This window comes from Reyranella sp., from assembly GCF_050185545.1.
Lineage (GTDB): Bacteria > Pseudomonadota > Alphaproteobacteria > Reyranellales > Reyranellaceae > Reyranella.
In genome coordinates, this window is the sequence record NZ_JBFWZI010000035.1 from 1 (window position 1) to 52,948 (window position 52,948).

Below are 52,948 nucleotides of genomic sequence, written 5' to 3' on the forward strand. Positions count from 1 at the left end.
TGGTTGGACTTGCCGCACGTTCACATCGTGCAACCGTCAGAGTCTCATTTCTCGCGTCTTCGCGACGTCCTCGAAAGGCTGGGAACAGCCGGACACCTGACCACCGATGCCCATCTTGCGGTGCTCGCGATGGAACGCGGCTATGTCCTGTACTCCACCGATACCGACTTCGCCCGCTTCGATGGATTGCGTTGGGCAAATCCGTGCAGGCCCTGAAGCACAAACTCGACTTGCGTCGATCTGCGACGAGCCGTCCCTCCTGTGGGCAGCTCAGTCCCGTCCTCGCTCCTTGTTCAGGGAACCGATGCCCAGCGAACCGTCGGGTCGAGACGGCGGCGGTTCGGGATCACCCGCTTCGCGAGCCTCCTCCGAGGCCGGCTCGGCGGCAGGCGATGCGGGCGCGTCGGCAACGACATCTTCCAGGAAGGTCGCTGTCGGCACGAAGAACAGCGTGCCGGTCACGGCGCGGCTGAAATCCAGCAACCGGTCGTAGTTGCCCGGCGGCCGGCCGACGAACATGTTCTCGAGCATCTGCTCGGTCCGCCGCGGCGAGCGGGCATAGCCGCAGAAGTAGGTGCCGAACTCGCCCTTGCCGACCTCGCCGAACGGCATGTTGGCGCGCACGATCTTCAGCTCCTCGCCGTTCTCCTCGATGATGGTGAGCGCGTTGTGTGCGGATGTCGGCTTCACGGCATCGTCGAGCTCGATGTCGGATAGCTTGGTCCGCCCGACCATCTTCTCCTGTTCCTCGACTGGCACGGAGTTCCAGGCTTTGAGGTCGTGCAGGTACTTCTGCACGATCACGTAGCTGCCACCGGCAAAATCCGCGTCCTCCGCGCCGATCAGGGTGGCGTCGAGCGCCGCCTGGTCGACAGGGTTCTCGGTTCCGTCGACGAAGCCCAGCAGGTCGCGGTCATCGAAATATTGGAAGCCATGCACTTCGTCGGCCGTCGCGACGGCTCCGTCGAGCTTCGCCATGATCTGCGCCGCCAGCTCGAAGCACAGATCCATGCGCATGGAGCGGATATGGAACAGGATGTCGCCAGGCGTCGCGACGGCATGATGCTGGCCTCGGATCTCCCGAAAGGGGTGAAGCTCCGCCGGCCTCGGCGCGCCGAAAAGCCGATCCCAGGCGTGCGAGCCGAACGCCATGATGCACGACAGTCGGGCGTCGGGGGCGCGAAATCCGACCGAGCGCACCAGCGCTGCCAGATCGCCGCACAGGCCGCGCGCGGTGACCTCGTGCGCCGGCCCGTCATTCACGGTCACGACGAGGAAGATGGCGGCGCGCGTCAGCGACGCGGCGACCGGCTGGGAAATCGTGGACGGCAACGCGTCGCTCCATGAGGCTGTGTCGGTAGCGGCAGCTATAGTGTGATGCCCGAGCGCCAAGAGCAAACGGATGCGCTCCCTTGCTTCCCGATTCCGCTGAGGAACACTGGCGGCGCGTCAGACCAGCGGCCCTCTTGGGCTGCGTCGTCGGCGAGGAGAGCTTCACGGGTGCGGGGGCGCCCAGCCGCGACCTCTGCATCGGCGAGGATGCCGGCACCTCACCGGTTCCGCTGGAGGAGGGAAGTCGCGGGATTCTGCGCTCGAGATGTGCGGAAGCGGCACTGGACGGGGAGGGCCGATCCTCTCTAGTCTCCCCGGCGTGTAACCGGGGTAACGGCATGCCCAGTTTTCCGGGAGACACCCAGGAGGAAACGAGGCCCGTCCGCGAAGCGGCGTCCATGGCGCCGGCATGTCGCGATCGGATGACCACGGCCGATAGCCCGGCGCCTTGCCGCTCGACATTTCGAGTACACAGCGTACCTAACCGGGCGTTCAAGCCATCCTAGTCGCTGCCGGGGCGCGCGCCGGATGGCGTGCGCCGATCGGGCCTTCACGATCTTCAACAAGACGGAGGAAACCGATGGGTACTTGGCTCAGTGAGAGGGAACAGCGCCTCGTTGCGGGCGCCGAGGAAGCTTCGGCGGCGACGCCGATTCCGACCCAGATCGTCTCCAACGGCGAGTATCTGCCGCCGCCGCAGAGCGCCACCCAAAGGAAGGTCGAGGCGCGCATCAACGAACTCGCCGACGCCAATGCCGGCCGGCTCGGCCTGAATCGCCGGCAGTTCCTGCGCACGGGGTGCGGCATGGCCGCCGCGTTCGTCGCCATGAACGAGATCTACGGCAATGTCTTCCAGGTGAATCCCGCCGAGGCCCGCCAGCCGGAGATTACCAAGGCCCGCGCCGAGGGGCTTGCCGGGCAATTCATCTTCGACGTGCAGACCCATTTCGTGCGCGACGACTTCGACCACAAGGGGCTCCTGGATCTCGCCAAGTACGCGAGCGAGCACTGGAACCCGAAGCTGAAGGAGGAGGGCGTAGGCTCGCTCGGGCGCTACAAGTTCCAGAACTACGTGAAGGAGGTCTTCTACGACAGCGACACCAGCCTGGCGCTGCTGAGCGGCGCGCCGTTCGACGATCCGACCTGGTGGTTCCTGTCGAACGAGCAGATGGCCAAGGCGCGCGAGCTGATCAACGGCTTCGCCGGGTCGCGCCGCCTGCTCTCACACGCCCTGATCACGCCCAACCAGAAGGGCTGGATGGACGAGGTCGACAAGGCGATCGCGGTCCACAAGCCCGACTCCTGGAAGGGCTACACGATCGGCGACCCGCTCAACCCGTCGAAGTATCCCTGGCGGCTCGACGACGAGAAGGTGATGTATCCGTTCTACGACAAGGCGGTGAAGGCCGGCATCACCACGATCTGCATCCACAAGGGGCTGCTGCCGCCCGATTACGAGAAGTCGTACGCGGGTGTGTGGGAGTACGCGACGGCCGCCGACATCGGCAAGGCCGCCAAGGACTGGCCGCAGATGAACTTCGTCATGTACCACGCCTGCCTCCGTCCGGCCTTCGAGCGGCCCGACCAGGCCTGGTCGGAGTTCGAGCAGACCGGCCGAATCCGCTGGGCGACCGATCTGGCCGAGATCCCGCAGAAGTTCGGAGTTACCAACGTCTATGCCGAGCTCGGCACGGCGTTCGCCAACTCGGCGGTGGCGCATCCGAAGTTCTGTGCCGCCCTGGTCGGCACGCTGATCAAGGGCATGGGTGCCGACCACGTGCTCTGGGGCACCGATTCGGTGTGGTATGGCTCGCCGCAGTGGCAGATCGAGGCGATGCGCCGGCTCGAGATCCCGGAGGACATGCAGAAGAAGTACGGCTTCCCCGCACTCGGGCACGCCACCAGCGCGACCAAGCAGTTGATCTTCTCCGCCAACGCCACCCGCATGTACAATATCAAGCTGAAGGCGGCGTCCAACACGAGGATGCCGGCGTACTCGGAGGATGGCCTGGCCGCCCTCAAGAAGGAGTACGCGCTGGCGGCGAGGGAGCCGTCGAACCTGCGCTACGGCTACGTTCGCACCGAGTAGAAACGACCTCGAATGCCGCTGGCGGAGCGAGCACGCTCCGCCAGCGACAGCCCTGCGCTGTCAGTTCGAGACCTTCCCGGCCCGCGAGAGCGCCAGCTCCAGCGCTTTTTGCCAAGCCGCCTTCCTCAGCCGGCAACAGTACCGGCGGCGCTCGTGAAGAAGCGGCGCTAGGCCACGCGCCCGAACGCCTGCCTGAGCTTGCCCTTGGCGGCTTCCAGCATTTTGCGCCGCGTCGCCGGAAGGCCCTTGCCGGCGCGATTGATGAAGAACGTCAGCATCGACATTGCCGACTGATATGGACTCGCCTTTCGCCGGCGGCTTCGTTCCGCCGAGCGCTTCAGTGACTGGGCGATCGCCGCGGGCGACTTCTTGAAGACGTCCTTCTCCAGGTCGAGGGCGTCGCTGTGACGCGTCACGTCGGACGACCATTTTCGCGGGGTGCTTTTCCTTTTTGCCCTCATGTCGCTGCTCCCGTCGCGCGCCGACGGCTGTGTTCGGCGCGTCGCAAAAACGTCCTGAACGATGATTGGAACCAACGCGCACGATATGCGGTGGTTTCAAGCCGCGCCGTCATCGACGGACGTCCATCCCGGGAGAAGTTGATGCCGCCCGCAACCATTGGAGCGATCGCTAATTTCTATAGCCGAGACGCTGGCGCCGCGCCAGCCGGCCCGACCGGGAATCGAATAGTCGGAAGGAGGATCAAATGCGTGCAGGCGAAGTCATGACCCGAAACGTCGTCACCGTGCATCCAGACGCCCCCGTGCGCAAAGCCGCATGCATGATGGACGACCTCGATGTCGGGGCGCTGCCGGTTTGCGACGGCAGGCGCCTGGTCGGCATCATCACCGATCGCGACATCACTGTGCGGGCCACCGCCGATGGCATGCGACCCGACGTCACGCCAGTGCATGCGGTGATGACGGAGGATGTGTGCTGGTGCTTCGAGGACGACTCCGTCGAGGCAATCGAACGCGAGATGGGACGGCGTCAAATTCGCCGCTTGCCCGTGGTCGACGGCCGCAAGCGCCTCGTCGGCATGATCTCCCTGGGCGACCTGGCGAGCGACCTAGCCGAAGGAACGGAGCGGACCCTGCGATCGATCTCCTGGCCGGCCGAGCCCGATCGGGCCAGCCGGCGCCGCAGGGCGTCCAACCGGGATGCCTCGTGGCCCGACTATGGGCCGGCGGCCGACCTGCCGCGCGGCTGACCTCGTGCTTTTCAGGTGCCGCAGCCGGCTTCACGCCGGCTCTCGATCGCGCCCCCGTGAGCGCGGGTTTGCGGAAACCGATGGTGGCTCAGCCGGGTCATGAGAAGGCGCGGGCATGGCGCGCCTGATCCAAGCGCGTGATGCTTCAGGCGCGAGGCTGTTCCAGTCGTTTCTCTGATATGTTCTGCTTACACGCGCGTCGGAGAAGCAGGAATGGCCGAGCAGGAAAAGCCGGAAGGAACCCGCGATGGGCGCGGCGAACTCACGCGACGCGACCTTGCCAAGTTCCCCGTCGTGATTGGCGCCATGGCATCTGGGCAGGCCGAGGCGCAGCCCAGCCCGGCCGTCGAGAGTGCCTCGCTCGCCGAGGTGCAACAGGCTCTCGCCGGCGCGGGAATCACCGCCAGCAGCCTCGCTCGTGCCTATCTGGCGCGTATCGAGGCCTATGACCTTGCCGGACCGGGACTTGCCTCCGTCCGGCAGGTCAACCCCGATGCGCTGTCGATCGCTGCCGGCCTCGATTCCGTCAAGCCGTCGGCGCGCCTGCCGCTCGCCGGTGTGCCGATCCTGGTCAAGGACAACATCGCCACCGGCGACAAGCAGGCCACAACGGCGGGATCGCTGGCGCTCGAAGGCGCGCACGCCAGGGACGATGCCACCGTGATCAAGCAGCTGCGCGCGGCGGGGGCGGTGATCCTGGGCAAGGCGAATCTTACCGAGTTCGCCAACATCATCGCGATCGACATGCCGTCGGGCTACAGCTCGCTGGGCGGCCAGGTGCGGAACCCCTATTCACCGGCGATGCTCGACGATCGCGGCATTCCCATCGTGCTGCCGGGAGGGTCGAGCTCGGGCTCTGCTGTCGCCGTCGCGGCCGGCCTCTGCGCGGCGGCGATCGGCACCGAGACCTCGGGCTCGCTTCTGAGCCCGGCAACGCAGAATGGAGTCGTTACCGTCAAGCCTACGGTCGGGCTGATCAGTCGCGCCGGCATTCTGCCGATCTCGCACAGCCAGGACACGGCTGGCCCGCTAACCCGCACCGTGCGCGATGCGGCGATCCTGCTGAACGTGCTGGCGGCGCGCGATCCGGCGGACCCCGCGACGGAGGCGCTGCAGCGCCCGGACGACTACACCAGGGACCTCGACAGGGACGGGCTGAAGGGCGCGCGTATTGGCGTGCCGAGCGATCCCGACGATCCGCTGAACGATGTCTATTTCGGCCGGCTGCCGACTCATTCCAAGCCGGTGATGGCGAAGGCGCTCGAGGTCCTGCAGGATTGTGGCGCCATCCTAGTGCGCGCCAGCATGCCGACCGCGGGCTGGATCGGCGGACCCGGCACGACCATGGGTGTGCTCAATCGCAATCCGCTCAGCCGCGGCAAGGGCAGCACGGCCACGCCGCCGATCGTGTTCCTCTACGAGCTCAAGCGCGATCTCAATCTCTATCTGCGCGACTGGGCGGTCGGCACCGGAATCAGGACGATGGCGGACATCATCGCCTTCAACCAAGCCAACGCCGACAAGGCGTTGCGCTTCGGTCAGGATCTCTTCCTCGCCGCCGAGGCGACGCGCGGCGACCTGTCGGAGCTGGAGTACCGCTCGGCGCGCGCCATGGATCTGCTCTCCGCCAAGGAGCGTGGCCTCGACGCCTACATGAGCCGGCACGCTCTCGACGCCGTGGTGTTTCCCGCCGGTGCCGGCGCCGCCATTGCCGCCAAGGCAGGATATCCGAGCGTCCTGGTGCCGGCGGGATTCATCAACCGGGTCGGCGACAAGGAGACGCCGGACTTTCCGCTCGGCCTCACCTTCGCCGGCCCCGCCTGGAGCGAGGCCAGGCTGCTGCGCCTGGCCTACGCCTACGAGCAGGCCTCGAGCGCACGGCGCATGCCGCCGGGCTTGCCGGCGCTGTAGAGCTCGCAGCTCGCTACGCCGGCTTCTCCTTCAGCGGAACCAGGTCGCCGAGCAGCGTCGGGATGAACTCGGAGACCGTGGGATGGATATGCACGGCACGCTGCAGCACGGTGTAGGGTGCCTTGGCGTACATGACGTCGAGCACGCAGTGGATAGCTTCGTCGCCGGCGGTACCGAGGAACGTGGCGCCCAGAATCAGTTTCGATTCGGCGTCGATCAGCACCTTCATGAAGCCCTCGGTCTCGCCCTTCTCCGAGGCGCGCGAGACGTCCTCCATGGCGATCCTGCCGACCAGCGCCGGGCGGCCGCTGCGCCGCACCTCCGCTTCCGTCATGCCAGCGCGGCCGAGCGGTGGATCGGTGTAGAGCGCGTACGCGGGAATTCGCTCGCCGACGCGGCGCTTCTCACCGTCGAGCAGATTGGCCGCCACGATCTCGAAGTCGTTCCAGGCGGTATGGGTGAAGGCGCCCCGCCCGTTGCAGTCGCCCATCGCCCAGATGCCGGGCACGCTGGTCCTCAGCTCGTCGTCGACCTCGATGTAGCCGCGACCATCGGTCTTCACCCCGGCGCGGTCGAGCCCGAGATCGTCGGTGTTGGGACGCCGGCCCGTCGCCACCAGCAGGTGCGAGCCTGCGACCTCCGGCGCACCCTGCTCGCAGGCCAGCTTCATGACAATGTCGCCGTCGTGCCTCGAGAGGCTGAGACAGTTCGCGCTGGTGCGGACCTCGATGCCCTCGCGACCGAGGAAGGCAGCGATCGCCTGTGAAACCTCCTCGTCCTCGCGCGGGACGAGGCGCGGCCCCAGTTCGACGATCGTGACCTTGCTGCCGAAGCGGCGATACATCTGGGCGAACTCCAGGCCGATGTAGCTGCCGCCCAGCACCAGCAGGTGCCGGGGCAGGAAATCGACGTCCATCATCGAGCTGTTGGTGAGGAAATCGATCTTGTCGATGCCGGGAATGTCGGGCACGGAAGCTCGGCCGCCGACGTTGATGAAAATGCGGTCGCTCCTCAGCACGTCGTCGCCAACCGCGACCTCGCGAGGCGCCATGAAGCGGGCGTGGCCCTGGTAGACGGCACCGTTCTCGAGCCGCCGCAGCGAGCGCTCGACACCCCGTGTGGAGCGACCGGCGATGTCATCCTTGCGCGCCTTGACGCGTTTCATGTCGACAGTGATCTCGCCGCCGATGGTGAACCCGTAATCGGCGCCGCGGCGCGCTACATGCACGGCATAGGCGCTGGCGACCAGCGTCTTGGTCGGCGTGCATCCGGTGTTGACGCAGGTGCCGCCGAATCGCCCGCGCTCGATGATCGCCACCTTCTGGCCCGCGCCCGCCAGCCGTCGTGCGAGGGCAGGCCCGGCCTGGCCTGTCCCGATAACGATCGCGTCGTAGGTTTTCATGCCGTCCCTCACTGATCCAGCATTCGTCGTCCTGAGCGGATCGAAGGACCCGACGGCTATTCAGTGGGCGCCCGCCGGTCGATCCCTCGCCTTTTTGAGGATGACAGCGGAGCAGGAAGGGCGCCACCCGGTCCTGCGGCCAACCACGCGACGACGTTGCGTTCCCTCAGCTCCAGATCAAGCGGACACAGCTCCCGGCTTGCGTCAAGCGCCGGAAGTCGGGCTGTCGGGAATCATCAGGGTGAATGCCGATCTGTCGAAGTGCTTCGACACGATCCCGCATCCAGAGCTGATGCGTTCGGTGGCCCGGCACATCGTCGGCCGGCGCGTGCTGAGGCTGATCAAGCCGTGGCTGCAGCGAGCGGAGTTCCGCTTGGACGGTCACTCGCATGGCGTTGGCATCCGCTTCCGGTGCGAGCGTCAGTCTGCCTGGTCGCTGTTCCTGCCCACGGCATGCAACGCGAACGCGTAGGCGATCGCCACCTCGTTCAGCCGGTCGAAACGGCCGGCGGCGCCGCCGTGGCCGGCGCCCATGTTCGTGCGCAACACGATCGGGCCGCCGCCTGTCATGGTGGCGCGCAATCGGGCGACCCACTTGGCCGGTTCCCAGTAGGTGACGCGCGGGTCGGTGAGGCCCGCCATCGCCAGGATCGCCGGATATCGCTGCGCCACGACGTTGTCGTAGGGCGAGTAAGAGCGGATGTGCCGGAAGGCGGCCTCGTCGGTGATCGGGTTTCCCCATTCCGGCCACTCCGGCGGAGTGAGCGGCAGCGTGTCGTCCAGCATAGTGGCCAGCACGTCGACGAACGGCACCTCGGCGACGATCCCGGCGAACAGCCCGGGCGCGCGGTTGGCGACGGCGCCCATCAGCATGCCGCCCGCGCTGCCGCCATGGGCGACGATGTGGCCCGCCGCGGTGTAGCGCTGGGTGATCAGCGCCCGCGCCACGGCCTCGAAATCGGCGAAGGTGTTCGTCTTCTTCTCGCGCTTGCCGTCGAGATACCAGCCCCAGCCCTTGTCGGCGCCACCGCGGATATGGGCGATGGCGTAGACGAAGCCGCGGTCGACCAGGGACAGGCGATTGGCGGCGAACGATGCCGGCATCGCCATGCCGTACGAACCGTAGCCGTAGAGCAGCAGCGGCGCCGTTCCATCCGGGCAGACGTCGCGGCGGTGCAGGATCGAGACGGGCACCTGGGCGCCGTCGTGCGCCGTCGCCAGCAGGCGCCGCGTCACATAGCCGGCGGGATCGTGGCCGGACGGAATTTCCTGCCGCTTGCGCAGGATGCGCTGCCGGCTTGCCATGTCGTAATCGTAGATCTCGGCCGGCGTGGTCATCGAGGAGTAGGTGAAGCGAAGCCGCGTCGTGTCGAACTCGAAGCCGTCGACGATGTCGAGCGAGTAGGCCTCCTCGGCGAACTCGATCGAGTGCTCGTTGCCGTCGGCGAGTCGGCGGATCACGATTGCCGGCAGCGCGTTGGCGCGCTCCAGGCGCACCAGATAGCCGGCGTAGAGCGCCACGCTCACAATGTAGACGCCCGGCCGGTGCGGAATCAGCGGGCGCCACTGCTTGCGCTCCGGCGTCGCGATCGGTGCCGTCGCAATGCGGTAGTCGATGGCGTCGCCTTCGTTGGTGTGGATGAAGAGCTCGTCGCCGCGGTCGTACACGCCGTAGCGGATGCCCGTCTCGCGCGCCGCCACCAGGCGGGGCACGGCGTCGGGTCGCGACAGGTCGATCAGCCAGTTCTCGGAGGTGTCGTGGTCGCCAGTGTTGATGACGCAGTAGCGGCCGCTCGCGCTTTCCTCGACCCGCGCGAACCAGCCGGTGTCCTTCTCCTCATAGACCAGGACGTCGTCACTCTGCGCGCTGCCCAGGCGATGGCGATAGACCTTCAGAGGCCGGTGGTTCTCGTCGACGCCGGTGTAATAGAAGAACGTCGAGTCCAGCCCCCAGACGACGCCGCCCGAGGTCTGCTCGAGGACGTCGCCGAGATCCTCGCCGGTCTGCCAGCTGCGCACCCGCGTGGTGTAGTACTCGGAGCCGCGCACGTCGGCACTCCAGGCCTCGAGCCGGTGGTCCGGGGAATGCCGCGTGCCGCCGAACTTGAAGTAGGCGGAACCGGCTGCGAGCGTGTCGCCATCGAGCAGCGTCGTGGTGTCGCCGCCGTCGCGCGGCGTGCGGCCGATCAGCGGATGCTGGCCGCCCTCGCGATAGCGCGACAGGTAGGCGAACGGACCATCGGGCTGTGGCACGGTGGAGTCGTCTTCCTTGATGCGCCCGCGCATCTCGGCGACCAGCGCCTTCTGCAGCGCCTCGGTCGGCCGCAGCACCGCTTCGGCGTAATGGTTCTCCGCCTCGAGATAGGCGCGGATGGCGGGATCGAGCAGCGACGGGTCGCGCAATACCCGCTGCCAGTTCGCATCCTTCAGCCAGGCGTAGTCGTCGGCGAGCGTGACGCCATGGAATGTCCGGACCAGCGGGCGCCTGGGGGCGAGAGGTGGGGCCTCGGGCAACGTGTCCAAGGTCATTGCCTCTTCTTCGTCCGCCCCGGCGGAGCCGGGGAGGTGTCGCCGTCTTGCGATCATGCGATTCTCCTCTGCGCCTCTCTGGCCGCGGTGGCGATGCGGTCGATGTTCGCGGTGAACCAGCGGGCGAGGCCGGTTACGCGGGCATCCTCGTGTTGCTGGCCCATGATCTGCACGCCCACCGGCAGACCGCCGACGCTCATCAGCGGCACCGTCACGACTGGCGCGAACAGCATCGACGAGGGCGCATTGAACACGTAGTCGCCGGTCGGCCGCAGCGCCAGCGGCTGGCCCGGGATGTCGCCCGACCACAGCGGCGCGGGGCCGGGGCAGGCGAGCGTGATTGCGGCGTCGGCGAGCGAGGCCACGGCGGCGTGCGCCAACTGCGCCTGCTGGCGGGCCAGCAGATTGGCGCGATAGTCGTCGGGTGTCATCGACTCGGCCCTGAGCAAGGTCGCCTTGGCACGGGCGCTGAGGCCGTCGGGCGCGGCGTCGAGCATTCCGCGCTGGTACCAGCGGTTCTCCAGCTGGTGATGCCGTTGCAGACGGCGCGGCCGCTGGCGATCGCCCGCTCCAGAATCTCGACGAACGGGTGTTCGGCGCGGCGGATCAGGCTGACGCCGGCTGCCTCCAGCGCCCGCAGGAGCTGGGCGAAGCCGGTCTTGGTCGCCGCATCGAGGTCGGGCCAACCTTCGGTCTCGAGCACGATCAGCCGGTCCGGCTTGATCGCAGCGGGAAGCGAGTCCGGCCCCATCAGGCCAAGCGCGCCACGGTCGCCGCCGCAGCGCTTGGCCATCTCGATAGCGGAGTGCCACATGTCCTCGAGCGAGTTGGCATGCGGGCCGTGCGTGCTCTGGCTGGTGGCCAGCCGTTCGCCCCGGTTGATGCCACCCTGCGTCGGTTTCAGCGCAAAGTTGCCGCAGTAGGCGGCAGGCCGAATGATCGAGCCGCCGACCTGGGTGCCGATCGCCATCGGCACCATGTTGGCGCCGACGGCTGCGGCCGAACCGGAGGAGGAGCCGCCGGGCGTGCGGGCCGGGTCGAACGGATTAGTGGTCGGCCCGGGATGCGAGCCGCCGAGCTCGGCCGTCACGGTCTTGGCGAGGATCACGGCGCCCGCCTGGCGCAGCGCCCAGACGGCGGCATTATCACGCTTGGGAAAGTTTCCCTTCATCGCCGCACAGCCCATCTCGGTGGGCATGTCCCGGGTCTCGAGCAGGTCCTTGATGCCGACCGGCATGCCGTCGATCGACGACAGCGGCCTGCCGGCCTTCCAGCGCGCCGCGCTGGCGTCGGCGTCGGCGCGGGCCCCCGACTCGTTGATCGCGGTGAGCGCTTTAACGATGGGCTCGCGCGCCGCGATGGTCTCGAGGCAGCGCTCCAAGTAGGCGCGCGGGCTGTCGTTGCCGTCGGTGAAACGGCGCGCAGCGTCATGGAAGGTTAGAGGCTTGTACTCGGCATATCGGGTCATGGGCGGGGAGCCTAGCACGGCCGGGTGGGCGGAGAGGCCTCCCGCCGCGACTGGCAGCTTGCCCTTGTCGTCATACCGGACCTGGCGTCGGGGCGCCGCCGACCGCCCCATGGCACTTTCTTGTCACACGACCTGATCCTCGAGCGCGGACAGATCCTTCGGCAGTAGACGCTTGAACAGGGCGAGCGCGCGGCGGCCTTCCTTCGGCGGCAGCGCGATGGCGTGCCGAACGGCGGCCGCAATCAGGATCATCATCGTCTGGGCGAAGACGACCAGGGTTTCGTCTGGCACGGTCGGTGCAAGGGGGCGCAGTGCGTCCGACAGCAGGCTGGCGAGGAAGGCGACGTCGGCCGAGTCGAGCTCCTGAAGCGCGCGATCGGCCTGGGTCGCTTGCCAGATGTCGCGCATCACCGGCTCCTCGAGGAACATGCGGTAGTAGCCATCGGTGATGCGGCCCAGCGTGGAATGCAGGTCGGCATGCCGGGTCATCGCGGTCAGGTCGCGCCGCACGCAGGCGTGGCTGATCGCGTTGTAGCGCTCGGCCAGCGTGCCGATGATCGACGTCTTGTCGGGGAAATACTGGTAGAGCGAGCCGAAGGCGATGCCCGTCCGCTCGACGATGTCGCTCATGCGGAAGGCCTCGCTGCCTTTTTCCGCCATCACCTCGGTCGCACAGGCGAGGATGCGCTCGAAACGCTCGCGGCTGCGCTGCTGCGTCGGCGTTCTGCGCGCCAGTGCGGGCGCCGTCGGCGCGGGCCGCGCCGTGGTCGACGCGCCGGGTCGGGCCGTCTTCGATCTTTCTCCTGTCCTTCGAGCACTCATCGCTTGACGAATCTAATACGAGAGTTTATCGCGTTTATCAAATACGAGGATATCTCGTATTTGTACGGAAAATGGAGAAACCCATGACCGGTTTCGTCATCGCCGGGCTGCTGTGGTTCTCGGCGGCGGGTTGCGGCCTGCTAGCCGGGCTCTACTTCGCCTTCTCAGCTTTCATCATGACGTCGCTCGACCGCATCGGACCGGCTGCCGGCATCGCAGCGATGAACGCGATCAACGTCGACATCGTGAAGTCGCTGTTCATGCCACTCTATTTCGGGACCACCGTGACCAGCGGCGCGCTGGCCGTTGTCGGGCTGCTGCGCTGGGGCGAGCCGGGATCGCTCCGCCTGCTGGCCGGTGGCGTGATCTTTGTCGTCGGTATGTTCGTCGTCACGATGCTGTTCAACGTGCCGCTCAACAACGCGCTTGCCGCGGTCGATCCGGCGAGCAGCGAGGGAGCGGCGGTATGGGCGCGCTATTGCCGGGACTGGACGATGTGGAACCACGTGCGGACGGTGGCTTGCACCGTCGCGACCATCCTCTTCATCGCCGCGCTGGGGGCTCGGTAGTGCCCGGGCTTGCGCTTGCCGTGGGCGGTGATGCAGGAGTCTGGCATGGGCTGGTTGGCGTCGCATGTTCCGTTGGGCCACGAACGGAGACGCGTTAGCATCTGATGCATGCGCACCACCCTCGATATCGCCGATGACGTCCTTCAGGCCGCGAAGGAGCGGGCGCGTCGCGAAAAGAAAACCGCAGGAGAGGTCATATCGGAGCTCGCCCGCGCAGCGCTGACGGCCTCCCCGCATCCGTCGGCGCGACAAGTGAAAAAGGCGCTCTACGGCTTTCGGCCATTTCCCAAGCGTGGGCGAATCGTCACCAACGAGATGGTCGACTTGTTGCGCCAGGAAGACGCCTACTGATGCGAGCGCTCCCGGATGTGAACGTTCCTCCTTCGACGCGGCCGTGTCCGTCGATGCGGTCAGAAGCGCCGGAAAGAGGCATCTCCTGACACTCTAGTGCAGGCCAGCCTTTCCGCGGATCGGTCAGGTCAGGCCGGCAGGCGCCTGTCGTAGTCCTGCTTGAGGCGGCTCCAGCCGTCCCAGAACGGTTCGCTCTCGGTGCCGCTCACGCGGGCAACCAGAACGTCGAGGTGTATGTGCCAACCCGCGCCGACCATCAGCATGGTGCCGCGATCGGGCAGGCGGCGATGGATCACGGTGATGAGCACCTTGTGGTCCCTGGGCTCGAGCTCGAAGGTGACGTCGCCGCCGTTGTCCCACGTGAACGACAGCCGGCGCGGCGGGTCGAGCTCAGTAATGCGGCTCTGCATGCGGTGCTCGTCGCCGAAGCCGGCCGGCCGCGCACCGGGCGGGTCGGTCAGCTCGTCGTGGCGCCACACCAACTCGAAGGGCGCGCCGACCTCCAGCTTCATCTCACCTGCGGCAAGCCATTTGCGGCGCAGGTCGCTTTCCGTGAGATGCGCCCCGACTCGCTCGATCGGGCCGGGCAGCAGACGCTGGATCCTGAGGGTGGCAGATTCGGTCAGGGTGCCGTAGGCGTCGGGAGCTGTGAGGGTGGTCATTGCTTGTCTCCTTTGCGGGGTGGAGAGGCGGTCTCGACGTCCTGCCGAAGCAGCCGTTCGAGGATGTCGAGACGATTGCTCCAGAATTGCTCGTAGAAGCTCAGCCATTCGTGGGCGCCGGCGAGCGGCCCGGGCTCGAGGTGGCAATGATGGGTACGGCCACGCACCTCGCGGCGGACCAGGCCGGCGCTCTCCAGCGCCTTGATGTGCTTTGAGGCCGCCTGCAGGGAGATCGCGAACGGCTCCGCCAGCTGCCCGACCGTGCGTTCGCCGCTGGCCAGTTCGCGCAACATGCGCCGGCGCGTGGCGTCGCCAAGCGCGTGGAAAACGGCATTCAGTAGCGGTGTTGATAATTCAACCATATGGTTGAATACGGGGGCGATACATAAATTGTCAACCAGTGGGTTGAATTTTGAGTTCCTTTCCAACTGGCTAGTTTTGGACTAGTATCTGGTCCAGAAAGACGAGAGACCGATGCGAATTTCCGTAAGTGAGGCCAAGGCCCAGCTAACCGAGTTAGTTCGACGCGCGGAAGCTGGCGATGAGATCATTCTGACCCGGCATGGCCAAGCTGCGGTGCGTCTCGTCCCGATGAAGGCGGCTGTGGACAGCGAGTCGCGCAGAGCCTTGCTCGAAGCGGCACGAGCCTCCGGCCGCGGCAAGGCCACCATCGGACCATCGGCGGCGCGAAGCCAGGATTTCCTGTACGGCGATGACGGTTTGCCCGGATGATCGCCGTCGATACTTCGGCTTTGATGGCCATTGTGCTCGATGAGCCCGAGGCGGGAGCCTGCATCGCTGCGCTCGCTTCGGAGGATGAGATCCTGATTTCCGCCGGAACGGTAGCGGAAGCCCTCATCGTGGCCCGGCGACGCAATGTCGGCGAGGAGATGACCGGTCTTGTCGATAGGCTTGGCCTGGAGGTCGTCACGATCACAGCCGCGGCGGCACGGAGAATTGCCGACACCTATGAACGTTGGGGCAAGGGGCTTAGCCCGGCGGCACTCAACCTGGGTGATTGCTTCGCCTACGAAGTGGCGAAGGAACATGATTGTCGGCTTCTGTTCATCGGCGAGGACTTCTCGAAGACGGATATCGACAGCGTTCTGTGACGATTGTGCGCGGCAAAAAATGTGCTCCAGTCCGTCTCACGGCCCCGCGAACCACAGCTTCGGGTCGGCGGCACGCACGCGTGCCTCGGGCAGGCCGAGCTCGCGGCGCACGATGTTGGTTCCCTCGACCAGAGCGACGCACTTGTAGAAGGCGATGCGTCGCGACAGGCCCTCTCGGCCGAAGCCGCAGTCGGTGCTGATGATCAATTGCTCCTTGGGGATGAACTCCAGCGCCTTGCGGATCAACGCGGCCACGTGCTCGGCTGGCTCGACGACCGTGTTGCAATGATTGACGACGCCGATGGCGATCTTCTTGTCGGTCTTGACGTGCTTGAACAGCGGCAGGTCGCGGCCCTCCGAGCTGGCACACTCGATCGTGAGCACGTCGCAGTTCAATTGCAGCAGATGAGGCAGGCCGCGCTCGTAGCTCGGCACCTCCCAATGCACGCGCTGCTGGTTGGGATTGCCCCAGCAGGTGTGCACCCAGATCTCGGCATTGACGTCGGCGAGCTGGCGATTGAACGCCTCGGTCTGGAACTCCAGGTCGGAGTCCGTCGTGCCGGCCTGCAGGGCGCGACTGTGATGCGGCGGCTCCTCGACCTGGATCAGCGGGCAACCGGCATCGGCCAGCGCGCGGAACTCGGCATTCATGATGTCGCAGAGGTCGAGGATCATCGCCTTGTCGTCGTCGTAGAATTCGTTCCACAGCATCGACGCCAGGGCCGGCGCGCAGATCGCGCCGAACTTCAACGGTCGGTCGGTGAGCCGCTGTGCCACCTTCCACAGCTCGGTGTACTCGAGCGGGCCGCGCGACAGCTTCTCGCGCACCACGCCGGGCTGATACGCTTCCTGCACTTCCCACAGGATCTTTCCGGGCCGCAGGCCGTGCCGTGACATCCAGCCGCGCGAGGTGTCGCGATGTCCCTTCACGCCACCCAGCCGCTCTATCGGGTAGAAGAACCACGACTTGCCGCCGACCGTGAGATCGAAACGGCTGTCGCCATCGGTCACGATATCGAGCCCGGCCGCCTCCTGCTCGGCGATGATGCTGGCGACGGCGTCGAGATACTGCTCGCGGAACAGCGAATCGCCCAGCGCCGACTTGAACGAGCGCCCCTCCAGGCTGCGGTCGAACCACAACGGCCGCGGATAGGAGCCGGTGACGGTGGTCGGCAGGATCATGTCGCGCGTGACGGTGAGCACGGGGCGTCTCCTCGCTTGGTTGCGCCGCCGAGAGGATAGTGCGGCGCTCGCGACGCTGGAAAGTGCGGATCTGAGTGCGCCGTCGACCTGCGCATGGGGTTGCCCACAGCCGTGATCCGCGCCGTTGGTGCTAGGCTCGCCGCTGCCGAGAAGGGCGGCGGCATGGCGCGTACCGACGCAAGCTGCCACTCATGGCGGAAAGACGAGATGGACACACGGCGACAGAACGCGAGGAACGGAAAGGCGAGCAAGCCTGCCAGGCCGGCGCGGCTCTTGCGAACACGCCGGCCGGCCGATCTTTCGCCGGTGGACTGGCAGCGCGGCCTGCGCCAGCAATTCGGCCAGGAGCAGGCATTCGGGCTGGAGAACCTCGGCCGCGAACGGTTCTACTCCGAGTTTCGCGTGACCAACCCGGCTTCGAGATCGAGCTACCGTGTCGTGATTCGCGGGCCCGGGCCGGGCGGCAACTTCTGCTCGTGCCCCGACTACGCCACCAACGAGCTCGGCACGTGCAAGCACATCGAGTTCACTCTCGGCAAACTGAGGGAGAAGCCCGGTGCCAAGGCAGCGTTCGCGCGCGGCTACTGGCCGGCCTTCTCGGAAGTCTATCTGCGTACCGACGGCAGGCGGCGCGTGCATTTCCGCACCGGCACCGACTGCCCGCCCGTCGTGGCGGCCGCCGCCGCCCGGTTGTTCGATCTCGAGCATGACAGCGAGCTGCCGGACGCGCGGTTGGGCGAGCTCGGTGGCTTCATCGCCATGGCGGCCAAGACCGGCCACGAGGTCCGCGCCTATGACGATGCGCTTGATTTCGTCGCCGGAAGGCTGGATGCGGAGCGGCGCGCAGCAACGCTGGCCCGGATGTTCCCGAGCGGAGCGACGGATCCCGGGCTCGGTGGGCTGCTCAAGGTGCCGCTCTTTCCCTACCAGGCCGAAGGCGTGCTGTTCGCGGCGAGGGTGGGGCGGGCGCTGATCGGCGATGACATGGGTCTCGGCAAGACCATCCAGGCGATCGGCGCCACCGAGCTGCTGGCGCGTCTTTTCGGCGTCACGCGCGTGCTGGTGGTCTGCCCGACATCGCTCAAGTACCAGTGGCAGAGCGAGATCGAGCGCTTCCTCGGGCGGCGGCCGGAACGCGCCGTGCGAGTCATTGCCGGCGGCCGCGTCCAGCGGCGCAAGGACTTCGCGCTGGACGATTTCTGCAAGATCACGAACTACGAGAAGCTCGAGCCCGATCTCGACCTGATCGCTGCCTGGGCGCCCGAGGTCGTGATCGTCGACGAGGCGCAGCGCATCAAGAACTGGAACACCATTGCCGCTCGTGCGCTGAAGTGCATCGACAGTGCCTACGCCTTCGTGCTGACCGGCACGCCGCTGGAGAACAAGCTGGAGGAGCTGGTCTCGATCGTCCAATTCGTCGACCAGCATCGTCTGGGCCCGACCTGGAAGCTGCTGCACGAGCACCAGGTCAAGGACGAGAGCGGCCGCGTCGTCGGCTACACGGCGCTCGAGAAGATCGGCCAGACGCTGGCGCCGATCATGATCCGTCGGCGCAAGTCGGAGGTGCTGCGCCAGCTGCCCGGCCGGACGGACCAGAACATCCTGGTGCCGATGACCGAGATGCAGCTGGACTACCACCGCGAGAATGCCGCCATCGTGATGCGGATCGTGCAGCGCTGGCGCAAGACCGGATTCCTGTCCGACAAGGACCAGCGCCGGATGACCTGCGCCCTGCAGAACATGCGCATGTCGTGCGACAGCACGTATCTCGTCGACAACGAGACCGACCATGGCGTCAAGGCTGACGAGCTCGCCGCGCTGCTCGTCGACCTGTTCGCCGATCCCGATGCCAAGGCTGTCGTCTTCTCGCAATGGACGCGCACCCACGACATCGTCATCCGCCGGCTCGAGGCGCACGGCATCGGCTATGTGAGCTTCCATGGCGGCGTGGCGTCGGAGAACCGGCCGGCCCTGGTCCAGCGCTTTCGCGACGACCCGGCCTGCCGGGTCTTCCTGTCGACCGATGCCGGCAGTACCGGCCTCAACCTGCAGCACGCGTCGACCCTGATCAACATGGACCTGCCGTGGAATCCCGCGGTCCTCGAGCAGCGCGCCGCGCGCATCCATCGCCTCGGCCAGGTGCGGCCCGTCCGCATCGTCAATTTCGTGGCCAAGGGCACGATCGAGGAAGGCATGCTCTCGGTGCTGGCCTTCAAGCGTTCGCTCTCGGCCGGCATCCTCGACGGCGGCGGCAGCGAGATCTCACTCGGCGGATCGCGCCTCAACCGCTTCATGAAGGAAGTGGAAAGCGTCACCGGGCAGATGGGCGAGAGCGAGGCCGTCACGCCCGACGAGGAGATCGCGGGTGCAGGTTCGGTTCCGTCGACCGATGGTGCGCTCGGGGCCGACGGGGCTTCGGCGCCCGCTTCTGTCGATCTCGACGGGGCGCCTGCCTCGTCCCGGGCCAACGGCGCTCCACCGAAGGACAGCGGCAGCGCCGACCCATGGGCGGCGTTGGTGCAGATCGGTGCGCAGGTGATCACCGCCTTTGCCTCCTCGGGGCGCACCGACGCGCCGGCCCATCCCTGGATCGAGCGCGATCCGGTGACCGGTGGACAAAGCCTGAAGGTGCCGTTGCCGCCACCGGAGATCGCGCGGCAGCTTGCCGACGCCCTGTCGGTGCTGGCCGATCGCCTGCGCGCGCCTCCCGCGTGAGGCAGGCGACTGGGCCCATACTTCCGAGGATTGGCCTGCAGATGAGCGAGTATCATCGAGCGGCCGGGCAACTACGGCTTGAGGTAAGGACGCGATCGAACCGGTGACGTCGACCTCGAGGCGCTACTGCTCGTCGAGATCGTCGAGCAGAGAATCGGTCACAGATTCTTCGGCAATCGATATCTGGTGTCGTTCCATCGCGGTCGTCAACGACTCGTCCCACGCCGCAGCGACCGGCGTGCCGTGGAGCGATCCCTGATGGGCCTGGGGCGTCCCGATGGCCGCCAGATAGTCCGCGGCGCCGAGCCGCCACGGCAGCGCGCCATGGTCGCGCAGGACGGTGTTGGCGATGGTTATGCCGGGCCAGTCGAAGTCGCCGTGGTAGAAGAGGCGAGCGCCGGCGCGCGCGAGCTGCGTCAGGAGGGTTCGCTGCGCAGCTCCCGGCATGCCATCGGTGCAGACCAGGGGGCGGCACCTAGCGCCGAGGCGATCTGCAGCAATGGCGACCAGGTTGGGATTCTCGCAGACGTGGACGTCGCGACCTCCGACCATCCAGCGCCGAGAGGTACGCACCAGGGCGCGCAGGGAGATGAACGACGGCTCGCCGCGTGTCCGGCCGTCCCCATCCTCTGTCGCAAGGTTTAGGAACAGGGCGGGCCGCGCCAGCTCGTTGACCAGGACGCCGGCCGCCGCCCAGATGTCGCGCGCCCGCTCTGCTGCCGCTCCCTCTCCGGTCGTCGCTGCATCGGCCTCGTCCATCGGCGCGACGGCACGGCGCTGCACGGCGAGGACGAGAGTCGCCACGGGCTGGCCGTCGTCGAGGGCGTGGGCATCGCCAAGCGTTTCCGCCGCCAGCTGAGATCGCGCCTGCCCCTTGGCCGGCAAGCGCCGCAGCACCGCTTCGGCCTGCTGGCACAATCGTCCGGCTGCCGCCGGATCCTGCCGCGCCAGGCGCTTCAGCAGGCCGACGCATGCTGGCGTCAGCAGCTCGGCCAATCCAGGATGACGGCACTCCGCGATCACCTCGGCCCATTGTGCCTGGTGGCGCACGCGTAATGCAGCGAGGTTGGCGATCGGCCCGTCGAGCCGCTCCAGCGCATCGCGCAACGAATCGGCGACGCCGGCACGCTGCAGCGATGCATCGATCATTCGGACGTCGATCCCCAGGGAGCTGGAGAACCGCTGCGGGCGGCCGATCAGCGAGGCCAGGGCCGCGTGCTCCTGAGCGTCGAGCCCGGCGATCCGGACGTGCTCGACGGGCTCGCCGGGCATCGCGCGCTCGAAGCGGCGTCGCAGGCGCCGGCGCAGCGACGCGAGCTGGTCGCCGCCGAGCAGGCGCTCCAGGCGCAAGTCGGCAGGCTTGCTCATCCCGGTGCATACCGGCGGTCAGGATCGGCGTCGAGCGTCTTCGCTTTGCCGTCCCAGCTCCAGCGCGAGACGAAGACGGCGTCGATGCCTTCGCGCCGCTGCAGCTGGCAGATCGCCACGCCCGGCAGCTCGGCGTAGCAGCCCCATTCACGCTCGCTGGTGATGACGAAATCGAGATCGAACTCACGGATCAGCGCCATGCAGTGGGCGCGCGCGGCATCGTCGATGCCGGCGAAAGCCTCGTCCAGCAGCATCAGGCGCGGCGCCAGGGCATGGGCGCCCTGGCTGTAGAAGCTCGCCACCGCGGCGAACAGCGGCACCGTGAGCCCGAGCGCGCGCTCGCCGCTGGAGGCAGGGCCCGACAGCTTGCGCCAGCTGCCCTCCTGCCAGCGCTCGACGCGGAAGCGGTGCCAGCGCCGGTAGTCGAGCGCCGCGGCGAGCTGATCGAGCAGGCTGCCGCCCCTGCCGCCGATGGCCTCGGCACGCTCGCGCTCGGCGGCGATGCATTGCTGCAGCATGGCGCCGACCACGCTGCGATCCTCGGCCGACCACAGGTCGGCGCTGGTGTTGAGCAGGCGCCGTCGCGCCGCCTCGAGCCCGACGGGTGCGCCTTCGTCCTCGCCCAGCGTTTGCCACACCAGGCGGAAGCGCACCCCGGTGCTGGTCGGGCGCTTGTGCAGCTCCTTGTTGATCGCGTCGCGCTGGCGTTCCGCTCCCTGCAGCAGGCGCTGGATCTCGGAGGCGATCTCGGCCTGCAGGTGGTTCTCCAGGATGGCGCGTTCCTTGGCCGTGAGCAGCTCGCTGCGCTGCGCGATCTCCTCGCCCAGCAGCGCGGCCAGGCGGTCGGGGCGTTCGGGCCGGTTCTGATAGACGATGTGGACGACGAAGCCCCAGTCGCCATGGTCGGCGATCGTCTGGTGCGCGAGCGCGCTCAGGGCGCGCTGCAGCTCGGCAAAGCCTTCGTTCGCTTGGCGCTGCACGCGGGTCCAGCTGTCGTCGTCGTCCGCGAGCCCGGCGAGCGCCTGCTCGGCGCGCCGAGCCAGCGTGAGCGCGGGATCGATGGTCCACGGCGCGGCGAGGTCGGGCAGTTCCATCTGCGGCAGGGCCGCCGCGAACAGCCCAGTGGCCACGAACTGCTGCCAGCGGGACACCACGAGGGATCGCTGTTCGGCGCGCTGCTGCAGCAGCGCCTCGGCGGTGTCCGCCTTCTCCCTGGCGACGGCATGAGCTGCACCGGCCGCATGAAGGGCCGCGTTGGCGCGTTTCAAGGCGCCGTCGCAGGCATTCATTTCGAGTCGCGCTTCGGCCAGGCGCCGTTGCAGCGCCGCGACCTCCGCGCCCACCGCCTGGCGTAACTCTTCGAAGCGGGCGGATGCCTCCTCCGCTTCGCTGCGGGCGATGCCGAGGCGCTCCTCGCTGAGGTGAAGATCCTCGCGCGCCTCGGCCTCGCGGTCTCTTCGCCGTTGCAGCTCGGGCACGGCGAGGCGCAGCTCGTGGCTTCCCTGGACAAGCTGCACCAGCGTATCGCGATAGTGGTCGAGCGCGACCTCCACGGGACGCAATCCAGCGAGCTGCTCGGGAAGCCGCAGGTCGGCCGCGTCTCTCGCCAACCGCTCGCGCGCGGCGCGCGCTGCCGCTTCGGCCTCGCGGCACCGATTGTCCGCCTCGACAAATCTTTCCTGAGCGCGTTGCAGCTCCCTGGCGTTGTTCGCAGCGACGATGTGGGCATGCTTGAGATCGTCATCGGTCGGGGCGCGGCGCCATTCTGCCTCGGCGCGGCGCCGGTCACCGGCGAGCTGCTCGAGCAACCCATCCACCTCGGCCAGCTGACGCTCGAGCAGTCCCAGGCTGTCGGCGATCTCGGCCAGTCGGCGTGCCCGCGCCGCCGCTCGGGCCGCATGACCGATGTAGGCGGCGACGGGCTTCGCCCAGGCGCCGGCCAAGGTGCCGAGGCGGAAGCGGCCATCGGGCGAGACCCAGGCCTCGGCATCGGATGGCTCGTCGGGCGAGCAGGCGATGCTCGACAGCACGCGTTCGACAACAGCGGCCGCGACCGGGCTGTCGCTCGGCACGGACACTGCCAGCCAATCCGTGAGGGGATTGGGCTGCGGGCGACGCACCACCAGCTGCGTGTCGTCGAGGACCGCTTTTCCGTCGAAAGTCTGGAGGCGACCGTCGGCAGTGACCCAGGCATCGAGCAGGCCGGAGACCTCGAGCGCCGCCTCGAGGCTGGCGCGCTCGGGCTCCGTCACCGACTCGCGAAAGTCGACGAGGTGCCAGAGCGGAGCGCCGGCGCGGGCGCTGCGCGTATCCGGGCTGCGGGTGTAGGGCGGGGGCGGGCTCGCATCGGCGCCCGCTTCGAGACGGGCGCGCTCGTCCTCGAGTGCCGAGACCTCGCTCCCCAAAGTCTGGCGCCGGCTCGCGAGCAAGGCGTTGCGCTCGGCCAACCGCTCGGTGGCGCACTGCTGGGCGGTCTGCAGCGCGCGTCGCGCCGGACTATCGCCCACCAAGCCGACCACCCATTCAGCCAGCGCGTCGAGGACGGCCGCCGCTTCGTCCGGGTCGACGGTCAGGATTTCGAGCCCTTCCAGATGGCGTTGCCAATGCTCGACCAAGACGCGTCCGGCGCGGTCCACCTCGGCATCGGCTTTGCCGCGGCGCGCCTCGGCCGTATCGGCATCGAGCTGCCGCTCGTCGCGCAGCTGGCGGCTTTGCGCGTGCAGGGCTTCCGCCTTCTCGGCTTCGGCATGACGGTCCCGGAGCACGCTGATCTGCTCGCGCCGGCCGGCGACCACAGTGCGCAGCTCGCGGTCGGCGGCCTCGAAGCTCCGCGAATCGAGACCGACCAGGGCAGCGCTATCGAGGCCGGCAAGGGGACTCGCGGCATGGGCGACGGCAATTCCGGCAGGGTCGGCATGCCCTGCAGCCTCGAGGCGCAGCCGGGACCACGTCTGCTCAGCGCGTTCGACCCGCTGCGCGGCACGGCCGGCATCGTCGACGCTGGCAGATAAGCGCCGCTCGGCTTCGCGTGTCGCCGCGTCCGCGGTGCTTGATGATTCTCGCCGCGCCTTCGCCTCCTTCTCCGCCTGGTCGAGACGGACGGCGTCCTGCATGGTCGGGTGAAGTTGCAGGGCTTCGTGGCGCGCTCGCGCGCCGGCGAGGCCGATCTCGGCCTGGTCGCGGGTCGATCGGGCGCGTTCTTCCTCGCGCGCCGCCGCTTCGAGATGGGTCTGCGCTTCACCCCGCGCCCGGCTGGCGTTGTCGAAGTCCGTCTGCGCCTGGCGGAGGACCCGAGCCTGGCGGCGGCTTTGCGTCCCCGCATAGGCGCGATAGCGCTGCTCGAACCGGTCGACAGCATGCGCCAAAGCCTGGAACTCCTCGAGCTGGCGGCGATCCTCCTCCAGCTGGCCGAGCGCCTGGGCGACGTCGGCGAGCAGCTCCGGGGCGAGGGGCGGCAAGGCCTCGGTCAGCGCATTCGAGAGAGCCGTCTCATCCGGCTTGCGCGACAGCTGCGGCTGGCGAAGCTGGATCAGCGTATCTATCAGTGCGTCGTACCGCCTGGTGCCGAGGTGCAGCAGCCGCTCGTCGACGGCGCGACGGTAGTCCTTCGCCGAGTCGAAGACCTGGCCGCGGCCCTCGAGAAGGTCGCGCAGCCGCTCTTTGGTCAGCACCACGCGCTGCGGGCTGGTCAGCCAGATGTCGCTGTTGATGCGCGCCGGACGGTCGCTGTCCTCGATGATGAAGAACCAGCTGTCCACCTGCGGCCGGCTGGCCGTCGCCGAAAGACCGGCGCCGAGGGAGAGGTAGTGCGCGGTGCCGTCCGCGGCGCGGCGGCCGAACTCGATCCAGGCATAGCCCATGCGCCTGGGATAGCTGTTCATCAGCAGGTTCCAGGCCATCCGCTTACCGCTGTCGCCGTCCGGCTCGATGCGCGACGGCTTGAGCTGGGCGTCGAGCAGGAAGGGCAGTGTGAGCGACAGCACCTTCGACTTGCCCGTCCCGTTGTTGCCACGCAGCAGCAGATGGCCGTCGCGAAACCAGAACTCCTCGCTGTCGTAGTGAAACAGCTCGACCAGGCCCAGGCGAAGCGGCTGCCAGCGCTCCCGCGATGGCGTCGGCAGGGTGGGTTTCGGCGACGCCCACTCGAGCAGAGCTGCGCCGTCGTTCATGCGAGCCCCATGCGGGAGTCGCGGATCTCCGCCTCGCCGAGCGCAAATCGGGACAGTGCCGGCCGCGGCCGGACGAAAGCGGAAAGGCGCTCGACGAGCTGCAGCTTCTCGAGGCGGTCGAGGGCCAGGAAGGCGAGCTCGCGCTCGCCGCCGGGCTCGCGGGCCGACTTGCGCCAATAGCGGCCGAAGCGCTGCTTGGCGTCGCCGAGGAACGCCACGACGTCCTGCTCGTGGACTTCGAGAGAGGAGTCGGTTGCCGTCGTGCCATTCTTCCGACGCTGCCGTTGGCGCGTTGCCAGGAATTCGGCGACCAGCAGGGTGGCATGAGCCTCGGTTCCCTCGGCCGGCATCGCGACATCGGTGAGCGAGCCCGCCTCGTCGGCCAGGGCCAAGCCTTCCGCCCGCTGCTCGGCGACGAGGCCGCTGGCATCGCACAGGCGGGACGCCATGGCGCCGCGCTGGTTGACGAAATAGCCTCGCGAGTCCGGCTCCAGCTGGTCGAGATAGATTACCGGATCGTCGAGCAGCCGCCGGGCGAGCGCATGGCGCAGCGCCGTGCGGCGGCCTTCGTCGCTGTCCGCCACGTGCTCATCGACAAGGGAACGCAGTCGCTGATCGAGCGATCGGGGCGCCTGCTCCGGCGCCCAGGTCGACGGGCCGCGCACCGCCGCCAGGAGACCGGCGAGCAGCCGGCGCTGTACGTCGTAGAGCGCATCCGCCTGGTCGCCGGCCTGGACAAAGGCTTCTTCGTCGCCGGCAACGCGTTGCAGCACACCGAGACTCAGCAGCGTGCGGCAAACGGCGACCAGCTCGCGCCGGGCATGCTGCGTCTCGAGGGTGAAGGTGTATCCGAGCGCCGCCAGCGCCGGGTCTGCGGCCAGCTCCGGTATCCTCTCGCCCAGCAGGCGCAAGGTGATCTGCGGATCGGCGCGTTCGAGCACCGCCGAGGCGAGGCAAAGCAGCACGTAGCGCCGGCGATCGTAGCCGGCCAGCCCGCGCGTCGCGTCGTCGAGGTTGGCAGGCCTCTTGTAGAGCCGTGCGCCGTCGCGTTCGACCTGCAGGGCCCAACCGGTCTCCCGGGAGAACCAGTCGCGCAAGGCTTCCGCCTGGCGTCGGACGGCGCCGAACTCCTCGTGCGCCGGCTTCATCAACGGGGTCATCAGCAAGGCCCGCACGGCGCCGCGGAACTCCTCGCGCTGGAAGCGCCGCTGCTGCTCGCCGATGGCGCGGCTGTCGGTGCTGCGATCGGGCGTCACCGCGCGTCCCCGGTCGGCGTGATGGTGATGACGTGATCGCGTCCGGCGAATATGCCGTCCGGTGTCGCGATCTCCGCGCGCGAATCGGCCGCGAGCGGTGCCAGCCGAATATGCAGCGTTCCGTCGCCCGTTAGCCGGTCCACCGGCGCATCCGGCCCGGCCTGCTCGGTCAGCGCTTCGCCGAGCAGCCCCAGGAAGAGGCCGAAGGCATGCTTGTCGAGTGCGTCGAGCTGGGACAGCTTCGCCGGTTGGCCGGTGGCGAGTCGCCGGCGGGCCGCTTCGACCTGGTGCGCCTCCTCGATGAGATGTCGTGCCAGGCGGGCGCGATCGGCGCTGCGGTCTTTTACGCGCGGCAACGGTCCGCGTGCCGCCGCTTCACCATACTCACGTAGTCGCGGATGGATGCTCAGCGGCGGGGCGTCGGCCCACGACGTGCTGGCCGGCAGGTCGGTATCGGCGTCGGCCTCGAGCAGGAAATGGCGGGCCGGGTTGAGCGCGAAGGCGGCGCGCGCGAGGCGATGTGCCTCGCCGTCGTCGCTGCAGGCGGCGAACCAGGCGGCAAGCACGCGGAAATCCGCCGAGCGGTCGCTGCGGCCGCTGCGCCGTTCGTTGAGTGCGGCAATCGCGGCCAGGAGCTGCGGGATGGCCGACCGGGCGCGCGCCCGCAGCAGCTCGGCCTGGGGCGGCTCATGGCCGGTGCTGAGAAACCAGCCGCGCAGGCCCTTCCACCGCTCCTGCCAGGCTTGCCGGTAGCCCTGCCGGGCATCGGCCTGCTCGCGCGGATCGCCGGGTGCCGCATCGCGCGCTTCGCGCTCGGCGACCTGGGCCAGCATGGCGTCGATGTGCGGCTCTAGGTCGTTGATGCAGCGGGCGATGGCATTGGAGCGGCGGACGAGATCGCCGATGAAGCGCTCCAGGTAGTCGATCAGCCGCCGCTTGTAACTGGCCACCGCCGTCGCCTCGGCCTGCTGCAACTCGATGCTGCGCGCCACGCTCGCCATGAAGGCCTGGGCGTTCTCGGCCAGGCTCTCGAACACGCGCACCAGATCGCGCAGGATGGCGTGGGTCTTGGCGACGTCCGGTTCAGGCTCGGCGACAAGGGCCTGGAGCGCCTGCAGGCGGCTGGCGATGTCCTCGAGCGCGACCGTCTGCAGCTCCGCGCGGCGTCGAAGCGTCTGCACAAAGACGGCCAGCGCCGACTCCACGGCCTCGCCGCCGTGTGACAGCCGGTAGAGAAAGCGGGCCCGGTAGAAGTCGCTAAGGGTGGAAACGCGGGCAGTGTCGGGGTGCGACTCGAGGTTGCCCCACGCCGTGAGCTGGGCCAGCGCCGCCGTCACGTCCTCGATGCGCGGCGGGGTGCCGCCTTGGGAGTTTCCCCAGTCGGCATCGGCCAGGACCTCGTCCGGCCGCAGCTGCAGGCGATACTGCCGCTTCGCCGCCGCGAACACATCCATGATGCAGCGATAGAGCGCGCCCTTTTCCGCGCTCAGATGCCGAAACAGCTCGGACGTCTCGTTGGTAATGTGCATGCAGTGCCTTGGGCGGCCTTCTGTGTTGTTTTCGCTTTGTTCTCGCCATCCGTCAAGCCGTCGCGTTCTGGAAGGCGATGCCGGGGATGGGGCTCATCGCGGCGCCATCAAGCACCTACACCGAAGCGGCGCTGGATCTCATCCTCGCCCATGCGATCGAAGGCGTCGGGCACCGCAATTTCTCCCGCCATGAAGCCGAGACGCTGCGACCCGACCCTGTCGTTGCCGTCGAGCGGCAGGACCTTCACGAGCGGCTTTCCAGCCTTCGCAATGATGAGCCTTCCCCTCTGGCTGCCCGTTCGATCAATCGCGACAGATGGGTCTTGGCTTCGTGAATATTGACTGGTCGCATCCTTGCCTTTGTAAACCAAGTTTATCGAACTTGGTTTATCTGGAACCGATTGAAAAGGTCTGTCCTGGCGGAATGCCGCACAAATGGCGGCGCGTTCTGACTACGCCAAGGGAAGCCGATCGTCCCTACGGCGTCGGGGTTACCCGCCGCCACAGGTCGTTGAAGGCGATGCTGTCGTAGAAGGCGTGCGCCTTGAGGATCTTGCCGTCGCGCAGCTCCAGGAACCAGGCGTAGGTGTTGACGTAGGGTTTTCCGTCCCGCGCCACGCCACTGGCGTCGAAGAAGATGATCACGCTGTCGCCATCGACGTTGAGCGAGCGGATGGTCGGCTTCAGGCCCTGGCTCATGCGGGCATTGAACGGATGGATCACCTCGTTCATGAACGCGGCCTTACTGGGATAGGCTTTCGAAGCGTCGGAGCGGCCGACGATGGTCCAGGTGGCGTCGTCGGCGAGCAGATCGAAGGGGCTGCCGGTGCCGGCGCGCCAGGCGGCGAAGCATGTCTCGACCAGCGTCTTGTTGCGGGCCTCGGTGGCGGTGAGAGATCGGGTCATCGGTCGGTCTCCGGTGGCTTGGGCATGAAGGGGCAGGGTGGGCGACAGCATTGCGGCGAGGAATAGGGCGAGCAGCTTGCATCGGGTCATCGGTGGGCCTCATTCGGATGCGGGGTCAGGAGGTCGGTGAAGCCTGCACGGTGAAGCATCTCGGCGCGCACGCGATCGCTGACGGCAAGGGCGATCGAGGCGCCGTCGTCGCTCGGGTCGACATGCACGCGGAAAGGGCGTTCGCCGAACGGCGCGTCGACCACGCCGGCAATGGCGCCGGCAACCTGCGCGGGATCGGCGTCATCGGGAACGATCCTGTCGAAGGCGCCGCGGATCTGGCGCGCGATGTCGGCATAGGGGCCGGCCTCGTAGACAGCGGCGCGCGCGGTGTCGGCCGGTTGCTGCGAGAGCGCGTACGGACTGGTGCCGCGAGTGAAGATGCCTGGGACGACAATCGAGGTCTCGATGCCCCAGCGCACGAGCTCGCGGGCATAGTGGACGGCGAGGGCATCCATGCCTGCCTTGGCCGCGAGGTAGGGCGCGAGATAAGGCAACGTACCGCCGGCCACGCCCGAGGCCGACACCCAGACGAGCAAGCCTTGGCGCTGCTGACGCATGAAGGGGAGAGCCGCTCGATTGACGCGCTGCGTCGACAGCACGTTGACGTCGAACAGCTCGGCGAGCTGGCCGGGCGTGAAGGCTTCGGCCGGGCCGAAGGCTCGCTGGCCGGCACTGTGGACAATCACGTCGAGCCTGCCGTGCGCCTCGATGATCCGGCTGACCGCGAGATCGACCGAGGCGTCCGAGGTGACGTCGAGTTCGAGGGCGCGCAGGTCGATGCCCTGTTCCTCGGCGTAGGCCAGCACCTCCTTGGCCTGTGCGGCATTGCGGCCGGCGAGGCCGCGCATCGAGGCGTAGACGGTGTTGCCGGAGTGGGCGAGGGCCTTCGCGCTCAGGCGTCCGAAGCCACGCGAGGCTCCGGTGACGAGGATGACCTGGCGCGGCATCGCCGGCTCAGATCCGGTTGTTCCAGGCGGCCAGCTGGTGCGCCTTCAGCATGTCCTCGGTCGCCTTGGGCACGACGTTGCGGAACTTGCCGGTGTCGGCCGGCACGATCTCGACCATGCGGTCGATCATCTCCTGCGCATCGAGATGGCCGTCGGGCGCGCTGAGGAAGGCGTCGAAGGCCTTGCGCAAGGCGGCGCGCTTGGTGAAGTGCCTGGAGTCGTCGAGCCAGCGGAAGGCCGTGTCGGCCATGGTCTCATTGTAGCCGGTGAAGTAGGCACCGGGATTGATGGTCTGGATCTTGATGCCGAACGGCGCCAGCTCCTGCTGCATCGCCTCGGCGATCGACTCCAGGGCGTGCTTGGTCGAGACGTAGACTCCCCAGTTGGCCGGCGTGAACAGGCCGCCCATCGACGAGGTGAAGACGACCTTGCCCTGCTTCTTCTGCTCGAGCCACTTGCGAACGAAGGCCTGGGTCAGGGCCAGCGGCAGGAAGACGTTGACCTCGTAGTTGCGGCGCACGAGATTAAGCGGGATCTCGAACACCGGGCCGCTCTCGCCGAGCGCGGCATTGTTCCACAGCACGTCGGCGTCCCAGCTCTGGGCGAAGGCCATGTCGTGCGGGTCGGTGAGATCGAGCTTCTCGACGCGCAGGTTGGGCAGGCCGAGCGCCTTGGCCTTCTGGCGCAGCGGCGTGACCTGCGGCGAGATCTGCGCCGTGGCGATGACGTTGTGGCCTTTCTGCGCGAGGCCGATGGCGGCGCCTTCGCCAAGGCCGGAACCGGCGCCGGTGATCAGGATGGTCTTGCTCATGGTTCTCCTCAAGGATGGAAGTCAGGGGATGAGGGCGGCGGCCGCGGCGCGGGCGACCTCGAGGTCCTGGCCGACAGAACCACCGGATACCCCGACGGCGCCGATCATCGCGCCCTCGCGGCCAATCAGCGGCAGGCCGCCGCCGAACGGCGCCAGGCCGCCGTTGCTGAGCTCGAGGCCGGGCGCCGGCGCGCCGGGCTTGCAGTAGTCCCAGATCGCCTCGCTGGGCGCGCGGAACAGCGCCGATGTCCGCGCCTTGCGCTGCGCGACGTCGATCGAGCCGAGAAGCGCGCGGTCCATGCGCAGAAACGCCTTGAGATGGGCGCCGGCATCGAGCACGACGATGTTCATGGGAACACCGAGAGCGACGGCTTTCGTCTCGCCAGCCTCGATCACGGCCTTGGCCTGGTCGGTAGTGATGGTCATGGGCCTCATCTAGTCCGCGAGGACTGGAGGCGCTGTCGCGATCTTGCTGCCGCTGTCGCGATCTTGCGACGGAACCGTTACAGGCCGCGACGGAACGCAGTGGGCGTGACGCCGGCCACCTTGCGGAAGCTCGCGGCAAAGGCGGAGGGTGTCTTGTAGCCGACGCTGAGCGCAATCTTGGTGACGCTGAGCCCGGGATCGGCGAGCAGCTGGCGTGCCCGCTCGATGCGCAGCCCGGTCAACCATTCGTGTGGCGTACGTCCTGTCGCCAGCCGAAAGGCGGTGCAGAAATGAAAGCGGCTGAGATTGACCTGGGCCGAGAGGTCGTCCAGCGCGATGTCATGGTCGAGCCGTTCGCGCATGTAGGTGGTGACGCGGCGCACCTGCCAGCGCAGCAGGCCGCGTCGTGCGGCTTCGCGGGGCGCCGTGGCGAGCGACGAATGGGCGCGCAGCAGGTGCATGCACAGGAGATCGAGGGCCTGCTCGACGAACAGACTCGCCGAGCGTTCGGGCCGGCCGGCATGGCGACAGAGTGCGCGCAGGATCTGCGCTCCCACCGGATCGGCCTCGCCGACCCGCGGCAGCAGCTCCACACGCCGTCCCGCGGGATCCCAGTGCTCGGCAAATCCTTGCAGGCGGTCGGCGCTCAGCATCACGTAGGACAGCGAGGCGTCGCTCTCGAGGTCCCAACGACCATCCCATTCCGCCGGCACGACCCCGATGGCGCCCGCACGGGCTGTTCCGGCGAACGTCCGTCCCTCGCAGCGCCAGACCCGCGGCGATGGCCGTCCGTAGTAGGTGGCGATGGCATGCGCCGGCAACCCCGGCATGGGCTCGTGCATCTCCGGATGGCGCCAGCGGCCCGTGACCAGCGTATCGCGCTTGGGAATCTCGGCAATCGACGGCACCGGTGCCGCGATCACGCCGGCGCACATGTCGAGCGCCGCGCGCTGCATCGACCGCCCAGCTACGTGGGAATCGAGATTTGTCCTGGTGAGCACATGCTCGCTCATCGGCACCTTCTCTACTCCGTACTGGCCGAACCCTGGATGACCATCAAGTACAGGCTTGTTTCCGATTGACCGGCAGCCCAGGTCTTGACGCTGGGGCTCCGTTCGGATTGCCCAGCGCAGCGATGACCTTAGCATCGAGGAGCCAGGCTCTCACAGCTCGATATCTCAATGCCAAGGTGGCAGGCGCGGGAACCCCTACCGCGGCGCCACGTCGAGCCTGACCACGATGCCCTGTAGATCTTTGGTCGGTGCCGGATAGCGCTCCATCACCAGCGGATCGTGCCCGGGGATGATGTGCTGCGGCGACGCGGCGAGCGCGCGCAGCTTGTCGTAGCCTTCGACCATATCGCCGATATGAAAGGCGGTCGGGAAGACGCGGCCCTTCTCCATGTGCTCGTAGTAGTGGCTGCAGTCGGAGGCGAGCACGAGCCAGCCGCGCTCAGTTGCGACACGCACGCATTGCAGGCCGGCGGTATGGCCGCCGATGTGGTGCAGGCTGATGCCAGGCGCGAGCTCGGCCGATCCGAGATGGAAACTGACGCGGTTCTTGAACACCAGCTTCACCATGCCGACGACGTCGTCGACTTCGTAGCCATGATTGAAGCGTCCGTGCCGCATGTAGCGACCGGTGGCATAGCTCATCTCGGTGTCCTGAAGGTGGAACTGCGCCGCAGGAAAGTCGAAGAAAGTGCCGACATGATCGTAGTGCATGTGGGTGATGATCACGTCCTTGACCGTGGCCGCGTCGACGCCGAGCAGCGCCAGGCCCTCGCGCGGCGTGCGCAGGAAGGTGCGTTTGCGTTGCCTGGCGACGGCCTCGCTGAAGCCCGTGTCGACGACGAAGCAGCGCTCGGCGTTGCGCACCAGCCAGACGAAGTAGTCCATCGGCATCGGCCCGTCGTGCGGATCGCCGCCGATGAAGTTGGAGCTTCGCGTCGCCGGGCGAGTCGCGTACTTGATGGCGTAGACTTCATATGGGGTCATGGCTGTCCTTTTTTGCGATGAGGGAGCTTCAAGCTCTTGCGGACCGCGAGCGGGTTCGCTCGCCCATGAGGATGAGCGATCGAGACGCTCGCGGTGCGCAAGATGACGAAGCGTGCCTGCTCTTCGCGGGTGACATGGAGACGGCGAGAACCATTTCATCGCCTGGTCCGGCGCGGCGGCGCAAAGGCGCGGAACGCGGCATCCACGATCTGATCGATGAAAGCGTCGGTGATTGGATCGCCCGAGACGACCTTGCGGTAGTAGAGCGGCCCGTACATGGCATCGAGGAAGAGATCGGGGTCGGTGCCGGGTGCGAGCTCGCCGGCCTCTATCGCCTGTCGCGCGAGGCGCCGTGTCTGGGCGCGCCGCGGCTGCGCGATCTGCTCGGTGTAGGCACGGCCGAGCGACGGATCGATCTGCTTGGCGCCGATCAGGGCGAGGATCGCCTGGCCCTGCCGGCCGTTGAGCAGGCGCAGGGTTGCCGTGAGCTGGCGCCGGAAGCGGTCACGGAAGCGGCCGCCGCGCGGTCCATCGGCGATCGGCGCCATGCGGGCGGCGACGCAATCGAGAGCCAGCGCGGCCCGGTTTGGCCACCAGCGATAGAGTGTGGTCTTGGCGACGCCGGCGCGCGTCGCCACGGCTTCCATCGTGACCGCCGGCAGGCCGCCTTCGGACAGCAGCTCGGCTGTTGCCGCCAGGACCTTCTCGTGCGCCGCGGCGCTGCGCGGCCGGCCACGTCGTGTGGCGTCCCTGGACACCGCCGGCTCGGTTGGCATGGATGGTCGCTACTGGCCCCTCACGGAACGCGCCGATGCCGGCCTACCCGGCAGCAGCTCGCGCCGATGTCGGCCCGATTGGGGGTCGGTCATCTCGATTTGCTCCCTGCTCATTCACTTGAGGGCGTGCCACTTCAGTGGCATGCCCCCGGTGACCTGATCATCACTTGTCCTCGGCGAGCACGGCGTCGACCGCAGCCGGATCGACCTTGATCTTCACGCCGGCGCGCTCGACCTGGAGCTTCATGGGCGAGCGGCTGTCGAGATCGTCCCAGCCGCGGTTGCGGGCCTCGTTCATCTCCTCGAGCACGAGGTTGCAGAGCCGCATCGGCACGCCGAGCTCGCGCCCGAGCCCGACCGCCAGCGAGACGTCCTTGTGCGCGAGCTTGAGCGCAAAGTCGGGCGGCGAGTACTTGTCGATCAGGAACTGCAGCTGCAGGCGATCGAAGGTGCGGCGGCGGCCCATCGCGCCCTGGCGCACCGCCTTCCACAGCGCCAGCGGCTCCATGCCGGCCTTGACGCCCATGGTGAAGACTTCGGCCAGCGCGGTCTGGATGGCGTAGCCCGCCATGTTGTGGACCAGCTTGGCTACGGTCGAGCTGCCGATCGGGCCAATGTAGGCCGCCTGGTCGCCGATCGCGTCGAGCACCTTCTTGTGCTTGTCGTAGACCGCCTTGTCGCCGCCGACCCAGATCGCGAGCTTGCCGGTCTCGGCGCCCTTGGGGCCGCCCGACACGGGGGCGTCGAAACCAAACGCACCTTTCTCGGCGAGCGCGGCGTTGACGCGCCTCATCATCGCCTGGCTGTTGGTCGAGAGATCGAAATAGGCCTTGCCGGCGCTGATGCCCTCGAGCAGCCCGTCCTTGCCGAACACGACCTTCTCGACGTCCGGCGGGCCGGGCAGGCTGGTGAAGATCACGTCGCACTGCTCGGCCACCTCCTTGGGCGAGGCGGCCCAGTCGGCGCCGCGCTCGAGATGCGGCTTGGCCGAGTCGCGCCGAATGTCGTGCACGACGAGCTTGTACTGCGACTTCTGCAGGTTGGCGGCCATGAATGCCCCCATGGTGCCGAGCCCGATGAAACCGATCTTCATGGTCTACCCCCTGGCCTTGTCGAGTGCGGTGAATTCCTCCATCGCCGCGCGCACCGCGGCGACGGCGGTCGGCACGCCGGCATAGATGCCGACATGCAGGAAGATCTCCTTCAGCTCCTCGCGTGTCAGGCCGTTGTTCAGGCCCATGCGGATGTGCGACTTCAGCTCCTCGGTACGACCCAGTGCGGTCAGCACCGAGATGGTGATCATGCTGCGCTGGGCGCGCTCGAGGCCGGGCCGGGCCCACACTGCCGCGAAGCAATGCTCGAACAGGTATTGTCTGAGATCGCGCGTCATCTCGTGCTGGGCGGCCTGCTCCATCGCTGCCTCGGCCACCTTGGGCGTGCGCATCTCGAACCACACCTCCTTGCCCTTCCTGAAGCCCTCGTTCTCGTCGAAGCTGTATTTGGTCAAGGCACTGTCCTTTCTTGATGAAAGCTCGCTGGCAGGCGCGAGACGCGATGGGGCCGGGAGCAGATGCCGGGGCAGCGTACGTCGAGGCGGCGGGTGCGGGCCGCGCCTCCCGACTCTTTGCGTTCCTCCCGAGACCGCCGGTTCGAGCCAGCGCTTGGGAAGGACGTTAGCCATACGCTACGTAGCGTTTCAATTGAGTTTCGGGCAGTTCAGCTATGCTTTGGGAAGACCTGTCGCCCGCAATGGTCAAGGGGCAGGAGCGACGGCCCCGGTGGATCGCGCCAACAGGGTGCCTCGTGCGCCCGATCTTGTCGAACGGCACCCAGGCTGTGAAGACCCAGGCTGTGAAGTGGCCGACGTGGCGATCGGAGTTACATTCCATGAAAGTGACAATTCGGCGCGTCGGGAACTCGCTGGGACTCATAATCCCTAAGTCCGTCATCGACGCTTGGGGCGTGGACGAGGGTGACCAGCTCGAGGTGACGTCGCGAGGCATCCGGCCGCCCGGCCGGGCCGGCCTCTCGTCCGAGGCCTTGGACGATCTGAAGCGCTCGATCAGCCTCGCCGTCGTGCGCCGTTTCACACCGCGCGAGATCCGCGCCCAGATACCGGCCAACCTGCGGCGTTGGCGCGGGCAAGGCGCCTGGGTATCGGCCTATGACGAATGGCAGGCCATTGCAAAGCGCGGGGACGACGGGGAGCTCTTTGCGGCGATGCTGGGTCGGGACGACACGGCGACGAGGCTGCGCGAATCGATGCCGTTCGTGGGCCTGTTGCCGCAGGCGGAGGTGCGGCGACTTCATGAAGAAGCAGCAGGTTGACCATGTGTTGCGGGCCGCAGGTCAGATCACGGCGAAAGGCAGTTCGTGATCTTCGGGAACCAGTCTCTGCATGGAAAGCATCCCGACCTGGCCGACCAGATCGTCATGTCGGCGGAGGTCGATCTGGTTGCCCCGAAACGGCCTTCCGTGACGGATCTCCTGAACGTGATCGGCGTCGATTCGCCGTTTCATGCGAGCTTCGGCTACTACGCCGATCCAGTCGACGCCACCACCGCTGTGCTGCCTCGGGGATGGAAGAACCGGCTTGTGCATCTGCCGCCGGGCGACACGGGCGGCATCAAGGGTCTCTGCCTGGACCCACACGATCTGGCGATCGCCAAATACGTGGCGCGGCGGGAAAAGGACCGGATGTTCACGCGCGAGCTTGCCCGGCGTGGGCTTGTCGCGCAGTCGCGGCTGCTTGCCTCGCTGGAGCGGACGCCTGTTAGGGTTGAGACGCGCGATCGAATTCGCGCGGACATCATGGATGATTTCGGTGCGAGCGGCAGGATCGCTTCGAGCAGGGGCGACCAGAGGTAGCAACCTGTTGCCGGCCACCGGTTGTTGGTGAGGGCGGGGGCCTTGGCCATCTGCCGCCCTCACCAAATGCATCTACGCCTGCTGCATCGCCTTCGCCCGCCTGGGCAGCTTCCAGCCCGGCCGGATGAAATGGCAGGTGTAGCCGTTGGGATAGCGCTCCAGATAATCCTGGTGCTCGGGCTCGGCCTGCCAGAAATCGCCGGCCGGAGCGAGCTCGGTCACCACCTTGCCCGGCCACAGGCCCGACTCGTTCACGTCGGCGATGGTGTCCTCGGCGACCTGCTTCTGCTCGGGGCTGGTGTAGTAGATGCCCGAGCGGTAGCTGGTGCCCCAGTCGTTGCCCTGGCGGTTGAGCGTCGTCGGATCGTGGATCTGGAAAAAGAACTCGAGCAGCTGGCGGTAGCTCATCTTGCCCGAATCGAAGATGATCTCGATGCCTTCGGCATGGCTGCCGTGGTTGCGATAGGTAGCGTTCTTGACGTCGCCGCCGGTATAGCCGACGCGGGTCGAGATCACGCCGGGGAGCTTACGGATCAGGTCCTGCATGCCCCAGAAGCAGCCGCCGGCCAGCACTGCACGTTCGTTGCTCATCGTACGTCCTCCACCTGGTCGAGATAGGCGCCATAACCCTCTTTCTCCATGTCGTCGCGATGGACGAAGCGGAGCGAGGCCGAGTTGATGCAGTAACGCAGACCGCCGCGATCTATCGGCCCGTCCTCGAAGACATGGCCGAGATGGCTGTCGCCGTGCTTGGAGCGCACCTCGGTGCGGATCATGCCGTGCGTGGCGTCGTGCAGCTCCTTGACGTTGGCGGGCTCGATCGGCTTGGTGAAGGAGGGCCAGCCGCAGCCCGATTCGTACTTGTCGGCGGAGGCGAACAGCGGCTCGCCCGACACGACGTCGACGTAGATGCCGGGCTCCTTGTTGTGCAGGTATTCGCCCGTGCCTGGATACTCGGTGCCGCTCTGCTGGGTGACGCGGAACTGCTCGCGGGTGAGCTTTGCCAGCGCCTCGGGGGTTTTCCGGTAGGTCTCCATCTTTCCTCCTGCAGCCAGTCTGCCACCGCAGTGCATATAGGTGAAACCGGCTCTTGCGCCAGCCCTGCTTACTTGCGGCCGAGCTGGCGCAGGAAGCGCTGCATCCACTCCGGCCCGGTCCGGCGCGTCGTCCGGCGCGGTCGGGTGCGCCGCCAGGCCATCAGCAGGGCGAGCGGGAACCAGTCATCGGCCTCGTCCTGCAGGCCGCGCGCCGCCAGCGAGACCTTGGGAACGGGCAGGGGCGTCACGCCCTCCTGGGTGGGGCCAGCACACAGCTGGGGCGGCGACGAGACGAGATACTCGCGGCAGATCAGCGGCCGCTCCTGGTGGATCGAGCAGCTTTCGTCCTCGAGGAAGGGGCAGGGCAGGCGAAGGGCGAAATAGGCGACCGAGAGGTCGCGGTCGCTGCGGCCCTGCCGCTGGTCGAGGCCGGCGCCCTCGATTGCTGTCTCGGCGGCCGCGAAACGCGCCTGCAGCGCTTCGCGCCGTTCCCTGGGCAGCGCAGCGACCACGCACAGCAGGCGCTCGCCCTCGCTCGGCGACACCGGCACGAGCTGGCGGCAGCAGGCGCCGCAGCCCTTGCGGCAGGATACTGTCCTGCCTGCCTCGGCCGCTGCAACCACGGCATTCACCAACCCCTGCAGGGCCGGCACGATGTCTGCCGCCTCGACCGGGCCGCTCGGCACGGTGACCGGATGGACGATGCGCAAGTCGCCTACGGCGAGGCGTAAAGTGGCAGTGGAATGGGCCATATCGGCCATATTCTGTCGGGGTCCCCGTTCTGGACGAAACCGTCGCGGCCACGCTACAAGGCCGGCATGCAAAGCGTCAGCGATATCCGCCGTACCTTCCTAGAATACTTCCGCGCCAACGGCCACGAGGTCGTGGCCTCGAGCCCGCTCGTGCCGCGCAACGACCCGACGCTGATGTTCACCAACGCCGGCATGGTGCAGTTCAAGAACGTCTTCACAGGCCTCGAGCAGCGGCCCTACAGCCGCGCCGCGACCTCGCAGAAGTGTGTGCGCGCCGGCGGCAAGCACAACGATCTCGAGAATGTCGGCTACACCGCGCGCCATCACACCTTCTTCGAGATGCTGGGCAATTTCTCGTTCGGCGACTACTTCAAGGAGCGCGCGATCGAGCTTGCCTGGAACCTGCTGACCAGGGATTTCGGCCTGCCACGCGAGAAGCTGCTGGTCACGGTGTTCCACACCGACGACGAGGCGGCCGGCTACTGGAAGAAAATCTCCGGCCTGTCGGACAGCAAGATCATCCGTATCCCGACCTCGGACAATTTCTGGGCGATGGGGGACACTGGCCCCTGCGGTCCGTGCTCGGAGATTTTTTATGACCACGGCGAGGGCATTCCGGGCGGACCGCCGGGCAGCCCCGACCAGGACGGCGATCGCTTCATCGAGATCTGGAACCTGGTTTTCATGCAGTACGAGCAGGTGACCAGGGACGAGCGCGTCAACCTGCCCAAACCGTCGATCGATACCGGCATGGGGCTGGAGCGCATCGCCGCCGTCCTGCAGGGCAAGCACAACAACTACGACATCGACCTCTTCCGCGCACTCATCGAGGCGGTGGCGCATGAGACCGGCGTCGATCCCGACGGGGCGCAATCGGCCTCGCACAAGGTGATCGCCGACCATCTGCGCACGACGTCGTTCCTGATCGCCGACGGCGTGCTGCCGTCAAACGAGGGCCGCGGCTACGTGCTGCGCCGCATCATGCGGCGCGCCATGCGCCATGCCCATCTCCTGGGCGCGCGCGATCCTGTTGTCTACAAGCTGGTGCCGGTGCTGGCGAAGGAGATGGGCGATGCCTATCCCGAGCTGGTGCGGGCGCAGCCGCTGATCACCGAGACGCTGAAGCTCGAGGAGAGCCGCTTCCGCAAGACGCTGGCGACCGGCCTCAAGCTGCTCGACGACGAGACCCGCGATCTCGGCGCCGGCGGCGTGCTGAGGGGCGACGTCGCCTTCAAGCTCTACGACACATTCGGCTTCCCTCTCGACCTCACGCAGGACGTGCTGCGGGCGCGCGACATCAGTGTCGACACGACGGGCTTCGAGGCCGCGATGGACGAGCAGCGCGCCAAGGCGCGCGCCGCGTGGGCCGGCTCGGGTGAGACCGCCGACCAGGCGATCTGGTTCGATGTCCGCCAGAAGGTCGGCGCCACCGAGTTCCTGGGCTACGACACCGAGCGCGCCGAGGGCCAGATCAAGGCTATCGTGGTCGACGGCAAGGAGGTTGCCTCCCTGAAGGCCGGCCAGACCGGCTGGATCGTCGCCAACCAGACGCCGTTCTATGCCGAATCGGGCGGCCAGCAGGGCGATACCGGCCGCCTCGTCGGCGCCGGCGGCGAGGCGGCGGTGGGCGACGTGCAGAAGAAGGTGGGCGACCTGAATGCCCATCACGCTACGGTCGACAAGGGTGAGCTCAAGGTGGGCGACGACCTAGTCATGACCATCGATCCGATCCGGCGGGCCCAGCTGCGCGCCCATCATTCGGCGACTCACCTGCTGCACGAGGCGCTGCGCCGCCATCTCGGCGAGCACGTCACGCAGAAGGGTTCGCTGGTGGCGCCCGACCGGCTGCGTTTCGACATCAGCCACACCAAGGCGATCTCCCTCGAGGAGCTGCGCCGGGTTGAGGACGAGGTCAACGAGCGCATCCGCCGCAACTCGGCCGTCGAGACCCGCCTGATGACGCCGGAGGAGGCAATTGCGGCCGGCGCCATGGCGCTGTTCGGCGAGAAATACGGCGAGGAAGTGCGCGTGCTGTCGATGGGCGGCGAGGACGGCAAGAAGTACTCCGTCGAGCTGTGCGGCGGCACGCACGCGCTGCGTACCGGCGATATCGGCCTGTTCAAGATCATCGGCGAGGGCGCGGTGTCGGCGGGCGTGAGGCGCATCGAGGCACTGGCCGGCGCGGCGGCCGAGGAGCATGTGCGCGAGCAGGTGCGGCTGCTCGGCGAGGCGGCGTCGATCCTCAAGGTGCGGCCGGAGGACCTGCCGACGCGGCTGTCGGCGCTGGTCGAGGGCCAGCGTCGGGTCGAGCGCGAACTCGCCGAGGCACGTCGGGCGCTCGCCCTGGCGGGCGGCGGCTCGGGCGGCGCCCAGGCGGCCGACGAGGTGCGGGACATCGGTGGCGTCAAGCTGATCGGCCGCGTGCTGAACGGCGTGCCGGGCAAGGACCTCAAGGGCATGGCCGACGAGTTCAAGAAGAAGATCGGCTCGGGCGTGGTCGCCCTGATCGGGGTGGAGGACGGCAAGGCCTCCGCCGTGGTCGGCGTCACCGACGACCTGTCGAAGAACCTGAGCGCCGTCGAGCTGGTGAAGGCTGGCGTCGCGGCGCTGGGCGGCAAGGGCGGCGGCGGCCGGCCCGACATGGCGCAGGGCGGCGGGCCCGACGCTTCCAAGGCCAATCAGGCGCTGCAGGCGATCGAGGCGGCGCTGGCAGAGGTGAAATGAGCCGCGCCGTTCTCTTGGCGGCAGCGTTGGCCGGCGCGGCACTGGTCGGCGGATGCGCGTCCGAGGTCGTCCCCACGGAAAACAAGAGCGCCGAGCAGATGGCCAAGGACGAGGCGCAGTGCCGGGCCCAGGTCCGGTCGGTCGCGCAAAGCGAGCGCAACATCGAGGACCAGCGCCGCGCCGTGTTCGAAGGCGAGCGCGAGCGCTTCGGCCAGCAGGACCTCTACAACACCATGGCCAACCAGGGTTACAAACGGAACGTCGACCGCCTCACCGCCCGCTGCATGGAAGCCCGCGGCTGGGCGCCCCGCAACAAGACCCTCTGGCAGCGGTTGGGGCTGTAGCGTCTTCTCCTCCCCAGCTGCCCTACTACGGAGTGGACACATTTCCTTCTCCTCCCCCGCAATCGGGGGAGGTGGCCCGTAGGCCGGAGGGGGCCTCACGCAAGATCCATGAAGTTCCGACGTCGGAAATTCATTGAGCTCGTCTGCGGCCTTCCCCCTCCGCCCCGTAAGACGGGGCACCTCCTCCGACTACGGGGGAGGGATTGACATGTGTCCACTCCGTAGCAGCTTCCCTGGGGAGGTGTCCGCGTAATCGCGGACGGAAGGGTCATGGATCATGTTGGCGGGAGCGTGCCACTCCGATGGCGCTCATGGGATGTGTGATCAACGAGAAGAGCGCCATCGGAGTGGCGCGCTCCCGGCAATGAGTCATGACCCCTCCGTCGCCGTATGACGGCGCCACCTCCCCAGAAGGGCTGGGGAGGAAAAGAACCGCCCTACGAACTCCACGATCACCCCCGCCAGCACCAGCACGAAGGCGTTGACCGGCATGGCGTAGGTCTGGCTGGGCAGAGCGGCCATCGACTGGGCGAGAAAGAGCCCGATGAAGCCCACGGTGACGATCTCGATCACGAAGCCCTGCTCGAAACGCATCTTGCGCCACAGGCCGAGCGCCGTCGCCGCGCCGAGATGGATTAGCCCGATCAGCAGTACGACGCCGAATGGCGGTCCGGGAAACAGCGTCGGCGTGGTGGCGAGATAGATCGCCTTCTCGAGGTAGATGCGCATCACCTCGAGCGGATCGTCGAGCCAGCGCGACAGGTAGAGGCGCCACATCACGCGGAAGTATTCGGGCGAGCAGAAGACGATCTCGGGATCGACCTGCTGGGCGACCTCGCGGCCGTAATCGTCGTCGTAGCGGATGCCCCACTTGTTCTCGATGGTGCCCAGTCCGAGATAGAGCGTGTGCGAGAGCCCGTGCGTGGCGAGCCGCGTGGCCGGCTGCATGTCGAAGGCGGCATCGCGCGCCATCACCACCCACCTGGCGGCGGAGAAGGCGCCGAGCACCAGCACGCCCATGACGGCGAAGCCGGCGACCCTGCGTGCAGTGCGCGGGCGTCTGAGCGCGAGCGCACCGACGCTGAGAAGGCTCACCACGAAGCCCATCAAACCCATCGATTCACGGACCAGGGTGGCGAGCGCGAGAAACGCCACGCCGGCTGTGATCCAGGCGCCGCCGCTGCGCCGGGACAGCAGCCCCCAGTCGCGCGCGATCAGCGCGATCGGCAGCACCGCGCAGAGGCTCACCACGCCGATGAAGCTCCAGTGTGGCGACGTGCCCATCCAGCCGAGATACTCGGGCGGGCCCAGCACCAGCAGCACGATCGCGGTGGTATAGGCGCGCAGCGCGAACAGCAGGCCGGCCAGCCCGACCAGCCCGGCGGCGTCGATCAGCGTGTTGAGGCGGGCGACGTCCGGCAGCGTGGCGCGGCGGCCGATCGCCATCGACCACAGGTCGAGCAGGAAGGCATGTCCGGGATCGTCGGCGATGGCGTGCTCCGACAGCGGCACCAGCTTGCCGTCCTCGCACAAGGCCAGCCAGACGCCGCGCTGCAGGGCGCAGTCGGTCGTGTCGAGCCACAGATTGGTAGCCAGCCAATCGGACGGCATAATGTCCGCCAGGTACCCGTAGCGCTCGACCGCCGCGAACATGGCAACGAACGGTCCCCACACGAACAGGGCGATGCAGGCGATGAACGCCAGCCAGCGCAGAGGTGTACCGAGCGTCATTGAGTTGCGAAGGTTGAGCGGGAATGGGCGGTCGCAGGAGCGAGGCTCACGGCCGGGAGTGCGCCACGCCGAGTTCGTGAAGGCACCGAGCGGACGCGCATCTCTCCCGTCATCCTGAGCGCAGCGAAGGATCTCATGGCCGGAAGTGGCAAGGCACACTTGCGGGAGACGGCGATGAGGTCCTTTCCTTCGGCATCGCTCAGGACAGGCGCTGCGCTCAGGACGACAGGTAAGTCCATGCTCTTCGGTTGGCCAACGGCTGGAAGCGTCGCCGTCGAGCAGCGAGCGAAGAAGCGCGTTCGGAGTGGTGCGCTCCCGGCGAAGCCGCGCTTTCGCTTTGACTCGATCGACATTTGGCGCGGGACCATATCGGGCCTTGACCGGGACATGCAACGCGGCGCAGCCTCGGGCCATTGCCGGGTCGGTGTCGCATGCGTCGTCCGTCCGCCAGTCTCTTGCTGATGTCCGTGATGGCCGCCTGTGCCGGGCCGACTGCCGAGGATTTCGATCTTCGCCTGCGCGAGATGGCGGGCTCGAGCGAGCGCGATCTGGTGGGCAGCATGGGGCGCATCCCCGACAATTCCTACCAGCTCGATGCCGAGACGCGCATCCTGCAATGGCGCTGGGACACGTCCTACATCAGCCCGGGCATGGCGCCGATGTACCGGCGTTTCGGCGGCATGCTGATGCCGATCGGCGGTTTCCCGCCGACGCTGGTGCGCCAAGGCTGCATCGTGGAATGGACCGTCGCCAACGGCGCCACCAAGGCCTATCGCTGGCAGGGCGACGGCTGCCGCTCGGTCAATCTCACGGCGGCGCAGCCCTGACGGTTCTCATCCCAGGAAGGTGCCGTCCGGGTCGCCGTTCATGAGAACGCGGCCGACGGTCTCGAAGTGGGCCTCGCGCGCCTGGATCTGCTGCGACAGCGTGTGCAGGTCGCGGTAGCGGCGTTCGAACGGCGTGCCGATGAAGATCGCCGACGTGCCGGCCGCCTTGTAGACCCAGTCGGTGGTCCTCTCCGCCATGTGGATGGCCTGGGTGCAGCCGAGCCGCAGCCGCGCGCGGTCGCTGCTGCCGATCGGCTCGACATCGTCGGCGCGCTCCCAGATGTCCTGCAGGATCTCGACCATGTAGGCGCGCGCCGAGCCGATGTCGGCCTCGCGGCGGGCCACGTCGGACTGGATCACCGGACTGTCGGCCAGCCGGCCCATGTTGCGCGGCGCCTTCTCGAGCGCGAGCTCGATAAAAGCGTCGAGCATGGCGCGGGCCAGGCCGAGAGCCACCGCAGCGACGCCCACGGCGTAGAGGCCCTGCGTGGTGAAGGCATAGAGCGGACCGCGATCGCGCCGCAGCGTCGGATCCTCGCGGGTGCCGCTGAACGGCTCGGGCACGAACACGTCCTTGACGGCATAGCCCTCCGAGGCGGTGCCGCGCATGCCGAGCGTGTTCCAGTCGTGGATCGGTACGGTGCGGCTCTTGGGCATGAGCAGAGTGCGCACGGTCGGCCGGCCGAACCGGTTGAGGCGCAGCGAGCCGTCGGGCTCGACCACCATGGCATGGGCCCCGATCCAGTTGGCCTGACGGTAGCCCGACGAGAAATGCCATTCGCCGGTGATCCGGTAGCCGCCTGGTGCTGCGACGGCGCGGTGATGGTTGGGCGGTCCCCAGGAAATCAGCCCGCGCGGGTCGCCATAGATCTCGCGTGCCGCCTCGAGCGAGATGAAGGGCGCGATCAGGGCCGAGCTGTTGGCGACGAACATGTTCCAGCCGACCGAGCCATCGTAGCGCGCAATCTCGGAGATCGCGCGAAAGTAGACCCACGGCTCGACCTGGTCGCCGCCGACCGAGCGAGGCAGTAGCATGCGGAATAGCCGCGACTCGTGCAGCCGGCTGATCAGCGGCTCGGGGATGTCCTGCAGGCGTTCGATCTCGTCGCCTGCCGCGGCGATCGCCGGCCCGACCTCGCGGGCGCGGGCGATGGGGTCGGGTTTATGGAGGGACGAGACACCAATGTCGTTCATGCAACGCACTCCACTTCCGGCGCGGATTGGGCACGCGGGGAGGGGACGTTGTCAACGAATCCATTTTCCTCCCCCGTCTTACCGGGGGAGGCGCCCCCGAAGGAGGCGGAGGGGAAGGCTTCAGACGAGATTGATGAGATTCCGACGTCGGAACTTCACAAGCCTTGGCTGAGGCTTTCCCCCTCCGGCAAGGTCGCTCTGAACAGTGCCTATCGGGCCAGCTCCCCCGACTACGGGGGAGGCACTCGAGGGTCACTCCGCCGCGATCTTCAACGTCTCCGGGTTCCGCCATTGATGCAGCAGCTCGGCCTGCTTGCGGCGGGCCTTCTCGATGCTGGCGTCCTTCACGTGGCCGTAGCCGCGAATCTCGTCGGGAAGTGACGCGAGCTTGACGGCACGCGGGTGGTTGGCTGGCGACAGGCCTTTCAGCAGCTCGCCGACCAGGGCCTCGTATTCGCCGATGAGGGCACGCTCGGTTCGACGCTCGGCCGTGTAGCCGAACAGGTCGAATGCCGTGCCGCGCAGGCCCTTGAGCTTCGCCAGGATCCTGAACGCCGGCATCATCCACGGACCGAAGGCCCGCTTCACGAGATGGCCCGTCCTGGGATTGCGCCGGGCGAGCAGCGGCGGGGCGAGGTGGAACCTGATCGTGTAGTCACCCTCGAATTGCCGCTCGATCGCCGCCTGGAATGCCGGATCGGCATAGAGCCGCGCCACCTCGTACTCGTCCTTGTAGGCGAGCAGCTTGGCGTAGTTGCGCGCGACGGCAAGGGCGAGGCCGGTCTCGCCGGTCTTCTGCTCGGCGGTGCGCACCTTGTCGACCAGGACACGATAGCGCCCGGCCAGCACGGCATTCTGGTACTTCGTCAGATGCTCGATGCGCGCGGCGATGAGCTCGTCGAGCGTCCTCGACGGTCGGGCGAACGGCACGATCTTGTCATCGGCGGGCGCGATCAGCGCCTCGACCGCAGCGCGATCATGCGCGGCACGGCGGCCCCACCGGAAGGCGTTGCGGTTCATCGCGACGGCCGCCCCGTTGAGCTCGATTGCCTGCTCGATCGCGTCGTGGCCGAGTGGCACCAGGCCCTTCTGGTAGGCATAGCCCAGCATGAACATGTTGGTGGCGATCGAATCGCCCATCAGCGCCGTAGCTGTATCAGTCGCTTCGAGAAAATCGCAGGCCTCCGCGCCCGCCGCCGCCTCGATCGACAGCCGGAGCGTGTTGGCCGGGAAGGCGAGGTCGGGATGGCGCGTGAACTCGCCGGTGATGGTCTGGTGGGTGTTGACGATGGCGCGCGAGCGGCCGGCTTCGAGGCGCGCAAGCGCATCGGCGCTGGCGCTCACCACCAGGTCGCAGCCCAGCAGCAGCGCGGCGCCGCCAGCGCCCAGGCGCACGGCATGCAGCGCTTCCGGATCGGCGCCGATCCGCACATGGCTTATGACGGCGCCACCCTTCTGCGCCATGCCGAGCTGGTCGAGTACGGTGGCGCCTTTGCCCTCGATGTGGGCGGCCATGCCGAGGATCGCGCCGATCGTTACCACGCCGGTGCCGCCGATGCCGGTGATCAGCATGCCGTAAGGCTTGTCGGCGACCGTCGGCAGGACGGGCGCCGGCGGCAGCTCGGTTTCGTCTTCCGGACCGCGGGCGTCGCGCCCGCTCATGAGTCCGAGCGGGCGGGACGCCCGCGGTGCGGCCTGCTCGCCGGGCCGCGCCGCGTGCACTGAGGGCGCCACTCCGTTGTCGGCCTTGCCCTTGCGCACCCCGCCGCCTTCGATGGTGACGAAGCTCGGGCAGAAGCCGTCCAGGCAGGAGAAGTCCTTGTTGCAGGACGATTGGTCTATGGCGCGCTTGGTGCCGAACTCGGTCTCGACCGGCACGACAGAGAGACAATTCGACTGCACCGAGCAATCACCACAGCCCTCGCAGACCGTCTGGTTGATGAAGGCGCGCCTGGCCGGATCGGGAAACGTCCCGCGCTTGCGACGGCGTCGCTTCTCGGCGGCACAGGTCTGGTCGTAGATCAGAACCGAGACTCCCTTCCATTCACGCAAGGACCGCTGCACCTCGTCGAGCGCGCTGCGGTGATGGAAGGTGACGCCCGGCGCCCACTCCGTGCCCGCCGGGTACTTGTCCGGCTCGTCGCTCACCAGCGCGATGCGACGCACGCCCTCGGCATGGACCTGCTGGCTGATCGTCCACGGCCGGACATTGCCATCGTGCGGCTGGCCGCCGGTCATGGCGACTGCGTCGTTGTAGAGGATCTTGTAGGTAATGCAGGCGTTGGCGGCGACCGCCTGTCGGACCGCAAGGTAGCCGGAATGGAAATAGGTGCCGTCGCCCATGTTCTGGAAGACGTGCGGCATGTCGCTGAAGTGCCTGGCGCCGACCCACGGCGCGCCCTCGGCGCCCATGTGGGTGAAGGTCTTGGTGTTGCGGTCCATGCCAATGGCGAGCGTGTGGCAGCCGATGCCGGCCATCGCCATCGAGCCTTCCGGCACCTTGGTCGAGCTGTTGTGCGGGCAGCCGGAGCAGAAGTAGGGCACGCGGGCGAGCCCAGCCTCGTTGCGGATCTGCCGGCCGGTGCGGCGCTGCAAGGTTTCGAAGCGCTGCCTCGTGTGCACGCTTAAGGAGTCGAGGCCGAAGCGGGCGACCAGCGCGGTCGCGATCTCGTACGGCGTCAGCTCGCCGTCCGACTTCAGGAGCTTCTGGCCGCGCTCGTCGGTCTTGCCGACGACGACCGGGCGGCGGTCGGCCGGTGCGTTGAACAGGGCGTCCTTGAGCTGTGGCTCGATGATCGCGCGCTTCTCCTCGACCACCAGCACCTCGCGCTTGCCGAGGGCGAAGGCGGTCGCGCCGTCGGTCTCGAGCGGCCACACCAGCGCCACCTTGTAGACGGCGATGCCGAGTCGCTTTGCCTCGGCGTCGTCGATGCCGAGATCCTCCAACGCCTGGCGGACGTCGAGATAGCTCTTGCCGACGGTGACGACGCCGAAGCGGGCATCGGCCTCGCCCATCATCAGCCGGTCGAGCCGGTTGGCGCGCCAGTAGGCCAGCGCCGCCGGCTGCTTCACGACGAAGGTGCGCCGCTCCTGGCCGAGCCAGTCGTCGGGCCAGCGGATGTGCACGCCGTCGGGCGGCAGGGCGAAGTCGGTCGGGGTGCGGATCTCGATGCGGTGCGGATCGACATGCACCGAGGCCGACGAGTCGGCGGTCTCGCTGATGATCTTGAAGCCGACCCACAGGCCCGAGTAGCGCGACATCGCGAAGGTGTGCAGGCCGAGATCGAGATACTCCTGAACGCCGGCCGGATGGATCACCGGGATGCCGGCGGCCATGAAGGCGGGCTCGCTCTGGTGCGCCGTGGTCGACGACTTGGCCATGTGGTCGTCGCCGGCCAGCGCCATCACGCCGCCGTTGGGCGCCGTGCCGGCATAGTTGGCGTGCTTCAGGGCATCGCCGCTGCGATCGACGCCCGGACCCTTTCCGTACCACATGCCGAACACGCCGTCGTAGCGCGCGCCGGGATAGAGGTGGATCTGCTGTGTGCCCCAGATGGCCGTGGCTGCCAGGTCCTCGTTGACGCCGGGCTGGAACTCGATGTGGTTGTTCTTGATGAAGCGCTTGGCCTGCCACAGCGCCTGGTCGAAGCCGCCGAGCGGCGATCCGCGATAGCCCGAGATGTAGCCCGCGGTGTTGAGCCCGGCCGCCTGGTCGCGCTGGCGCTGCATCATCGGCAGGCGCACCAGAGCCTGCGTGCCGGTGAGATATACCCGCCCGCTCTCCAGCAGGTATTTGTCGTCAAGGGTTACCGCGTGGGCCATGACACTCTCTCCCTGGCCTTCATATACTCGGGCTCGCGCGAGAAATCTCGCCGCCAGGAGAAAGAGCAGCTTTCAAACCGACCGGCGGCAGTCCACGGCGCGCCGTTTCAGGAACCTGCCGGAACGCGAAATCTTATGAGCCGCGACGCCCACATGCGCTGGGGGCGCGCCACACCGATGGCGCTTCTCTTGGTGAATACACATCCCCTGAGCGCCATCGGAGTGGCGCGCTCCCAGCGCATGAACCTTGGAGGTGGCGCGATTTGTGCCAGTCGTAGATAAGGTCACCCGACACCCGAGGAACCCGCTTTGCCATTGCTCGAGATCAAGAACCTGCGCCGGGCCTTTTACGGGCTCGACGTGCTGCGTGGCGTCGACCTCGCCGTGGCGCCAGGCGGCATCACCGGGCTGATCGGGCCGAACGGGGCGGGCAAGACGACGCTGTTCAACGTCGTTTCCGGGCTGGTGCCGCCGGATGGCGGGTCGATCCGTTTCGACGGCCAGGAGATCGCCGGCTGGGCGCCCGACGCGGTCAGCCGGCGCGGGCTGGTGCGCACCTTCCAGGTGGCGCGCGGCTTTCCCAAGCTCTCGGTGTTTCAGCATCTCATGCTGTACGGCCGTGACCAGCCGGGCGAACGCCTGTGGCAGGCGATCGTCGGCACCCGTGCCGCGCGCGACCGCGAGGCCGCGCTGGCCGAGCGGGCCTGGGCGACGGCGCGCTTCCTGCGGCTCGACCGTCTGATCGACAATCCGGCCACGGCGCTGTCGGGCGGGCAGAAGAAGCTCCTGGAGATCGGCCGGGCGCTGATGGCGGAGCCGCGCCTGGTGCTGCTCGACGAGCCGACCGCCGGCGTCAACCCGACCCTGCAGAACGAGATCGGCGAGCGGCTGCTGGAATTGCCCAGGCGCGGCATCACCGTGCTCCTGATCGAGCACGACATGGGCTTCATCGCCCGCCTGTGCGATCCGGTGATCGTCATGGCCGAGGGCCAGGTGCTCACCGAGGGCACGTTCGACGCGGTACGCGCCGATCACCGGGTGCGCGAGGCCTATCTCGGGCGGCGGGCCGCATGAGTCAGGCGGGTAACGCTGCGAGGGGAAACATCCCGAGAGGCAGCGGTCCGGAGGGCGACGCTTCGCCGGACGACCTTCTGAATATCGTCGGGTTGCGCGGCGGCTATGCCGCAGCCGACGAGATCGTCAAGGGCGCCGACCTGCGGGTGGCGCCGGGCGAGATTGTCGCCCTGATCGGACCCAATGGCGCCGGCAAGTCGACCCTGCTGAAGCTCGTCGCCGGTCTGCTGCGCCCGAGCGGCGGCAGCGTGCGCTTCAAGGAGCGCGAGATCGCCGGCCTCGGCGCGCCGGCGATCAGCCGGGCGGGCCTTTCGTTCGTGCCGCAGGAGCGCAACGTGTTCGGCACCATGAGCGTCGCCGAGAATCTCGAGATGGGGGGCTATCTCGACGGCGCGCATGCGAAGAAGCGCATGGCCGAGCTCTACGAGCGCTTCCCCATGCTGGCCGACAAGCGCCGCGCCGCGGCACGTACCCTGAGCGGCGGCCAGCGCCAGATCCTCGCCATGGCAATCGCGCTGATGAACGCGCCCGACCTGTTGCTGCTCGACGAGCCGACCGCCGGCCTGAGTCCGCGCGCGGCCGAAGAGCTGTTCGGCACGATTCTGGCTCTCAACGAGATCGGGGTGGCGATCCTGATGGTCGAGCAGAATGCGCTCGAGGCGCTGACCGTGGCCGGGCGGGCCTATGTGCTGGCCCAGGGCCGACCGGAGCACGAGGGGCGGGCCGCCGATCTCGCCGACGATCCCACCGTGCGCGATCTCTTTCTCGGCGGCAAGGCAGCGCCTATGCTCGCCCGATCGGACGGGGAGTCTTCGAACAGGGAAATGGGGAACAACACATGACGACGAAATTTCGCATCGGCCGTCGCGCCGCGCTGGCGGGCAGCGTCGCCGCCTTGGCCAGCCCGGCCGTGGTGCGCGCCCAGGCGGACCCGATCAAGCTCGCGACCCTGACGCCGCTCACCGGCGCCGGCGGTCCTTATGGCCCGGTAATGGCCAAGGCTGCCGCCTCCGTCGTCGAGGCGGTCAACAAGGCGGGCGGCGTGAACGGCCGCCGCATCGTGCTGGTCAGCGAGGACGATCAGACCAGCCCGGAAGCCGGCGTGCGCGCCGCGCGCAAGTTGATCGACGTCGACAAGGTCTCGGCCATCATGGGCACCTGGGCGTCGTCGGTGACCACGGCGGTGGCGCCGCTGTGTTGGGAGAGCAAGACCTTCCTCTGCACCGTGTCGGGCGCCGACTCGATCACCTTGCTGCCGCACCAGGGCTTCCTGGTGCGCACCCAGCCCAATTCCAAGCTGCAGGTCACGCGGGTCGGCGAGTTCATTCTCTCGTTGGGGGCCAAGAAGGTCTTCACCATGATCCCGCAGACGCCGTTCACCCAGTCGACCTTCGACATCCTGAATGCTGTGCTGCCGAAGGGCGGGGCAACGCACCAGAGCCTGATCTACGACGACAAGAAGACGACCTACCGCACCGAGGTCGACCAGGCGCTGCGCACCTCGCCCGACGTGATCCTGGCCAACGGCTACACGCCCGACTCGGTGGTGCTGCTGAAGGACCTCTATCGCGCCGGCTTCAAGGGTAAGATCCTGGGCTTCGCCTACTCGATCAACCAGAAGCTGGTCGACCAGGTCGGCCAGAGCGAGGTCGTCGAAGGCGTCTACACCTTCGCGCCGGCGTCGGCCGAAGGCAGCACGGCCTATGAGAAGGTCAAGGCCGCCGTCGGCATGGCCAATCCCGATCCGTACACCTGCCAAGTCTACGATCACGCCAACATGGTGCTGATGGCCATGGCAATCGCCAAGGATTCGAGCGGCACGGCGATCAAGGACAACATCCGCAAGGTGACGCAGGGCGGCGGCAAGACGGTCGACAACGCCGTCGACGGCATCAAGGCGATCGCGGCCGGCGAGAAGATCGACTACACCGGAGCGTCTGGTCCTTGCGACTTCGACGAGCGGGGCGACATCCTCGACTGCAAGTTCCGCTACGAGCAGATCAAGGCCGGCAAGTTCACCGTGGTGAAGATCGCCTGACTTGATCGACATCGTCGTCCAGGCGCTGGTCAACGGGCTGGTATCGGGCACGCTGCTTGCGGTGCCCGCCATCGGCTTCACGGCGATGTTCGCCGTGCTGCGCTTTCCCAACTTCGCGGTGTCGGGCATTGCCACGCTCGGCGCCTTCGCCGGGTACTTGGCCTACGGCGCGGGCCTGCAGATGGCGGGCTCGCTGGCCGTTGCCTTCGTCATTGCCGGCGCCGCCGGGCTGCTGTTCGACGAGGTGGCGCACCTGCCGATGGTCAAGCAGGGCGCGCTGCCCGCCGCCATCGCCTCGATCGCGAGCGGCCTGGTGCTCGAGAACCTCGTGCGCCTGGGCTTCGGCAACGACCCGCGCGGCTACGATCGGCCGATCGCGCGCGACATCCGCCTGGGCGACATCAGGGTGAGCCCGCAGCAGCTCGAGACCATGGGGCTGGCGCTGGCGCTCATGCTCGGCGTGTTCGCGATCCTGGCCTTCACGCGCATCGGCAAGGCGATGCGTGCCTCGGCCGACAATCCCGACCTCGCCTCGCTGAAGGGCATCCGGCCCGAGCGCATCGCGATGATGGCCAGTTTCGCCGGCATGGGCCTGGTCGGCGTCGGCGGCATGCTGCTGGGTCTCGACAGCTCGATCGATCCGCTGACCGGCACCCGCATCCTGCTATCGCTGTTCGCCGCCGCCGTGCTGGGCGGGCTGGGCAGCGTGCCCGGCGCCGTGCTGGGCGCCTTCCTGATCGGCATCGCCGAGGAGCTGTCGGTGCTCGCCATCGGCTCGCAGTATCGCGCCGCCGTCGGCTTCGTCGCCATCCTGCTTATGCTCACCTTGCGCCCGCGCGGGCTCCTGGGGGAGAGGGCGTACTGATGACCAGAATCATGGATCATGCGGACCGCGGGCGTCCCGCCCGCTCTTCTTATGAGCGGGC

Annotated in this window: 48 protein-coding genes and 1 pseudogene; 19 read left to right on the forward strand and 30 right to left on the reverse strand. The window is 67.7% G+C overall.

The features are described 5' to 3' along the window. On the forward strand, positions 1 to 216 hold a 216-nt coding region (locus AB7O82_RS12440), incomplete at its 5' end, for a PIN domain-containing protein (RefSeq protein WP_428619485.1). Between the two features lie 54 nt (positions 217 to 270). On the opposite strand, the gene AB7O82_RS12445 is transcribed toward AB7O82_RS12440, so the two are convergent. After that, a complete protein-coding gene (locus tag AB7O82_RS12445) occupies positions 271 to 1,332 on the reverse strand; it encodes a Dyp-type peroxidase (protein ID WP_428549521.1) in 1,062 nt (353 codons plus the stop codon). Between the two features lie 580 nt (positions 1,333 to 1,912). Here AB7O82_RS12445 and AB7O82_RS12450 point away from each other — a divergent pair. Beyond that, the gene (locus AB7O82_RS12450; RefSeq protein ID WP_428549523.1) at positions 1,913 to 3,421 is read left to right on the forward strand and encodes an amidohydrolase family protein; all 1,509 of its coding nucleotides are present in this window, start codon (positions 1,913 to 1,915) and stop codon (positions 3,419 to 3,421) included. Between the two features lie 167 nt (positions 3,422 to 3,588). Here the strand turns inward: AB7O82_RS12450 and AB7O82_RS12455 are convergent, their stop codons facing one another. Beyond that, positions 3,589 to 3,882, reverse strand: a complete 294-nt coding sequence (locus AB7O82_RS12455; protein WP_428549525.1) for a DUF3175 domain-containing protein — start codon at positions 3,880 to 3,882, stop codon at positions 3,589 to 3,591. A 245-nt stretch (positions 3,883 to 4,127) separates the two neighbouring features. On the opposite strand from AB7O82_RS12455, the gene AB7O82_RS12460 reads away from it, so the two are divergent. Further along, positions 4,128 to 4,631 carry a CBS domain-containing protein gene (locus AB7O82_RS12460; RefSeq protein WP_428549527.1) on the forward strand — a complete coding sequence of 168 codons (504 nt, stop codon included), beginning with the start codon at positions 4,128 to 4,130 and terminating at the stop codon, positions 4,629 to 4,631. Between the two features lie 213 nt (positions 4,632 to 4,844). Then, positions 4,845 to 6,542: an amidase family protein gene (locus AB7O82_RS12465; RefSeq protein WP_428549529.1), complete on the forward strand. Its 1,698-nt coding sequence runs from the start codon at positions 4,845 to 4,847 to the stop codon at positions 6,540 to 6,542. Between the two features lie 13 nt (positions 6,543 to 6,555). On the opposite strand, the gene AB7O82_RS12470 is transcribed toward AB7O82_RS12465, so the two are convergent. Then, the gene (locus AB7O82_RS12470) at positions 6,556 to 7,944 is read right to left on the reverse strand and encodes an FAD-containing oxidoreductase (RefSeq protein ID WP_428549531.1); all 1,389 of its coding nucleotides are present in this window, start codon (positions 7,942 to 7,944) and stop codon (positions 6,556 to 6,558) included. A gap of 241 nt (positions 7,945 to 8,185) precedes the next feature. Here AB7O82_RS12470 and AB7O82_RS12475 point away from each other — a divergent pair, with 241 nt between their 5' ends. Beyond that, a complete protein-coding gene (locus AB7O82_RS12475) occupies positions 8,186 to 8,416 on the forward strand; it encodes a hypothetical protein (RefSeq protein ID WP_428549533.1) in 231 nt (76 codons plus the stop codon). Here AB7O82_RS12475 and AB7O82_RS12480 read toward each other — a convergent pair. From AB7O82_RS12480 to AB7O82_RS12495, 4 genes are all read right to left on the reverse strand, one after another. Further along, positions 8,365 to 10,473 carry a S9 family peptidase gene (locus AB7O82_RS12480; protein ID WP_428549535.1) on the reverse strand — a complete coding sequence of 703 codons (2,109 nt, stop codon included), beginning with the start codon at positions 10,471 to 10,473 and terminating at the stop codon, positions 8,365 to 8,367. The genes AB7O82_RS12475 and AB7O82_RS12480 overlap by 52 nt on opposite strands. A gap of 53 nt (positions 10,474 to 10,526) precedes the next feature. Continuing rightward, positions 10,527 to 10,904 carry a hypothetical protein gene (locus AB7O82_RS12485; protein ID WP_428549537.1) on the reverse strand — a complete coding sequence of 126 codons (378 nt, stop codon included), beginning with the start codon at positions 10,902 to 10,904 and terminating at the stop codon, positions 10,527 to 10,529. Next, positions 10,901 to 11,941: an amidase family protein gene (locus AB7O82_RS12490; RefSeq protein WP_428619487.1), complete on the reverse strand. Its 1,041-nt coding sequence runs from the start codon at positions 11,939 to 11,941 to the stop codon at positions 10,901 to 10,903. The genes AB7O82_RS12485 and AB7O82_RS12490 overlap by 4 nt, the downstream gene beginning before the upstream one ends. Positions 11,942 to 12,064: 123 nt before the next feature. Further along, positions 12,065 to 12,763 carry a TetR/AcrR family transcriptional regulator gene (locus AB7O82_RS12495; RefSeq protein WP_428555070.1) on the reverse strand — a complete coding sequence of 233 codons (699 nt, stop codon included), beginning with the start codon at positions 12,761 to 12,763 and terminating at the stop codon, positions 12,065 to 12,067. 83 nt (positions 12,764 to 12,846) lie between these two features. On the opposite strand from AB7O82_RS12495, the gene AB7O82_RS12500 reads away from it, so the two are divergent. Both AB7O82_RS12500 and AB7O82_RS12505 read left to right on the forward strand, forming a co-directional pair. After that, positions 12,847 to 13,332 carry a DUF1772 domain-containing protein gene (locus AB7O82_RS12500; protein WP_428555073.1) on the forward strand — a complete coding sequence of 162 codons (486 nt, stop codon included), beginning with the start codon at positions 12,847 to 12,849 and terminating at the stop codon, positions 13,330 to 13,332. 108 nt (positions 13,333 to 13,440) lie between these two features. Further along, positions 13,441 to 13,683 carry a CopG family transcriptional regulator gene (locus tag AB7O82_RS12505; protein WP_428555075.1) on the forward strand — a complete coding sequence of 81 codons (243 nt, stop codon included), beginning with the start codon at positions 13,441 to 13,443 and terminating at the stop codon, positions 13,681 to 13,683. A gap of 128 nt (positions 13,684 to 13,811) precedes the next feature. Here AB7O82_RS12505 and AB7O82_RS12510 read toward each other — a convergent pair whose 3' ends face one another. Together AB7O82_RS12510 and AB7O82_RS12515 are read right to left on the reverse strand one after the other, a co-directional pair. Continuing rightward, the gene (locus tag AB7O82_RS12510) at positions 13,812 to 14,345 is read right to left on the reverse strand and encodes an SRPBCC family protein (RefSeq protein WP_428555078.1); all 534 of its coding nucleotides are present in this window, start codon (positions 14,343 to 14,345) and stop codon (positions 13,812 to 13,814) included. Further along, positions 14,342 to 14,707 (reverse strand): ArsR/SmtB family transcription factor, encoded by a 366-nt coding sequence (locus AB7O82_RS12515; RefSeq protein WP_428555092.1) that lies wholly within the window; start codon positions 14,705 to 14,707, stop codon positions 14,342 to 14,344. The genes AB7O82_RS12510 and AB7O82_RS12515 overlap by 4 nt, the downstream gene beginning before the upstream one ends. A gap of 112 nt (positions 14,708 to 14,819) precedes the next feature. Between AB7O82_RS12515 and AB7O82_RS12520 the strand changes: the two genes are divergently transcribed. Next, the gene (locus AB7O82_RS12520) at positions 14,820 to 15,077 is read left to right on the forward strand and encodes a type II toxin-antitoxin system Phd/YefM family antitoxin (RefSeq protein WP_428555081.1); all 258 of its coding nucleotides are present in this window, start codon (positions 14,820 to 14,822) and stop codon (positions 15,075 to 15,077) included. Next, positions 15,074 to 15,457 (forward strand): type II toxin-antitoxin system VapC family toxin, encoded by a 384-nt coding sequence (locus AB7O82_RS12525; protein ID WP_428555084.1) that lies wholly within the window; start codon positions 15,074 to 15,076, stop codon positions 15,455 to 15,457. Before AB7O82_RS12520 ends, AB7O82_RS12525 begins: the two co-directional genes overlap by 4 nt. A gap of 36 nt (positions 15,458 to 15,493) precedes the next feature. On the opposite strand, the gene AB7O82_RS12530 is transcribed toward AB7O82_RS12525, so the two are convergent. Further along, positions 15,494 to 16,660 (reverse strand): hypothetical protein, encoded by a 1,167-nt coding sequence (locus AB7O82_RS12530; RefSeq protein ID WP_428555087.1) that lies wholly within the window; start codon positions 16,658 to 16,660, stop codon positions 15,494 to 15,496. 207 nt (positions 16,661 to 16,867) lie between these two features. Here AB7O82_RS12530 and AB7O82_RS12535 point away from each other — a divergent pair, with 207 nt between their 5' ends. Further along, positions 16,868 to 19,375 carry a DEAD/DEAH box helicase gene (locus AB7O82_RS12535; RefSeq protein WP_428619489.1) on the forward strand — a complete coding sequence of 836 codons (2,508 nt, stop codon included), beginning with the start codon at positions 16,868 to 16,870 and terminating at the stop codon, positions 19,373 to 19,375. Positions 19,376 to 19,498: 123 nt separating this feature from the next. On the opposite strand, the gene AB7O82_RS12540 is transcribed toward AB7O82_RS12535, so the two are convergent. From AB7O82_RS12540 to AB7O82_RS12605, 14 genes and pseudogenes are all read right to left on the reverse strand, one after another. Continuing rightward, positions 19,499 to 20,743: a TIGR02679 family protein gene (locus tag AB7O82_RS12540; RefSeq protein ID WP_428619492.1), complete on the reverse strand. Its 1,245-nt coding sequence runs from the start codon at positions 20,741 to 20,743 to the stop codon at positions 19,499 to 19,501. Continuing rightward, positions 20,740 to 24,912 (reverse strand): TIGR02680 family protein, encoded by a 4,173-nt coding sequence (locus AB7O82_RS12545; protein WP_428536816.1) that lies wholly within the window; start codon positions 24,910 to 24,912, stop codon positions 20,740 to 20,742. The genes AB7O82_RS12540 and AB7O82_RS12545 overlap by 4 nt, the downstream gene beginning before the upstream one ends. Continuing rightward, on the reverse strand, positions 24,909 to 26,168 hold the full coding sequence (locus tag AB7O82_RS12550; RefSeq protein ID WP_428536813.1) for a TIGR02678 family protein: 1,260 nt from the start codon (positions 26,166 to 26,168) through the stop codon (positions 24,909 to 24,911). The genes AB7O82_RS12545 and AB7O82_RS12550 overlap by 4 nt, the downstream gene beginning before the upstream one ends. Then, positions 26,165 to 27,697 (reverse strand): TIGR02677 family protein, encoded by a 1,533-nt coding sequence (locus AB7O82_RS12555; RefSeq protein ID WP_428536810.1) that lies wholly within the window; start codon positions 27,695 to 27,697, stop codon positions 26,165 to 26,167. Before AB7O82_RS12555 ends, AB7O82_RS12550 begins: the two co-directional genes overlap by 4 nt. A 107-nt stretch (positions 27,698 to 27,804) precedes the next feature. Continuing rightward, positions 27,805 to 28,049, reverse strand: a pseudogene (locus AB7O82_RS12560) (type II toxin-antitoxin system Phd/YefM family antitoxin). A gap of 125 nt (positions 28,050 to 28,174) precedes the next feature. Continuing rightward, entirely contained in the window at positions 28,175 to 28,603 is a 429-nt protein-coding gene (locus AB7O82_RS12565; RefSeq protein WP_428536807.1) for a nuclear transport factor 2 family protein, read from the reverse strand. Positions 28,604 to 28,689: 86 nt separating this feature from the next. After that, positions 28,690 to 29,601 carry an SDR family oxidoreductase gene (locus tag AB7O82_RS12570; protein WP_428536804.1) on the reverse strand — a complete coding sequence of 304 codons (912 nt, stop codon included), beginning with the start codon at positions 29,599 to 29,601 and terminating at the stop codon, positions 28,690 to 28,692. A gap of 7 nt (positions 29,602 to 29,608) precedes the next feature. Beyond that, entirely contained in the window at positions 29,609 to 30,412 is an 804-nt protein-coding gene (locus AB7O82_RS12575; RefSeq protein ID WP_428536801.1) for an SDR family oxidoreductase, read from the reverse strand. 21 nt (positions 30,413 to 30,433) lie between these two features. Further along, positions 30,434 to 30,838 (reverse strand): GlcG/HbpS family heme-binding protein, encoded by a 405-nt coding sequence (locus AB7O82_RS12580; protein ID WP_428536798.1) that lies wholly within the window; start codon positions 30,836 to 30,838, stop codon positions 30,434 to 30,436. Between the two features lie 77 nt (positions 30,839 to 30,915). Continuing rightward, positions 30,916 to 31,851: a helix-turn-helix domain-containing protein gene (locus tag AB7O82_RS12585; RefSeq protein WP_428536795.1), complete on the reverse strand. Its 936-nt coding sequence runs from the start codon at positions 31,849 to 31,851 to the stop codon at positions 30,916 to 30,918. A gap of 195 nt (positions 31,852 to 32,046) precedes the next feature. Continuing rightward, positions 32,047 to 32,835 carry an N-acyl homoserine lactonase family protein gene (locus AB7O82_RS12590; RefSeq protein ID WP_428536792.1) on the reverse strand — a complete coding sequence of 263 codons (789 nt, stop codon included), beginning with the start codon at positions 32,833 to 32,835 and terminating at the stop codon, positions 32,047 to 32,049. 155 nt (positions 32,836 to 32,990) lie between these two features. After that, the gene (locus AB7O82_RS12595) at positions 32,991 to 33,611 is read right to left on the reverse strand and encodes a TetR/AcrR family transcriptional regulator (RefSeq protein WP_428536789.1); all 621 of its coding nucleotides are present in this window, start codon (positions 33,609 to 33,611) and stop codon (positions 32,991 to 32,993) included. Between the two features lie 163 nt (positions 33,612 to 33,774). Further along, the gene (locus tag AB7O82_RS12600; protein WP_428536786.1) at positions 33,775 to 34,704 is read right to left on the reverse strand and encodes an NAD(P)-dependent oxidoreductase; all 930 of its coding nucleotides are present in this window, start codon (positions 34,702 to 34,704) and stop codon (positions 33,775 to 33,777) included. A 3-nt stretch (positions 34,705 to 34,707) separates the two neighbouring features. Next, on the reverse strand, positions 34,708 to 35,118 hold the full coding sequence (locus AB7O82_RS12605; protein WP_428536783.1) for a carboxymuconolactone decarboxylase family protein: 411 nt from the start codon (positions 35,116 to 35,118) through the stop codon (positions 34,708 to 34,710). A 308-nt stretch (positions 35,119 to 35,426) separates the two neighbouring features. Between AB7O82_RS12605 and AB7O82_RS12610 the strand changes: the two genes are divergently transcribed. Further along, the gene (locus AB7O82_RS12610) at positions 35,427 to 35,939 is read left to right on the forward strand and encodes an AbrB/MazE/SpoVT family DNA-binding domain-containing protein (RefSeq protein ID WP_428536780.1); all 513 of its coding nucleotides are present in this window, start codon (positions 35,427 to 35,429) and stop codon (positions 35,937 to 35,939) included. 45 nt (positions 35,940 to 35,984) lie between these two features. Further along, positions 35,985 to 36,479 carry a DUF6036 family nucleotidyltransferase gene (locus tag AB7O82_RS12615; RefSeq protein WP_428619495.1) on the forward strand — a complete coding sequence of 165 codons (495 nt, stop codon included), beginning with the start codon at positions 35,985 to 35,987 and terminating at the stop codon, positions 36,477 to 36,479. 72 nt (positions 36,480 to 36,551) lie between these two features. Here the strand turns inward: AB7O82_RS12615 and msrA are convergent, their stop codons facing one another. The 3 genes from msrA to AB7O82_RS12630 form a co-directional block, all read right to left on the reverse strand. Next, on the reverse strand, positions 36,552 to 37,070 hold the full coding sequence (gene msrA / locus AB7O82_RS12620; RefSeq protein ID WP_428536774.1) for a peptide-methionine (S)-S-oxide reductase MsrA: 519 nt from the start codon (positions 37,068 to 37,070) through the stop codon (positions 36,552 to 36,554). Then, on the reverse strand, positions 37,067 to 37,516 hold the full coding sequence (gene msrB / locus AB7O82_RS12625) for a peptide-methionine (R)-S-oxide reductase MsrB (protein WP_428536771.1): 450 nt from the start codon (positions 37,514 to 37,516) through the stop codon (positions 37,067 to 37,069). Before msrB ends, msrA begins: the two co-directional genes overlap by 4 nt. Positions 37,517 to 37,584: 68 nt before the next feature. Further along, positions 37,585 to 38,268: a YkgJ family cysteine cluster protein gene (locus tag AB7O82_RS12630; protein ID WP_428536768.1), complete on the reverse strand. Its 684-nt coding sequence runs from the start codon at positions 38,266 to 38,268 to the stop codon at positions 37,585 to 37,587. Positions 38,269 to 38,334: 66 nt separating this feature from the next. Between AB7O82_RS12630 and alaS the strand changes: the two genes are divergently transcribed. Both alaS and AB7O82_RS12640 read left to right on the forward strand, forming a co-directional pair. Continuing rightward, a complete protein-coding gene (gene alaS, locus AB7O82_RS12635; protein WP_428536765.1) occupies positions 38,335 to 40,992 on the forward strand; it encodes an alanine--tRNA ligase in 2,658 nt (885 codons plus the stop codon). Further along, positions 40,989 to 41,336, forward strand: coding sequence for a hypothetical protein (locus tag AB7O82_RS12640; RefSeq protein WP_428536762.1), 348 nt, complete (start codon positions 40,989 to 40,991; stop codon positions 41,334 to 41,336). The genes alaS and AB7O82_RS12640 overlap by 4 nt, the downstream gene beginning before the upstream one ends. Before the next feature lie 369 nt (positions 41,337 to 41,705). On the opposite strand, the gene AB7O82_RS12645 is transcribed toward AB7O82_RS12640, so the two are convergent. Continuing rightward, the gene (locus AB7O82_RS12645; protein WP_428536759.1) at positions 41,706 to 43,067 is read right to left on the reverse strand and encodes a hypothetical protein; all 1,362 of its coding nucleotides are present in this window, start codon (positions 43,065 to 43,067) and stop codon (positions 41,706 to 41,708) included. A 431-nt stretch (positions 43,068 to 43,498) separates the two neighbouring features. Between AB7O82_RS12645 and AB7O82_RS12650 the strand changes: the two genes are divergently transcribed. Then, positions 43,499 to 43,894, forward strand: a complete 396-nt coding sequence (locus AB7O82_RS12650; protein ID WP_428536756.1) for a hypothetical protein — start codon at positions 43,499 to 43,501, stop codon at positions 43,892 to 43,894. A 6-nt stretch (positions 43,895 to 43,900) separates the two neighbouring features. On the opposite strand, the gene AB7O82_RS12655 is transcribed toward AB7O82_RS12650, so the two are convergent. Then, positions 43,901 to 45,088 carry an acyl-CoA dehydrogenase family protein gene (locus AB7O82_RS12655; RefSeq protein ID WP_428619496.1) on the reverse strand — a complete coding sequence of 396 codons (1,188 nt, stop codon included), beginning with the start codon at positions 45,086 to 45,088 and terminating at the stop codon, positions 43,901 to 43,903. 252 nt (positions 45,089 to 45,340) lie between these two features. Next, complete coding sequence (locus tag AB7O82_RS12660; protein ID WP_428536750.1) at positions 45,341 to 48,910, reverse strand: indolepyruvate ferredoxin oxidoreductase family protein; 3,570 nt, start codon at positions 48,908 to 48,910, stop codon at positions 45,341 to 45,343. Positions 48,911 to 49,219: 309 nt separating this feature from the next. On the opposite strand from AB7O82_RS12660, the gene AB7O82_RS12665 reads away from it, so the two are divergent. From AB7O82_RS12665 to AB7O82_RS12680, 4 genes are read left to right on the forward strand one after another with little or no spacing between them, the layout of a single operon-like run. Next, positions 49,220 to 49,984: an ABC transporter ATP-binding protein gene (locus tag AB7O82_RS12665; protein WP_428536747.1), complete on the forward strand. Its 765-nt coding sequence runs from the start codon at positions 49,220 to 49,222 to the stop codon at positions 49,982 to 49,984. Continuing rightward, complete coding sequence (locus AB7O82_RS12670; protein WP_428536744.1) at positions 49,981 to 50,826, forward strand: ABC transporter ATP-binding protein; 846 nt, start codon at positions 49,981 to 49,983, stop codon at positions 50,824 to 50,826. The genes AB7O82_RS12665 and AB7O82_RS12670 overlap by 4 nt, the downstream gene beginning before the upstream one ends. Further along, complete coding sequence (locus AB7O82_RS12675) at positions 50,823 to 52,022, forward strand: ABC transporter substrate-binding protein (protein ID WP_428536741.1); 1,200 nt, start codon at positions 50,823 to 50,825, stop codon at positions 52,020 to 52,022. The genes AB7O82_RS12670 and AB7O82_RS12675 overlap by 4 nt, the downstream gene beginning before the upstream one ends. A 1-nt stretch (position 52,023) precedes the next feature. Beyond that, entirely contained in the window at positions 52,024 to 52,887 is an 864-nt protein-coding gene (locus AB7O82_RS12680; protein WP_428536738.1) for a branched-chain amino acid ABC transporter permease, read from the forward strand. Positions 52,888 to 52,948: the final 61 nt, after the last annotated feature.

What these genes read in the sequence shown, in the direction of transcription:
- AB7O82_RS12450 (WP_428549523.1), top strand. Translation starts at nt 1,913, where the DNA reads ATGGGTACTTGGCTCAGTGAGAGGGAACAGCGCCTCGTTGCGGGCGCC.
- AB7O82_RS12455 (WP_428549525.1), bottom strand. Translation starts at nt 3,882, where the DNA reads ATGAGGGCAAAAAGGAAAAGCACCCCGCGAAAATGGTCGTCCGACGTG.
- AB7O82_RS12460 (WP_428549527.1), top strand. Translation starts at nt 4,128, where the DNA reads ATGCGTGCAGGCGAAGTCATGACCCGAAACGTCGTCACCGTGCATCCA.
- AB7O82_RS12465 (WP_428549529.1), top strand. Translation starts at nt 4,845, where the DNA reads ATGGCCGAGCAGGAAAAGCCGGAAGGAACCCGCGATGGGCGCGGCGAA.
- AB7O82_RS12470 (WP_428549531.1), bottom strand. Translation starts at nt 7,944, where the DNA reads ATGAAAACCTACGACGCGATCGTTATCGGGACAGGCCAGGCCGGGCCT.
- AB7O82_RS12480 (WP_428549535.1), bottom strand. Translation starts at nt 10,473, where the DNA reads ATGACCTTGGACACGTTGCCCGAGGCCCCACCTCTCGCCCCCAGGCGC.
- AB7O82_RS12485 (WP_428549537.1), bottom strand. Translation starts at nt 10,904, where the DNA reads ATGACACCCGACGACTATCGCGCCAATCTGCTGGCCCGCCAGCAGGCG.
- AB7O82_RS12490 (WP_428619487.1), bottom strand. Translation starts at nt 11,941, where the DNA reads ATGACCCGATATGCCGAGTACAAGCCTCTAACCTTCCATGACGCTGCG.
- AB7O82_RS12495 (WP_428555070.1), bottom strand. Translation starts at nt 12,763, where the DNA reads ATGAGTGCTCGAAGGACAGGAGAAAGATCGAAGACGGCCCGACCCGGC.
- AB7O82_RS12500 (WP_428555073.1), top strand. Translation starts at nt 12,847, where the DNA reads ATGACCGGTTTCGTCATCGCCGGGCTGCTGTGGTTCTCGGCGGCGGGT.
- AB7O82_RS12505 (WP_428555075.1), top strand. Translation starts at nt 13,441, where the DNA reads ATGCGCACCACCCTCGATATCGCCGATGACGTCCTTCAGGCCGCGAAG.
- AB7O82_RS12510 (WP_428555078.1), bottom strand. Translation starts at nt 14,345, where the DNA reads ATGACCACCCTCACAGCTCCCGACGCCTACGGCACCCTGACCGAATCT.
- AB7O82_RS12515 (WP_428555092.1), bottom strand. Translation starts at nt 14,707, where the DNA reads ATGGTTGAATTATCAACACCGCTACTGAATGCCGTTTTCCACGCGCTT.
- AB7O82_RS12520 (WP_428555081.1), top strand. Translation starts at nt 14,820, where the DNA reads ATGCGAATTTCCGTAAGTGAGGCCAAGGCCCAGCTAACCGAGTTAGTT.
- AB7O82_RS12525 (WP_428555084.1), top strand. Translation starts at nt 15,074, where the DNA reads ATGATCGCCGTCGATACTTCGGCTTTGATGGCCATTGTGCTCGATGAG.
- AB7O82_RS12535 (WP_428619489.1), top strand. Translation starts at nt 16,868, where the DNA reads ATGGACACACGGCGACAGAACGCGAGGAACGGAAAGGCGAGCAAGCCT.
- AB7O82_RS12540 (WP_428619492.1), bottom strand. Translation starts at nt 20,743, where the DNA reads ATGAGCAAGCCTGCCGACTTGCGCCTGGAGCGCCTGCTCGGCGGCGAC.
- AB7O82_RS12545 (WP_428536816.1), bottom strand. Translation starts at nt 24,912, where the DNA reads ATGAACGACGGCGCAGCTCTGCTCGAGTGGGCGTCGCCGAAACCCACC.
- AB7O82_RS12555 (WP_428536810.1), bottom strand. Translation starts at nt 27,697, where the DNA reads ATGCACATTACCAACGAGACGTCCGAGCTGTTTCGGCATCTGAGCGCG.
- AB7O82_RS12565 (WP_428536807.1), bottom strand. Translation starts at nt 28,603, where the DNA reads ATGACCCGATCTCTCACCGCCACCGAGGCCCGCAACAAGACGCTGGTC.
- AB7O82_RS12570 (WP_428536804.1), bottom strand. Translation starts at nt 29,601, where the DNA reads ATGCCGCGCCAGGTCATCCTCGTCACCGGAGCCTCGCGTGGCTTCGGA.
- AB7O82_RS12575 (WP_428536801.1), bottom strand. Translation starts at nt 30,412, where the DNA reads ATGAGCAAGACCATCCTGATCACCGGCGCCGGTTCCGGCCTTGGCGAA.
- AB7O82_RS12580 (WP_428536798.1), bottom strand. Translation starts at nt 30,838, where the DNA reads ATGACCATCACTACCGACCAGGCCAAGGCCGTGATCGAGGCTGGCGAG.
- AB7O82_RS12585 (WP_428536795.1), bottom strand. Translation starts at nt 31,851, where the DNA reads ATGAGCGAGCATGTGCTCACCAGGACAAATCTCGATTCCCACGTAGCT.
- AB7O82_RS12590 (WP_428536792.1), bottom strand. Translation starts at nt 32,835, where the DNA reads ATGACCCCATATGAAGTCTACGCCATCAAGTACGCGACTCGCCCGGCG.
- AB7O82_RS12595 (WP_428536789.1), bottom strand. Translation starts at nt 33,611, where the DNA reads ATGCCAACCGAGCCGGCGGTGTCCAGGGACGCCACACGACGTGGCCGG.
- AB7O82_RS12600 (WP_428536786.1), bottom strand. Translation starts at nt 34,704, where the DNA reads ATGAAGATCGGTTTCATCGGGCTCGGCACCATGGGGGCATTCATGGCC.
- msrA (WP_428536774.1), bottom strand. Translation starts at nt 37,070, where the DNA reads ATGAGCAACGAACGTGCAGTGCTGGCCGGCGGCTGCTTCTGGGGCATG.
- msrB (WP_428536771.1), bottom strand. Translation starts at nt 37,516, where the DNA reads ATGGAGACCTACCGGAAAACCCCCGAGGCGCTGGCAAAGCTCACCCGC.
- AB7O82_RS12630 (WP_428536768.1), bottom strand. Translation starts at nt 38,268, where the DNA reads ATGGCCCATTCCACTGCCACTTTACGCCTCGCCGTAGGCGACTTGCGC.
- alaS (WP_428536765.1), top strand. Translation starts at nt 38,335, where the DNA reads ATGCAAAGCGTCAGCGATATCCGCCGTACCTTCCTAGAATACTTCCGC.
- AB7O82_RS12640 (WP_428536762.1), top strand. Translation starts at nt 40,989, where the DNA reads ATGAGCCGCGCCGTTCTCTTGGCGGCAGCGTTGGCCGGCGCGGCACTG.
- AB7O82_RS12645 (WP_428536759.1), bottom strand. Translation starts at nt 43,067, where the DNA reads ATGACGCTCGGTACACCTCTGCGCTGGCTGGCGTTCATCGCCTGCATC.
- AB7O82_RS12650 (WP_428536756.1), top strand. Translation starts at nt 43,499, where the DNA reads ATGCGTCGTCCGTCCGCCAGTCTCTTGCTGATGTCCGTGATGGCCGCC.
- AB7O82_RS12655 (WP_428619496.1), bottom strand. Translation starts at nt 45,088, where the DNA reads ATGAACGACATTGGTGTCTCGTCCCTCCATAAACCCGACCCCATCGCC.
- AB7O82_RS12660 (WP_428536750.1), bottom strand. Translation starts at nt 48,910, where the DNA reads ATGGCCCACGCGGTAACCCTTGACGACAAATACCTGCTGGAGAGCGGG.
- AB7O82_RS12670 (WP_428536744.1), top strand. Translation starts at nt 49,981, where the DNA reads ATGAGTCAGGCGGGTAACGCTGCGAGGGGAAACATCCCGAGAGGCAGC.
- AB7O82_RS12675 (WP_428536741.1), top strand. Translation starts at nt 50,823, where the DNA reads ATGACGACGAAATTTCGCATCGGCCGTCGCGCCGCGCTGGCGGGCAGC.